Origin of the sequence: Lichenibacterium ramalinae (assembly GCF_004137085.1) — a bacterium.
Lineage (GTDB): Bacteria > Pseudomonadota > Alphaproteobacteria > Rhizobiales > Beijerinckiaceae > Lichenihabitans > Lichenihabitans ramalinae.
This window is the reverse complement of record NZ_QYBC01000003.1, coordinates 227,208-284,878: the sequence shown is the minus strand read 5'-3', so window position 1 is coordinate 284,878 and position 57,671 is coordinate 227,208. Positions and strand designations below refer to the sequence as shown.

General features: G+C 70.5%; 51 protein-coding genes (2 of these 51 cut by a window edge). 28 read left to right on the top strand and 23 right to left on the bottom strand.

Features of this window, described 5'->3' with window-relative positions; translation table 11 throughout:
* A protein-coding gene (locus D3272_RS05490; protein ID WP_129218135.1) for a ketopantoate reductase family protein crosses the window boundary here: on the bottom strand, positions 1-949 show its 5' portion. The gene continues 92 nt to the left of window position 1, outside the view; only the first 949 of its 1,041 coding nucleotides appear in the window; its start codon is at positions 947-949; the stop codon falls past the left edge of the window.
* Positions 950-1,184: 235 nt separating this feature from the next.
* A complete protein-coding gene (locus D3272_RS05485; protein WP_129218134.1) occupies positions 1,185-1,865 on the bottom strand; it encodes a GntR family transcriptional regulator in 681 nt (226 codons plus the stop codon).
* Between the two features lie 465 nt (positions 1,866-2,330).
* On the opposite strand from D3272_RS05485, the gene D3272_RS05480 reads away from it, so the two are divergent.
* Both D3272_RS05480 and D3272_RS05475 read left to right on the top strand, forming a co-directional pair.
* On the top strand, positions 2,331-3,104 hold the full coding sequence (locus D3272_RS05480; RefSeq protein ID WP_129218133.1) for an SDR family NAD(P)-dependent oxidoreductase: 774 nt from the start codon (positions 2,331-2,333) through the stop codon (positions 3,102-3,104).
* A 92-nt stretch (positions 3,105-3,196) separates the two neighbouring features.
* Positions 3,197-3,967: an SDR family NAD(P)-dependent oxidoreductase gene (locus D3272_RS05475; RefSeq protein ID WP_129218132.1), complete on the top strand. Its 771-nt coding sequence runs from the start codon at positions 3,197-3,199 to the stop codon at positions 3,965-3,967.
* Positions 3,968-4,060: 93 nt separating this feature from the next.
* Here the strand turns inward: D3272_RS05475 and D3272_RS05470 are convergent, their stop codons facing one another.
* From D3272_RS05470 to D3272_RS05455, 4 genes are read right to left on the bottom strand one after another with little or no spacing between them, the layout of a single operon-like run.
* Complete coding sequence (locus D3272_RS05470) at positions 4,061-5,299, bottom strand: FAD-dependent oxidoreductase (protein ID WP_129218131.1); 1,239 nt, start codon at positions 5,297-5,299, stop codon at positions 4,061-4,063.
* Complete coding sequence (locus D3272_RS05465) at positions 5,300-6,679, bottom strand: amidase (protein ID WP_129218130.1); 1,380 nt, start codon at positions 6,677-6,679, stop codon at positions 5,300-5,302.
* Entirely contained in the window at positions 6,676-7,776 is a 1,101-nt protein-coding gene (gene atzD, locus D3272_RS05460) for a cyanuric acid amidohydrolase (protein WP_129218129.1), read from the bottom strand. The genes D3272_RS05465 and atzD overlap by 4 nt, the downstream gene beginning before the upstream one ends.
* Positions 7,777-7,781: 5 nt before the next feature.
* The gene (locus D3272_RS05455; RefSeq protein ID WP_129218128.1) at positions 7,782-8,480 is read right to left on the bottom strand and encodes a GntR family transcriptional regulator; all 699 of its coding nucleotides are present in this window, start codon (positions 8,478-8,480) and stop codon (positions 7,782-7,784) included.
* A gap of 98 nt (positions 8,481-8,578) precedes the next feature.
* On the opposite strand from D3272_RS05455, the gene D3272_RS05450 reads away from it, so the two are divergent.
* Positions 8,579-9,763, top strand: a complete 1,185-nt coding sequence (locus D3272_RS05450) for a pyridoxal-phosphate-dependent aminotransferase family protein (RefSeq protein ID WP_129218127.1) — start codon at positions 8,579-8,581, stop codon at positions 9,761-9,763.
* A gap of 33 nt (positions 9,764-9,796) precedes the next feature.
* On the opposite strand, the gene D3272_RS05445 is transcribed toward D3272_RS05450, so the two are convergent.
* From D3272_RS05445 to D3272_RS05395, 11 genes are all read right to left on the bottom strand, one after another.
* Positions 9,797-10,726 (bottom strand): ABC transporter permease, encoded by a 930-nt coding sequence (locus tag D3272_RS05445; RefSeq protein WP_129218126.1) that lies wholly within the window; start codon positions 10,724-10,726, stop codon positions 9,797-9,799.
* A 2-nt stretch (positions 10,727-10,728) separates the two neighbouring features.
* Positions 10,729-11,784, bottom strand: a complete 1,056-nt coding sequence (locus tag D3272_RS05440; protein ID WP_129218125.1) for an ABC transporter permease — start codon at positions 11,782-11,784, stop codon at positions 10,729-10,731.
* Positions 11,781-13,331: an ABC transporter ATP-binding protein gene (locus tag D3272_RS05435; RefSeq protein WP_129218124.1), complete on the bottom strand. Its 1,551-nt coding sequence runs from the start codon at positions 13,329-13,331 to the stop codon at positions 11,781-11,783. Before D3272_RS05435 ends, D3272_RS05440 begins: the two co-directional genes overlap by 4 nt.
* Before the next feature lie 7 nt (positions 13,332-13,338).
* Positions 13,339-14,328 (bottom strand): BMP family protein, encoded by a 990-nt coding sequence (locus D3272_RS05430; protein WP_165361231.1) that lies wholly within the window; start codon positions 14,326-14,328, stop codon positions 13,339-13,341.
* A gap of 118 nt (positions 14,329-14,446) precedes the next feature.
* Positions 14,447-15,973 (bottom strand): amidohydrolase family protein, encoded by a 1,527-nt coding sequence (locus D3272_RS05425; protein WP_165361230.1) that lies wholly within the window; start codon positions 15,971-15,973, stop codon positions 14,447-14,449.
* A gap of 20 nt (positions 15,974-15,993) precedes the next feature.
* Positions 15,994-17,361, bottom strand: coding sequence for an amidase (locus tag D3272_RS05420; RefSeq protein WP_129218121.1), 1,368 nt, complete (start codon positions 17,359-17,361; stop codon positions 15,994-15,996).
* Complete coding sequence (locus tag D3272_RS05415) at positions 17,358-18,206, bottom strand: carbon-nitrogen hydrolase family protein (RefSeq protein WP_129218120.1); 849 nt, start codon at positions 18,204-18,206, stop codon at positions 17,358-17,360. The genes D3272_RS05420 and D3272_RS05415 overlap by 4 nt, the downstream gene beginning before the upstream one ends.
* Positions 18,203-19,009, bottom strand: a complete 807-nt coding sequence (locus D3272_RS05410) for an ABC transporter ATP-binding protein (protein ID WP_129218119.1) — start codon at positions 19,007-19,009, stop codon at positions 18,203-18,205. Before D3272_RS05410 ends, D3272_RS05415 begins: the two co-directional genes overlap by 4 nt.
* Positions 19,009-19,902: an ABC transporter permease gene (locus D3272_RS05405; protein ID WP_129218118.1), complete on the bottom strand. Its 894-nt coding sequence runs from the start codon at positions 19,900-19,902 to the stop codon at positions 19,009-19,011. The genes D3272_RS05410 and D3272_RS05405 overlap by 1 nt, the downstream gene beginning before the upstream one ends.
* Positions 19,899-20,963: an ABC transporter substrate-binding protein gene (locus D3272_RS05400; RefSeq protein ID WP_129218117.1), complete on the bottom strand. Its 1,065-nt coding sequence runs from the start codon at positions 20,961-20,963 to the stop codon at positions 19,899-19,901. Before D3272_RS05400 ends, D3272_RS05405 begins: the two co-directional genes overlap by 4 nt.
* Complete coding sequence (locus D3272_RS05395; RefSeq protein ID WP_165361229.1) at positions 20,953-21,852, bottom strand: ABC transporter substrate-binding protein; 900 nt, start codon at positions 21,850-21,852, stop codon at positions 20,953-20,955. The genes D3272_RS05400 and D3272_RS05395 overlap by 11 nt, the downstream gene beginning before the upstream one ends.
* A 240-nt stretch (positions 21,853-22,092) precedes the next feature.
* Here D3272_RS05395 and D3272_RS05390 point away from each other — a divergent pair, with 240 nt between their 5' ends.
* The 3 genes from D3272_RS05390 to D3272_RS05380 all read left to right on the top strand — a co-directional run bounded on the left by D3272_RS05390 (position 22,093) and on the right by D3272_RS05380 (position 24,790).
* The gene (locus D3272_RS05390; RefSeq protein ID WP_129218115.1) at positions 22,093-22,818 is read left to right on the top strand and encodes a GntR family transcriptional regulator; all 726 of its coding nucleotides are present in this window, start codon (positions 22,093-22,095) and stop codon (positions 22,816-22,818) included.
* A gap of 91 nt (positions 22,819-22,909) precedes the next feature.
* Complete coding sequence (locus D3272_RS05385; RefSeq protein WP_129218114.1) at positions 22,910-24,454, top strand: amidohydrolase family protein; 1,545 nt, start codon at positions 22,910-22,912, stop codon at positions 24,452-24,454.
* 96 nt (positions 24,455-24,550) lie between these two features.
* On the top strand, positions 24,551-24,790 hold the full coding sequence (locus D3272_RS05380) for a hypothetical protein (RefSeq protein ID WP_129218113.1): 240 nt from the start codon (positions 24,551-24,553) through the stop codon (positions 24,788-24,790).
* Positions 24,791-25,030: 240 nt separating this feature from the next.
* On the opposite strand, the gene D3272_RS05375 is transcribed toward D3272_RS05380, so the two are convergent.
* Together D3272_RS05375 and D3272_RS05370 are read right to left on the bottom strand one after the other, a co-directional pair.
* Positions 25,031-25,786 carry an aspartate/glutamate racemase family protein gene (locus tag D3272_RS05375; protein ID WP_129218112.1) on the bottom strand — a complete coding sequence of 252 codons (756 nt, stop codon included), beginning with the start codon at positions 25,784-25,786 and terminating at the stop codon, positions 25,031-25,033.
* Positions 25,783-26,496 (bottom strand): aspartate racemase/maleate isomerase family protein, encoded by a 714-nt coding sequence (locus D3272_RS05370; RefSeq protein ID WP_207210129.1) that lies wholly within the window; start codon positions 26,494-26,496, stop codon positions 25,783-25,785. The genes D3272_RS05375 and D3272_RS05370 overlap by 4 nt, the downstream gene beginning before the upstream one ends.
* 288 nt (positions 26,497-26,784) lie before the next feature.
* Here D3272_RS05370 and D3272_RS05365 point away from each other — a divergent pair, with 288 nt between their 5' ends.
* The 11 genes from D3272_RS05365 (at position 26,785) to D3272_RS27185 (ending at position 37,796) form a co-directional block, all read left to right on the top strand.
* Positions 26,785-27,546, top strand: a complete 762-nt coding sequence (locus tag D3272_RS05365) for a GntR family transcriptional regulator (protein ID WP_129218111.1) — start codon at positions 26,785-26,787, stop codon at positions 27,544-27,546.
* Positions 27,547-27,596: 50 nt separating this feature from the next.
* A complete protein-coding gene (locus D3272_RS05360) occupies positions 27,597-28,946 on the top strand; it encodes a substrate-binding domain-containing protein (protein WP_129218110.1) in 1,350 nt (449 codons plus the stop codon).
* A gap of 28 nt (positions 28,947-28,974) precedes the next feature.
* Positions 28,975-29,829, top strand: coding sequence for an ABC transporter permease (locus D3272_RS05355; RefSeq protein WP_129218109.1), 855 nt, complete (start codon positions 28,975-28,977; stop codon positions 29,827-29,829).
* A 15-nt stretch (positions 29,830-29,844) separates the two neighbouring features.
* Positions 29,845-30,660, top strand: a complete 816-nt coding sequence (locus tag D3272_RS05350) for an ABC transporter ATP-binding protein (protein ID WP_165361228.1) — start codon at positions 29,845-29,847, stop codon at positions 30,658-30,660.
* Entirely contained in the window at positions 30,657-31,514 is an 858-nt protein-coding gene (locus D3272_RS05345; protein ID WP_129218107.1) for an ABC transporter permease, read from the top strand. The genes D3272_RS05350 and D3272_RS05345 overlap by 4 nt, the downstream gene beginning before the upstream one ends.
* Positions 31,511-32,374 (top strand): NHL repeat-containing protein, encoded by an 864-nt coding sequence (locus D3272_RS05340; RefSeq protein ID WP_129218106.1) that lies wholly within the window; start codon positions 31,511-31,513, stop codon positions 32,372-32,374. The genes D3272_RS05345 and D3272_RS05340 overlap by 4 nt, the downstream gene beginning before the upstream one ends.
* Positions 32,375-32,556: 182 nt before the next feature.
* Positions 32,557-33,672: a sugar ABC transporter substrate-binding protein gene (locus D3272_RS05335; protein ID WP_129218105.1), complete on the top strand. Its 1,116-nt coding sequence runs from the start codon at positions 32,557-32,559 to the stop codon at positions 33,670-33,672.
* Positions 33,669-35,255, top strand: coding sequence for a sugar ABC transporter ATP-binding protein (locus D3272_RS05330; protein ID WP_129218104.1), 1,587 nt, complete (start codon positions 33,669-33,671; stop codon positions 35,253-35,255). The genes D3272_RS05335 and D3272_RS05330 overlap by 4 nt, the downstream gene beginning before the upstream one ends.
* A 13-nt stretch (positions 35,256-35,268) precedes the next feature.
* The gene (locus D3272_RS05325) at positions 35,269-36,279 is read left to right on the top strand and encodes an ABC transporter permease (protein ID WP_245496395.1); all 1,011 of its coding nucleotides are present in this window, start codon (positions 35,269-35,271) and stop codon (positions 36,277-36,279) included.
* A 120-nt stretch (positions 36,280-36,399) separates the two neighbouring features.
* Positions 36,400-37,323, top strand: coding sequence for a polysaccharide deacetylase family protein (locus D3272_RS05320; protein ID WP_245496394.1), 924 nt, complete (start codon positions 36,400-36,402; stop codon positions 37,321-37,323).
* Positions 37,320-37,796, top strand: coding sequence for an ureidoglycolate lyase (locus D3272_RS27185; RefSeq protein WP_165361227.1), 477 nt, complete (start codon positions 37,320-37,322; stop codon positions 37,794-37,796). Before D3272_RS05320 ends, D3272_RS27185 begins: the two co-directional genes overlap by 4 nt.
* Here the strand turns inward: D3272_RS27185 and D3272_RS05310 are convergent.
* The 4 genes from D3272_RS05310 to D3272_RS05295 all read right to left on the bottom strand — a co-directional run bounded on the left by D3272_RS05310 (position 37,783) and on the right by D3272_RS05295 (position 44,706).
* Positions 37,783-39,564: a hydantoinase B/oxoprolinase family protein gene (locus D3272_RS05310; protein WP_129218102.1), complete on the bottom strand. Its 1,782-nt coding sequence runs from the start codon at positions 39,562-39,564 to the stop codon at positions 37,783-37,785. The genes D3272_RS27185 and D3272_RS05310 overlap by 14 nt on opposite strands.
* A complete protein-coding gene (locus D3272_RS05305; protein ID WP_129218101.1) occupies positions 39,561-41,648 on the bottom strand; it encodes a hydantoinase/oxoprolinase family protein in 2,088 nt (695 codons plus the stop codon). Before D3272_RS05305 ends, D3272_RS05310 begins: the two co-directional genes overlap by 4 nt.
* A gap of 10 nt (positions 41,649-41,658) precedes the next feature.
* Complete coding sequence (locus tag D3272_RS05300; protein WP_129218100.1) at positions 41,659-42,909, bottom strand: hydantoinase/carbamoylase family amidase; 1,251 nt, start codon at positions 42,907-42,909, stop codon at positions 41,659-41,661.
* A gap of 768 nt (positions 42,910-43,677) precedes the next feature.
* Positions 43,678-44,706 carry a Kelch repeat-containing protein gene (locus D3272_RS05295; RefSeq protein ID WP_165361226.1) on the bottom strand — a complete coding sequence of 343 codons (1,029 nt, stop codon included), beginning with the start codon at positions 44,704-44,706 and terminating at the stop codon, positions 43,678-43,680.
* Positions 44,707-45,183: 477 nt separating this feature from the next.
* Between D3272_RS05295 and D3272_RS05290 the strand changes: the two genes are divergently transcribed.
* From D3272_RS05290 to D3272_RS05240, 11 genes are all read left to right on the top strand, one after another.
* Entirely contained in the window at positions 45,184-45,939 is a 756-nt protein-coding gene (locus tag D3272_RS05290) for an IclR family transcriptional regulator (RefSeq protein ID WP_129218098.1), read from the top strand.
* A gap of 55 nt (positions 45,940-45,994) precedes the next feature.
* A complete protein-coding gene (locus D3272_RS05285) occupies positions 45,995-46,984 on the top strand; it encodes a MurR/RpiR family transcriptional regulator (RefSeq protein WP_165361225.1) in 990 nt (329 codons plus the stop codon).
* A 278-nt stretch (positions 46,985-47,262) separates the two neighbouring features.
* The gene (locus D3272_RS05280; RefSeq protein WP_129218096.1) at positions 47,263-48,564 is read left to right on the top strand and encodes an ABC transporter substrate-binding protein; all 1,302 of its coding nucleotides are present in this window, start codon (positions 47,263-47,265) and stop codon (positions 48,562-48,564) included.
* Between the two features lie 170 nt (positions 48,565-48,734).
* Complete coding sequence (locus D3272_RS05275) at positions 48,735-50,672, top strand: ABC transporter permease (RefSeq protein WP_129218095.1); 1,938 nt, start codon at positions 48,735-48,737, stop codon at positions 50,670-50,672.
* A gap of 24 nt (positions 50,673-50,696) precedes the next feature.
* Positions 50,697-51,719: an ABC transporter ATP-binding protein gene (locus D3272_RS05270; RefSeq protein ID WP_129218094.1), complete on the top strand. Its 1,023-nt coding sequence runs from the start codon at positions 50,697-50,699 to the stop codon at positions 51,717-51,719.
* Between the two features lie 45 nt (positions 51,720-51,764).
* Positions 51,765-52,901 carry an amidohydrolase/deacetylase family metallohydrolase gene (locus tag D3272_RS05265; protein WP_129218093.1) on the top strand — a complete coding sequence of 379 codons (1,137 nt, stop codon included), beginning with the start codon at positions 51,765-51,767 and terminating at the stop codon, positions 52,899-52,901.
* A 45-nt stretch (positions 52,902-52,946) separates the two neighbouring features.
* Positions 52,947-53,501: a hypothetical protein gene (locus D3272_RS05260; protein WP_129218092.1), complete on the top strand. Its 555-nt coding sequence runs from the start codon at positions 52,947-52,949 to the stop codon at positions 53,499-53,501.
* Positions 53,498-55,120, top strand: a complete 1,623-nt coding sequence (locus D3272_RS05255; protein ID WP_129218091.1) for a GMC family oxidoreductase — start codon at positions 53,498-53,500, stop codon at positions 55,118-55,120. Before D3272_RS05260 ends, D3272_RS05255 begins: the two co-directional genes overlap by 4 nt.
* 5 nt (positions 55,121-55,125) lie before the next feature.
* Entirely contained in the window at positions 55,126-56,235 is a 1,110-nt protein-coding gene (locus D3272_RS05250) for a DSD1 family PLP-dependent enzyme (protein ID WP_129218090.1), read from the top strand.
* Between the two features lie 8 nt (positions 56,236-56,243).
* Positions 56,244-56,999: an SDR family oxidoreductase gene (locus tag D3272_RS05245; RefSeq protein ID WP_129218089.1), complete on the top strand. Its 756-nt coding sequence runs from the start codon at positions 56,244-56,246 to the stop codon at positions 56,997-56,999.
* 20 nt (positions 57,000-57,019) lie between these two features.
* Positions 57,020-57,671, top strand: partial view of a hypothetical protein gene (locus D3272_RS05240; RefSeq protein WP_129218088.1) — the 5' portion only. 539 nt of this gene lie beyond the right edge of the window; the window shows 652 of its 1,191 coding nt (coding positions 1-652); the start codon lies at positions 57,020-57,022; the stop codon falls past the right edge of the window.

The window sequence follows — 57,671 nt, the reverse complement described above, 5'->3', positions numbered from 1 at the left end:
TGACGGGAGCGGATTGCCCGTGGCGCCGGAGCGTCTTCACGACATATCCGTTGACGTCGTCGATCTCGGCCTTGCGTCCCTTCCGCCAGTCCTGCAGCGACGTGGTCAACGTGTCGGGTCGCGAGAATGTCTTGAGGACTTCGTCGAAGATCTGGTCGACGTAACGTTCCGGATGGTTCGACATCACCGGCGGCATGCCGATGATCGAGACGATCTTGGCGCCGTCGCAGAGCGCCGCCTGCATCGCCTCGTACCCGGCGCTGCGCATGACGTCGAGCATCCCGGGGGCGCGCGCGGCATCCGCCAGAGGCAGGTCGACGATGGCGGACGGGATCAACTCTGCAGCGTTCACCACGAGCTTCATCCACTTCGCCGAGACGATGTCGTCCGTCACCTCGACCGTTCCGCTGTGACGCAGCAGCTTCGCGACCTCTTCGACGCGCCCCTGCCGTGCGGGGTCGAGGGCCCCCAGGGCGAACCACGATTCGTCATGGTCGTTCTGGCGGTTCGTCACGCCGGGCACGAACATGTTGGAGGCGATCTCGATCACGGCGCCGATGGTGCGACGACGTCCGACGACTTCGGCGATCTCGTCGTGCGTCATGCCATTCTGAAGGCCGACGATGAAGCCGTCCGGTGCCAGACAGGGCTCGATGAGCTGACAGGCCCACTTCGTGTCGTAAGCCTTCATGACCAGGAAGACGAGGTCGAACGGTTCCTTGATCTCCGCGACCTGGCACAGGTGCAGCGCAGGCACCTTGGCATTGATCGACCTCGTCGGAAGGTTGACCGTGATCCCCTTCTCGCGGATGGCCATGACGTGTTCGGGCCATTGTTCGATGAAGGTCACGTCGAGGCCGGCCAAAACGAAGTCCGCCCCGATGGAAGCTCCCTGAGCACCCGTCCCGAGAAACGCGATCCTCGGGCCGCCCGTCCTGTCCCACGCCATCGTCCCCTCCCCGCTCGCCCGCGCATGCCCGTCGGCTTTCGCGACGCCCCGTCACCGACCCACCGCCTGCGCTCCCGACGCCCGACGTCGGGACCGCACGACACGCCCGAGGGGTCGACCCTGGGGCTCGCCCATGAGACAGTCTTTCCATTCGATAGGCAAGATAGGGATATTTTGGAAAGTCAGCCGGGGCCATCGCGTGTCGCGCCGCGGCGCGTCCGATCGCTCGGTGATGTCAGGGGCCGCGCGCGCCGTTGGATTCGAAGGATGCGCCCAAGATCATATGCAGCGTCACGGTGTAGTGAGCCGACAGCAGTTCCACCGTGAGGTTCGCATCGCCGTTCAGATAGGCGTCCAGGATCCGACCGTGCTCGTCCCGCTCGTTGCGTTCGGGATATCCGGACGCGTAGAGTATTCTATAGCGTTCGGCGACGTCGAACAGTTGCGAACAGAACGCCGTCACTCTGGGCAGCTTCGCGCCGGCGATCAGCGAGGCGTGAAACTCCTTGTGAAGTCTTTCCCAGTTCTCCGAGCGCTGACCGTCCACGAAACGATGCGCCTTCCTGAGTCGATGGAAGACGAGAACGAGATGCTCTTCTGCCGCCACATCCTTCAACTGGAGAGCCGAGGTGATCGCCGCACCCTCCACCATGACGCGCGTCTCGACCAGTTTGCGCAGCTCTTCTTCGGATGTTTCGGCGGCCCTGAACCCTCGCTGTTCCTCCCGCGCCACCCAACCCTCGGAATAGAGCCTGTTCAGCGCCTCTCTCAGCGGGCTGATGCCGCTCGAGTACCTGTCGCGCAACACATCGAAGAGGAGCTTCTCGCCCGGGCGGATCTCTCCGCGCATGATGTCACGCCGGATGCTGTCGTAGACAGACGTCGCTCTGGTGAGCCCGGTTTCCTTGTCCCTCACTGCGTCAGCCCCAGCTCCCCGACTTGCCTTCCAACGCGGCGGCGAGCCAGCGCCGCGCAGCGCGACCCCGTCGATCGTAGGGACGTCGGCGTCGCCGGCAAGCCGACATTCCCCTCCTATGACACGAAACGTGGAAAGTTCAGAGGGGCATCGGGGCCGTCGGCAGACCCCCGTCGACGACCCGCCACCCTGCAGAGTGCCGACCCGCCTTCAGACCGGGACATGGCCACGGCCTCGGCACCGGGGCCGGACCCGCGGAGCCCCGGTGGGGTTCGCCTAACGAATTTTGGAAAATAACCTTGACATGGGCCATCCTTGGAAAGACCCTTCGAACCGGCAGCCTCGGCCACAAGGCGGCAAGCGCGGCATGGAGGGGAAAATGGGCTCGACGGCCAGTCTGGTCATGCGCCGCATCGGACGCGGAGGCACGGCGGCCCTCGTCAAGACGGCAGCGTGAGAGCCGGGATGAGCATCGAACACCTTTTCCGTCTCGATGGTCGCGTCACCGTCGTCACGGGGGCGGCGCGCGGCATCGGCCAGTGCATCGCCAGCGTCCTGGGGCAGCTGGGTGCCACCGTCGTCCTCGCCGACCGCCTCCCCCTCGTCCACGAAACGGCGGCGGCCCTCGCGCGCGAGGGCATCGCGGCCGAGGGCCTCGTCCTCGACGTCACCGATCGACCGGCCGTCGATGACGCCGTGGATGGCGTCGTGGCGCGCCACGGACGCATCGACGCCATGGTGGCCAATGCGGGCTGGTCCTACGAGGACGCCAGCGTCGACCACAGCGACGAGAACTGGTCCCAGGCCCTCGACATCAACCTCAACGGCGTCTTCTACGTGGTCCGGCGTGCCGGGCGCCACATGGTGGCGCAGAAGAAGGGTGCCATCGTGGCACTCTCGTCGATCGCCGGCGTCAAATACGTCCGCCCCGAGCACCATGTCGGCTACGACGTCGCCAAGGCGGGTGTCGCCCACATGTGCCGGGTGCTCGGCTGCGAATGGGCTGCGGCCGGGGTGCGGGTCAACGCGGTCGGGCCGGGCTACACCGACACGGAGATGCTGGCGGAGGTCGGCCGCACGCAGCCGGCCGTCCTGAAGCGATGGATCGACGACATCCCGATGGGCCGCCTGCTGCGGCGCGAGGAGATCGCCTCGGCCATCGCCTTCCTGCTGTCCGACGCCGCGAGCGGCATGACGGGACAGCTCATGATGGTCGACGCCGGGTACAGCGCCGCCTGACCGCAGGAGCGGGCGACGAGGCCGCCGTCGCCTCGGCGCCTTTCGGTGCGCGACGGCCGCTTCCGCCATCCACGACCAAACCGGGCCCTATCATGGATCGTATCGGGATCATCACGGGTGCGGCCGGCGGCGTCGGCCGAGCAGCGGCCGAGCGCTTCGCGCGGGACGGCTGGTCGCTGGTCCTGACCGACATCACCGCGGCCGTCATGGCGATCGCCGACGAGGTCGGCAGGGACGCCAAGGGCCGCGTGATCGGTGTCGCGGCCGACATCTCCGGGTCCACCGGCGTCGAGGCGATCGACGCGGCCGTCAGATCCCTCGGCGGCCACCTGACCTTCCTGGGTCTCGTCGCCGGCACGTTACAGCAGGTCGTCTCCATCGAGGCGCTCGACATGGACGAGTGGGACCGCGTGATGTCGGTGAACCTGCGGGCGAACGTTCTGATGATCAAGCGGTTCATACCCGCGCTCAGGCAAGCCCGCGGTGCCTCGATCGTCACCGTCTCGAGCTGGTTCGGACACAGCGGCCACGGGATGTTCAGCGCCTACTGCGCCTCGAAGGCCGGCTTGATCTCGCTGACCCAGAGTGTCGCGGCAGAGTTGGCGGTCGATCGGATCCGCGTCAACTCGGTCGCGCCCGGCAACATCGCGACCCCGATGCATTTCACCGCCCTGCGGGAGGAAGCCGATCAGCGCGGCACGAGCTTCGAAGCGATCAAGCAGGCCGAATGGGACAAGATCCCCTTGGGACGGGCCGCTGAGCCGGCCGAGATCGCCGCCGCCATCGCGTTCCTCGCCTCGCCCGACAGCACCTACATCACCGGCGCGACGATCGATGTGAACGGCGGCGTCCTCTTCTCATGAGCGGACGACGCCGCGGGTGCCGACGCCGTCGACGACGGGCGCTCGCAGAACCGCCGTCGAACCGGTGGTCGCCGCCATTCGGGCACTCGCCCATCATTCAACCGAATCGACATCCCTCGCTCGGCCGACCGACCGCCGCTCCGGGATGTCGCGGTAAAGCCGGCTCAACCTGCCCTGGAACGCCGGTGTCGCCTTCAGGGCAGTGCCTGCCACCGGATCGGCGCCGGCCAGCATCGTGTCGGTGGCGTCGCGGGAGAGGGAGACGACGAAGCGAGCCCGCTCGGCCCGGCGCTCCTCGACCCAGGCCGGGACGCGGTCGAGAGGCTGGCCGGCCGACAGAGCCGCCGCGATCTCGTCCACCGCCACGCAGGCGTCCTCGCAGGCCTGGGTGGCCCCCTGCCCGAGCGTCGGCACCATGGGGTGGGCAGCGTCGCCCATCAGAAGCACGCCCGGAGTGCCGCTGAACGTGACGCAGCCCTCCTGCAGCCGGGCCCAGTGGATGGCATCGACGTTCCGCACCACGGCATCGATGAGGTAGGCGGCCTCGCGCGAAGGTGGCCGGCCAGCCGGCCGGTACCGGGCGGCCAGGGCTTCGGGTCGCTTCATGTGGTCGGGCGTCGCGGCGCCGGGCGGGATCGGGAAGGAGCCGGCGCAATAAACGAGGTCGCCCGGCACCCGGAAGGCGAGCAGCCGGTTCGGCCCGTTGAACCATTGGCCGTAGTCGTCGATCGGGCAGACGGGCCCGGCCGGAAACAGGATGCGGTAGAGGCACACGTCGAGCATGTGCGGCACCTCGGGACCGCCGAGCACGGCTTGGCGCACCAGGGAATAGCGCCCGTCGCCCGCCACGAGCAGATCGATGTCGCGGATCTCCCGCGATTCCCCGGTGGTTCGGTCGCGGTAGCGCACCGCCCGGTCCCCGGCCGCCATCACGCACTCCGTCACCTCGGCCCCATAGGTCACGAAGGGTGCGATCGGCCTCCGCAACAGCGCGTAAAGCTCCGCCCAGCGGATGCGGATGCCGGGCGTGTCGGCGACGCGCGCGAGCGGCAGGTCCATCAGGACCTCGCCCGACGTCAGCGCCACGGTCCAGCGGTTCCAGGGCAGGCTCGCGGCGCGGATGGCCGCCGCCTCGCGCGGCAGGTGCAGGTCGAGGCACGCCATGGCGTTGGGGCCGATGTTGAGGCCCGTGCCGGCTTCCGCATGATCGGCGGCACCGGCCCGCTCGAGGCAGACGACCTCGCAATCCGTCCGGTCGCGCAGACCCGAGACGATGAGGCTGCCCGCGATCCCGGCCCCGACGACGACGATCCTGGGCTTGGTACGGCTCATTCAGGCCTCTGCGAAGGCAGGCCAGGACGGCGTCGCGAGCCGCGGCGCGACGGAGGCGGCGAAGGCCAGGAGATCGGCGTCGCGGCCGGCAGCGGCGACGAACTGGCCGCCGATCGGCAGGCCCGCGCGGGACGGGGCGAGCGGCAACGCCATGGCGGGCAGGCCCGCGGCATTGACCCAGCCCGTGTAGATGGCGTGGCCGCGCGGGCCCACAATCTGCCCGTCGATCGTGGCCGGGTAGGCCTCCTCGGCCCGCCACGGCAGGGCGGCGGCGCTCGGCATGAAGACGAGGTCGTGCCGGTCGAAAAGTTGGGCGACGGCGCGACGGAAGGCCGCCAGGGCCGACATGGCATCGGCATAATCGGCCCCCGACAGTCGCGCCCCCTCCTCCGCCATGGCGCGGATCGTCGGCCCGCCCTCGGCGAGGAGGCGCCCGCCCGTGAGCCGTGCCACGCGCGCCACCCCTGCCCGGCCCACCACGCGCCAAATCTCGTCGACGGCGGCGCGGTCGAAGAAGACGGGCCCGGTGTCGACGGTGTGGCCGGCCGCCGCCAGGGCGCCGGCCGCGGCCTCGCAGGCCGCCGCCACCTCCGGGTCGAGCGGCGCGTCGCCGAAGCGCGGCACGTGGAGGATGCGCATCGGCCGCGGCGCGGGCGCGGGCGCCGCCTCGCCCGACAGGACGGCGTCGAGCAGCGCCGCATCGCCGACCGAGCGGGTCAGCGTGCCGATCACCTCGAAGTCGTGCAGCGTCTCGGGAAAGCCGCCGGCACGCGGGATCCGGCCGATCGAGGGCTTGAAGCCCACGAGGCCGGTGTGGGCGGCGGGCCGGCGGATGGAGCCGCCGCCGTCGGTACCGATGGCGGCAGGCACGAAGCCCGCCGCGACGCCGGCCGCGGCGCCACCGCTCGATCCGCCCGGCGTCAGGGCGGGATCCCACGGGTTGCGCGTCGTGCCGAAGAGCAGGTTCGACGTATAGCCTTCGAGCGTGAGTTCGGGGACGTTGGTCTTGCCCAGCAGCACTGCCCCGGCGGCGCGCAGCCGGGCCACCGGCGCCTCGTCCTCGGCGGGGAGGAAACCCGCATAGGCCCGGCTCCCCCAGGTGGCGGGCAGGCCCGCCATCAGCAGGTTGTCCTTGACGGTCAGCGGCACGCCGTCGATGGCGGATCGGGGAGCACCGGCCCGCCACCGGGCGGCGCTGTCCCGGGCCGCGGCACGCGCGCCCTGGGCATCGATCGCCACGAGGGTGTTGAGGGCCGGGTCGCGCCGCGCGATGCGGTCGAGCAGCGCGTCGAGCAGGGTTTCGGGGTCGAGGTCGCCGGCCCCGAACGCCGCCGCGAGGTCGGCGACGCCGAGCCGCCACGGTTCGGCGGCGACGCTCACGACCGGGCCCGCACGATGGCGGCGATCGGGGCCGAGCCGGGCGCGCACTGATGCTCGGTGCCGCCGGACACGAAGATGGCCGGATCGCCCGTGATGCTGGCGATGACGGCGCCGAGCGCCGCGCGGGCATGGCGCTCGTAGTTGATGTCGGCGTCCGACAGCATGGTATTGCGCCGGCCGCGGATCATCCCCGAGGGACTCGCCTCGGCCTTGGCGAAGACCGCCGCGATCCGGCCCGTGTCGGGGGAGCCGCCCGCGTCCGGTAGGCCCGCGTCGGCGAGGGCGGCCCGGACGCCCCCGGCGTCGATCGCGTCCTCCAGCACGGCATGGCCGATCTGGAACTCGCCGCCCGCGCCCTCGGCATTGCCGAAGAGCAGGATCTCGCAGGCCTTCAGCTCTCCGCCCGCCGACGTCGAAGCGACCGCGGAGAAGAGGTCCATGCGGGTCGCGATGGCCTCTTGGGTCACGGCCGAGGCCGGCACCTCGCCGAGGCCGAGCGCGACCCCGAGCGCGGTCGAGCCGCGCGCGAAGGCCTTCGAGCCGTTGGGGTCCCGCGTCACGAGCGCGACGCCCCGCCGGTCCGCATCGGCCAAGCCGGCGGGGGTGAGGAGCGGACCCTTGACCTGGACGTAATGGACGTCCCGCGGATCGGCGATGCCAGCCTCCCGGCGCGCGCGGTCGACCGCCTCGGCTACGGCCTCCACCACCGCCATGGTGCCGATCTCCTCCGGGGCGAAGGCGCGGGTGCCGGCGATGCCGAGCGCGAGGCGCTTGCCGGAGCCGGCGGGGGCCCCGTCGGGTCCCCGCGTGAAGACCGTGGCGTGGGGCGACAGGACGCCCTCGCAGCCGCCGGACCACACGAAGGCGATGCGCCGCGTGACCTCCTCGGGCGTGCAGCCGAGATGGCGCGCCAGCATCAGCTGGTACGACAGAGTTGCGAAGCCGCGGGTGAAATCGTTGGCGCCACCGTTGCCCTCCGTCTTGCCGATGAATGCCACGATGGTGGCGGGATCAACCGCTCCTGCCGCGATCAGCCGCTCCAGTTCCGAAACGTCGCTCGGCGCCGCCATGGCGACCTTGTGGACACCGATCCCCATTCTGGTCACTCCTCTTCCGAGCCGCCGGCCGCCGCTTCCGGCCCGAAGGCGGCGGCGATCACCGGGGTCTTGCCGCGCAGGTGGGCCCGCATCAACCGGGCGAGCCGCGGACCCTGGCGACGGCGCAGCAAATCCAGCATGCGCTCGTGCTCGTCGACGGCTTTGGCCCATTGCGCGGGCGTCTTGTGGGCGGTGAAGCGCGCCCGGGCGATCCGGCCCGACAGGTTGGCGTAAAGCCCCGCCAGCACCGGGTTGCGCCCCGCCTCCATGATGGCTTCGTGGATGGCACGGTTGCGGGCGAAATAGGCCGATTCCTCGCCGGCCCGCCAATGCTCCACCATGGCGCGATGGTGCGCCGCGATGGCGTCGACTTCCGGCTCGGTGATGCGCGCGCAGGCGAGTTCCGCTGCCATGGCCTCGAGCCCGCCGATCACCAGCAGCATGTCGTCGATCTCGGCGGCCGACAGCACCGCCACGCGGGCGCCCCGGTTCGGCAGGAGCTCGAGCAACCCTTCCGTGGCCAGGATCTTGATGGCCTCGCGCAGGGGCGTGCGCGAGATGCCGAACCGCTCCGCGAGTTCGAGTTCGTTGACGCGGGAGCGCGGCGGAAGCTCGCCCGACAGGATGAGACCCCGCAGCCGGTCCGCCACCTCGTCGTGGATATAGCGCCGGTTGAGGTTCAGGTCCGCCACGATGCGCGTCACGCGCCCTCCTCCCACCGGCTTGTCGCGGCTCGCTTTATAATACAATATTCAATCTGCTCACAAGCTGCCGGCCCGCCGGCGCGAGGAGAACGCGACGGATGACCAGGCAGGCCGGGCGACACGCCCTTCAGATCCCGGGGCCCACCAACGTGCCGGCGGCCGTGCTGGACGCCATCGCGCGCCCCACCATCGACCATCGCGGGCCCGCTTCCCGGGCCTTGGCGCTCGACGTGCTGGGCGGCATCCGGACCGTGTTCAAGACGGCGTCCCCGGTGGTGATCTACCCCGCCTCGGGCACGGGCGCCTGGGAAGCCGCGCTGGTCAACACGCTGTCGCCCGGCGACCGGGTACTGATGGTCGAGACGGGCTGGTTCGCCTCGCTTTGGCGGCGCATGGCGGAGCGGCTCGGCTTCGTCGTCGAGAACCTGCCGGGCGACTGGCGCTCGCCCGTGCGGGCGGAAGCCGTCGCCGAGGCGCTGGCGGCCGATCGCCGTCACGGCATCAAGGCCGTGGCCATCGTCCACAACGAGACCTCGACCGGGGTCGCGTCGGACATTGCTGCGCTGCGCCGCACCATCGACGCCGCCCGCCACCCGGCGCTGCTGCTGGTGGACACCATCTCGTCCCTGGCCTCGATGGACTATCGCCACGACGAGTGGGGCGTCGACGTCACGGTCGGAGGCTCGCAGAAGGGGCTGATGCTGCCGCCGGGCCTCAGCTTCAACGCCCTCTCGCCCCGGGCGCTGGCCGCCTCCGAGACGTCGCGCAGCCCGCGCTCCTTCTGGGCCTGGGACGAGATGCTGGCGGCGAACCGCAACGGCTTCTTCCCCTACACGCCCTCGACCAACCTCCTGCAGGGCCTCAAGGCCGCGCTGGACCTCCTCGCCGACGAGGGCCTCGACGCCGTCTTCGCCCGCCACGCACGAGCCGCGGCGGCGACCCGGGCCTGCGTCGCCGCCTGGAGCCTCGACCTGCAGTGCCGCGTCCCGTCCGCCTGCTCGGCCTCGCTGACGGCGGTGCGGATGCCCGAGGGACACTCCGCCGACGCGCTGCGGGCCGAGGTCCTGGCCCGCTCCGACATGTCGCTCGGCAACGGGCTCGGCCCCCTGGCCGACCGGGTGTTCCGCATCGGCCACCTCGGCGACTTCAACGACCTCGCCGTGCTGGCGACGCTGTCGGGCGTCGAGATGGGACTCAGGGCTTCGGGCGTCCCGATCGGGGCCGGCGGCCTCGACGCCGCCATGGCGGTGCTGGGCGGAAACCGCGGGCCGGTGCCGGGGTGACGCCGGCCGCCGTCCGGTCCGAACCTCGCCCATCTAGCCGCCCCCGCGCCGGAACGTCGTGCCGGCGGCGGCGGGGAGGCGGGCCGAGTGGCCGAGGCCGACCAGCACGGCGAGGGCGAGGGCGTAGGGCAGCATCTGCACCACGTAGGAGCTGACCGGCAGCGAGAAGACCTGCACGCGCAGGGTCAGGGCGTCGGCGGCGGCGAAGAGCAGGCAGGCCGCGATGGTGGGCCAGGGCGTCCAGCGGCCCACGATGATGGCGGCGAGGGCGAGGTAGCCGCGCCCGGCCGTCATGTTGTCGGTGAAGGTGCCGACCTGCCCCAGCACCAGGACGGCGCCGCCGATCCCTGCGACAGCTCCGCAGGCCACGACGGCGCGGAAGCGGATCGCCAGCGGGTCGCCGCCGACCGCGAAGACCGCCAGCGGGTTCTCGCCCGCCGCCCGCAGCGTCAGCCCCCAGCGGCTGCGGGAGAGGAACAGCGTCAGGGGCAGCGGGACCAGCGCCGCCATATAGGTGAGCCAGGGCTGATCGAAGAGCAGCGGCCCCAGGCCGGGCAGGTCGGCGAGCAGCGGGATCCGCACCGGCCCGAGGAGGTCGATGTGGATGCGGGGCGAGGCGCCGTGGCCGAGCAGAACCCGCACCAGGAAGTTCGTCAGACCGATGGCGAGGATGTTGGCGGCGATGCCCGTCACCATGTTGTCGGCGCCATGGCGCACCGTCACGGTGGCGATCACCGCCCCCATGGCGCCGCCGCAGAGCGCCGCCCCGAGGATGCCGGCGGCGGGGCCGAGCAGCACGGCACCCACCGCCGCCCCGCAGGCCCCCGACAGCATCATGCCCTCGAGCCCGACGGCGAAGACGCCGGCCCGTTCGGAGAGGATGCCGCCCATGGCGGCAAAGGCGAGGGGCGTCGCGATGCGGATCGTCGCTGCCAGCAGGTCGAGGAGGTGGGCCCAATCCATCGTCACACCCTCGCCTGGCGGGCGCCCGAGGCCGTCCCGGCCAGCACCGTCAGCATCACCAGCCCCTCGATGACCCCGACCAGCGCCGACGGGACCCCGACCTGCCGCTGCATCGCCGCCATGCCGGTCTCGAGGAAGCCGAAGAAGACGCTCGCCGGGATCAGCAGCAGCGGGTCGAGCCCGCCCAGCAGCGCGATGGCGACCGAGATGAAGCCGAAGCCGGTCGAATAGCCCTCGATCAGGCGGTACTGGACGCCCATCACCTGCACGGCGCCGGCGAGGCCCGCCGTCGCGCCGCCGAGGCACATGACGCCGAAGACCACGCCCGGCACCGAGAAACCCGCATAGGCGGCGGCACGGCGGCTGGCGCCCGTGGCCCGGATGGCGAAGCCGAAGGTGGTCCGCCAGAGCAGCAAGGCGGCGAGCAGCGCCACCGCCAGGGCGATGAAAACGCCGACGTTGAGGCTGGTCGGTGGCATGAGCCGCGTCAGCCACACGGCGCGGGGCAGCAACGGCGACTGGGGAAAACCCGCCCCGACCTCCCCCAGGCCCTCGCGCAGGGTTTCGCCCACCATCAGCAGGGCGATGAAGTTCATCAGCAGCGTGATCAGCACCTCGTGGACGCGCCGGGTGAGATGGAGCACCGCCGCGAGGGCGGCCCAGGCGAGCCCCCCGAGCGCCCCGGCGGCGAGCGCCGCCGCCGTGGCGGCGAACGGGTCGGCGATGGGCCAGGCAAGGGCTGCGGCGGTGGCGGCGAGGCCGCCGAGCGCGATCTGCCCCTCGCCGCCGATGTTGATGACGCCCGCCCGGAAGCAGAGCGCCACGCCGGTCGAGCAGAGCAGGTAGGGGGTCGCCTTGGTGAGGGCGGTGGCGACCTGGCCGGGCGAGCCGAAGGCACCGGACAGCGCCGCCCCGAAGGCCGTGAGGGGATTGGCGCCCGCGATCGCGATGAGCGCCGCCGCGATCGCGAAGGCGAGGCCGAGGCCGGCGAGCGGGCGCCAGGAGCCGGGCCGCAGCAGGGCGAGGCGCGCGCGCGGGGTCTGGGTGGCATCCGTCATGCCGTCACCTCACCGCCGGGGTGTCCCGCCATCATCAGGCCGATCTCGCGCAGGTCGACGGCCTCCCGCGGCACGATGGCCACCATGCGGCCTCCACAGAGCACCCCGATGCGGTCGCCGAGCGCCAGCACTTCGTCGAGTTCGGAGGCCACGTAGAGCACGGCATGGCCGGCGTTGCGCATCGCCATGACCTGCTCCTGGACGAAGCGGGCCGCGCCGGGATCGAGGCCCCAGGTCGCCTGGAACGCCACCAGCACGCGGGGGCGGCGGTCCATCTCCCGGGCGATGACGATCTTCTGCTGGTTGCCGCCGGACAGGTCGCGGGCCGCCGCGGCCGGCCCGGCGGTGCGGATGGCGAAGTCGCGGATGCGGCGGCGCGCCTCCTGGTCCATGCCGCCCCGCCGGAGCCAGGACAGGCGCGAGTGGGGGGCACGCCCGATGTCGCGCAGGGCGAGGTTCTCGGCGATGCTCATGCCTTGGACGAGGCTCGTCATGCCGCGATCGGCCGGGATATAGGCGAGACCCGCCCGCACCCGGGCGGCGACGCTCGCCCCCGTCACGTCCCGTCCGAGCAGCGCGATGCTCCCGGCCTCCGGCCGGCGCAGGCCCGCGACGGCCTCGACGAGGGCGGACTGCCCGTTGCCGTCGATCCCCGCCACGGCCAGCACTTCGCCCGGAGCGAGGTCGAAGGAGACATCGTCCAGCGCGTCCCCGGCGGAGCCCGCGACCGTGAGGCCGACGACGGACAGCAGCGGCGCCCCGCCCCGCCCCGTGGCGATGCGGGGCAGCGCCGCCGTGACGTCGCGCTCCACCATCATGCGGGCAAGGTCGCCGGCACTCGCATCCCGGGTCGGGCGGCGCCCGCTCACCGTCCCGTCCCGCAGCACGACGACGGCGTCGGTGATCTCGAGGATCTCGTGCAGCTTGTGGGTGATCAGCACCACGCCCTTGCCCTGCGCCTTGAGTTGGCGGAGGACGCCGAAGAGGCCCGCGACCTCGCCGGGCGTGAGGTTGGAGGTCGGCTCGTCGAGGATCAGCAGGTCGACGCCCCGCATCAGGGCCTTCAGGATCTCGACGCGCTGCCGGCGGCCGAGCGACAGGTCGCCGACCCGGGCCTCCGGGTCGATGTCGAGCCCGAAGCGGGCGCTGGTGTCCCGCACCGCCGTCGCCATGGCGCCGCGCTTCAGCCAGCGCCCGGCCGCATCCCAGCCCAGCATGACGTTTTCCGCCACCGTCATGGCCTCCACCAGCATGAAATGCTGGTGGATCATGCCGATGCCGGCCGCGAGCGCCGCCCTCGGGTCGTGACCCGACAGCTCCCGCCCCTTGTAGACGATGCCGCCCGCGTCCGGCTTCACCATGCCGAACAGCACCTTCATGAGGGTGCTCTTGCCCGAGCCGTTTTCGCCGAGCAGGCCGACGATCTGGCCGGCCTCGACGTCGAGGTCGATGCCGGCATTGGCGCGCACGGCGCCGTAGCTCTTGGCGATGCCGCGCATCTCGAGGATGCGGGTCGGCCGGGCAGCGGCGGGGCTGGCTTCGTGCACGGCGGCGTTACCGGCCGCCCTTGGCGTCGTCCGGCGTCGGCGCGATCTTGAGGGCGCCGGAGGCGAACTTCGCGCCCATGCCGTCGACCTCGGCCGCCACGGCGGCGGGAACCACGGGGTTGAACTTCGCGCCCTTGTCGTAGGCCAGCGTCGCCCCCACGGTCTGGTCCGCCGTGTTGTAGCCGTAGCGCACGAAACCCGAGACGAGGTGGCCGGCTTTCGCCTGCGCGGCCGTCTTGGCGTACATCTGGTCCCAGAACTCCAGCACGTTGGTGAGCACCGCCTTGGGCGCGGTCTCGACGCTCGATGGATCGCGGCCCGTGACGTAGACGCCCTTGTCCTTGGCGGCCTGCACGAGGCCGTTCTGGGCGGCGTTGAGCTTGCCGGTCAGCACGTCGGCGCCGTCGGCGATGAGCGAGAGGGCGGCCTCCTTGGCGGCGGCGGCATCCTCCATGTCCTTGACGTAGACGATCGTGACCTGGATGGCCGGGTTGGCGGTCTTGGCGCAGAGGCGGAACCCGCCCGCCTGGGCGACGATGTTGGGCAGGCCCTCGAGCCCGTAGACGCCGCCGACCTTGCCGCTCTTCGACATGCGCGCCGCCAGCACGCCGAGCTGGCAACCGAAGGCGGCATTGTCGTAGTCGATCGACGCCACGTTGGGGCTCTGGCCCGCAGCGCCACCGCCCACGATGAATTGCACCTTCGGGTAGTCGGGCCCGACGCGCTGGGCCGCCGACAGGAAGCGGCCGGAATGCCCGAGGACGACGGAATAGCCGTGCTGGGCATAGTCCTCCATGGCGGTGGCGTCGTCGGAATCGGGCGTGTTCTCGGTGTAGGCGACGTCGAAGCCGAGCGCCTTGATGGCCATCAGCCCCGAATAGCCGATCGCGTTCCAGCTCTGGTCGTTGATGCTGCCGGGCAGCAGCATGGCGGCTTTGGGCGCATCGGCGGCCGCGGCATTGCCCGCGAGCGCGCAGGCCGATGCCGCCACAATCATCAGGCTCCGCGCCGTCGAAGGACATGGTGAATACATAATAATGTTCTCTCGCGCTTCTGGGCCGCCACGACGCGACGGGCAGCAATCGGCATGCCAGCCTGTGCCGCGCGGAAGCCCGTCAGCGCCGGGCGAGGTGTCGTTCGAGGCCGACATCGACCTCATCGAGGCGGCGCAGGGCCTCGCGCAGCGCCGGCGCGGCGGCGTCGCTTGTCCGCCGCAGCCCGTCGAAGTCCCGCCGGAAGGCCGGCATGATGTCGGCGAGCTCGGCGCGGAACGCGGCCTCGTCCACGGTGGTCAGGCGGCGGTCGCGTACCACGACGCGCCCGCCGACCAGGACGGTGTCGATCCCGGAGCCGGTTTCGCTGAACACGAGCTGCCGCACGGCACTGTTGAGGGGCGTGAAGGCGAGGCCCGAAAGGTCGACGAGGCTGAGGTCGGCCTTGCGTCCCGGGGCCACCGCGCCGAGCGCCTCGCCGAGCCCGACGGCCCGCGCCCCGCCCAGCGTCGCGGCCTCGAGCGCATGCACGGCGTGGACACCGGTCGGTTCGGGATCGGCGACGCCGGCGAGCAGGCAGAACATCTTCATGCCCTGGAACATGTTCTGGCAGTCGCCGCAGGAGCAGTTGTCGCAGCCGATCCCGAGATTCACGCCCTCCGACCGGAGCGCCCGGATGGGGGCGACGCCGCTCTTCAGCTTCATGTTGCTGAGGGGGTTGTGGGCCAGGCTCGCCCCCGATGCCGCGATGGCGGCGATCTCGTCGGGCGCGATCCACACGCCGTGGGCCATGGTGGTGCGGGGACCCAGGATCCCCACCTCCGCCATGTGGCGGATCATGGATCCACCCTGCGGGCCGTAGACCCGGCGCGCCTTGGCGACCTGGGCGCGCGTCTCGTAGACGTGGGTGAAGATCGGCAGCCCATGCCGTTCGGACAGCGTCGCCACGCCCTCCAGCAAGGCGTTCGACGAGCGCTGCGGCCCGGACGCGCTCACGCCCCAGTGCCACAGGCCCGCGGCGGGCCGGCGGCGGATCTGACTTTCGGCGAAGGCGAGGTCCTCGGCGGCGTCCCGCGGCGCACCCGTCACGGCCCGGCGGACCGCCTCGTCGTGGATCTCGGGCAGGAAAGGCGCGATGTCGAGGTCGCCGAGGTCGCGAAGCGCCAGTGCGAAAACCACCCGGATGCCGACCTCGGCATAGGCGTCGGCGATGACGTCCAGCGTATCCTCGTCCTGCGGCACCAGCGTGCACATGTCCTGCACGGTGGTGATGCCGGCCTTCAAGCATTCCATGGCGCCGAGCAGCGTGCGGAGCCGCAGTTCCTCGCGCGACCGCCGCCCGTAGAAGGCCGGCTGCGTCTGCAAGGCCCAGAGGTCGAAGGGCGCATCCTCGATCAGTCCCTTCGCCAGGGTGTCGTAGGAATGGTAGTGGGCATTGACGAAGCCCGGCACGACGAGCCGGTCGCGCGCGTCGATCACCTCGGCGCGGCCCTGCGTCGCCATGGCGGCGACGCGCCGCTTCGCGTCCCCGTCCTCGTCGGGCGCCGACACCGACAGGATCGTGTCGCCCTCGATCACCACATCGCGCAAGGCGGGACGATCGGTGTCGCCCGCCGGGTCGTAGACGCGGCCGCCGCGGATCAGGATCATGCGGGTCTCCGAGGGTTCGCTCATGCGGCGAGCAGGCGCTCGGCGTCGCCCGCCAGCGCCAGGACGCGGCGGTCGGCGAAGCGGGGGCCGGCGATCTGCAGGCCGATCGGCAGGCCCCGGCGATCGACGCCGCAGGGGATCGAGATGGCCGAGGCGAGGGCGTGGTTGAGGAAGGGCGTGAAGACCGCGTGGGCCCGGTCGTCGACCGGGCGTCCGTCGATCTCGGCGGGCCCGAGCCTGTCGTGCCGCCAGGCCACGCAGGGCGTGGTGGGGCCGACGACGAGATCGTGGCGCGCGAAGAAAAGGTCGGCGGCCCGGGCGACCGCCGCCGCCATGGCGCGCGCCGCCGCGACGTCGGCGGCGGGCTGGGCGAGGCCCCGGCCGATCTGGTCGGCGATGTAGGGGTCGAACAGCGCGGGGTCGCGGCGCCAGGCTTCGCCGTGGAGCCGCGCGACGCCATCCCACTGCAGCGGCATGAGGGCGCGTTCCGAAGCGCCGTCGGGCCAATCGGGTTCGGCGTCGACGACGGTGTATCCCGCCTCGGCGAGGCGGGCGGCGGCCCCGGCGACCGCGGCGGCCACGTCGGCGTCGACCGGAACGTCGAGCCCGAGACGGGGCGCGAAGGCGATCCTCGGCGCGCCGGCGTCCCTCATCGCCGGCAAGGCCACCGACAGCGGATCGGCCGGGTCGCCGCCGAGCAGGGCGGCGAACAGCGCCGCGACGTCGGCGACGGAGCGGGCCATCGGGGCGAGGACCGAGGTCAGCGAGCCGCCGCCCGGAAAGCCGGGCCCGTTGGCCAGGATGCCGCCCGAAGGCTTGAACCCGACCACGCCCGCATGGGCGGCGGGGCGGCGCGCCGAGCCGCCACCATCGGTGCCCAGCGCCAGCGGCACGAGATCAGCCCCGAGCGCCGAGGCGCAGCCGCCGCTGGAGCCTCCGGGGGTCAGCTCCGGGTCGAGCGGATGGCGTGTCGTGCCGTGCAAGGGGTTGGAGGTCACGCCCTTGCAGCCGAACTCCGACATGTTGGCCATGCCGACCACGACCGCGCCGGCGGCCCGCAGCCGCGCGACCGCGACATTGTCCCGGGGCGCGACGAAATCGGCGAAGAGCCGCGAACCCTGGGTGACGCGCCAGCCCGCGACCCAGACGGCATCCTTCACCACGACCGGCACGCCCGCGAGGGCGGGGCGTTCGCCGGCGGCGAGGCGGCGCTCGACCGCCGCGGCCTGGCGGAGGCTGTCGTCCGGGTCGACCGTCACGACGGCATTGATGGCGGAGTCGCGGGCCGCGATCCGCTCGAGGGCTTCGGCGACGACGTCGGAGACCCGTCGGCGGCCCCGGCAGACCGCGTCGGCGACCGCGAGGGCGGAGCCGGGTGCGAGGCTCATGCGAAGAGGTCCTGGCGGCGGTCGTCGTAGTAGCGCAGCCTGCGCCGGACCTCCGGAATGGCGGCGGCGTCGAGGTCGGCGAGGAGGATGCCGGGCCCTTCCTGGCGCGGGCGCAACGCCAGCACAGCCCCGTCGGCGCCGATGGCGGCCGAATAGCCGTAGTTGTCGACGATGCCCCCACCCACGTATTCGTCGCCGACCTTGTTGGCGCAGAGCACGGCGAGCCCGTTCTCGCGGGCGTGGGTGCGCATCTCGCCGACGAAGAAGTCCATGTCGTCGCCCCCGCTGCCCGCCACCGGCACGATGACGAGATCGGCCCCGAGGCGGCGCAGCGCCCGCCAGGCTTCGGGGAAGCGGCGGTCGTAGCAGACGAGCACGCCGATGCGCAGCCCGCAGGCCTCGACGACGTGCAGGGCATCGCCGGCCGCGAAATGCGCCCGCTCGTCGAAGCCCGGCGGGGGGTCGTCGCCGACCGGCAGGTGAAGCTTGCGCGCGACGGGGCCCCGACGCAGCGCCACCCCGTCCGGCCCGAACCCCAGGACGGCATTGTGGTAACGGCCTGTGGCGGCGTCGCGCTCGTAGAAGGGCAGGAAGACGGCCGTGCCGGTTTCGGCCGCGAGGGCCGAGAACCGGTGGGCCAGCGGCCCGTCGGCGGCCTCGGCCCAGGCCCGGTAGGGCCCCGGGGCGTCGCCGCAGAAGTAGGGCAGCGTCGCCATCTCGGGCAGGGCCACGATGCGGGCGCCGCGGCGCGCGGCATCGCGGACCGCCGCCTCGGCGACCCCGACGTTGGCGGCGAGGTCCATCGTGCAGCCCGGCAGCTGGGCGGCGGCGATCGCGAGGCTCACGCCACGCGCTCCTGCTCGGCGAAGGCGCGGTCGACCTCGTCGCGCAGCAGGTCGGTCAGGTGGTCGGACAGGGCGTGGAACGCGGGGCTGCGAGGGTCGCGCGGGCGCGGCAGGTCGACGGGCACGATGCTCTTGATGCGGCCCGGCCGCGCCGTGAAAACCACGACCCGGTCCGCCAGCCCCACGGCCTCGTCGATGTGATGGGTCACGAAGAGCATCGAGGCGCCGCTCTCGCGCCACACCTCGATGAGGAAATCCTGCATCTTGGAGCGGGTCTGGACGTCGAGCGCCGCGAAGGGCTCGTCGAGCAGCAGCACCTCGGGCCGCAGCGCCAGGGCGCGTGCCATGGCGGCCCGCTGGCGCATGCCTCCGGAAAGCTGGTCGGGACGTTTGTCGGCCGCATCGGCGAGGCCGACCTTGCGCAGGAGATCGGCCGCAAGGCTGCGCCGCTCGTCGGTTCCCATGCCGCGCAGCTTCAACCCGAAGGTGACGTTCTCACCGACCGACATCCAGGGAAACAGCGAAGACTCCTGGAAGATCAGCCCGCGGTCGGTACCCGGCCCGGTCACCTCGGCGCCCCCGCTCGAGATGGTGCCGCTCGTCAGCTGCTCGAGCCCCGCGATGAGGTAGAGGAGCGTGCTCTTGCCACAGCCGCTCGGGCCGAGAAAGACCACGAACTCGCGCCGGTCGACCAAGAGGTCGATGCCGTCGAGTGCCGTGACGGTGCCTCCCGCCGTCTCCCATCGCTTGCCGACGCCGCGGCAGGCGATGAGCGGGGGCTTGGCGGACAGCGGGCGGTCCATCAGAGCCGCCCCACGGCGCTCGGCGGCACCCAGAACAATACCCGGTTCTGGATTTGACGCAGCGCGACGTCGAACAGGAAGCCCACGAGGCCGATCAGCGTCATGGTGAAGAACGAGAGGCTGGAGTTGAAGGTGTTGCGGGCCAGCATGACGATCTGGCCGAGCCCGCTACCGACGCCCGTCGCCTCCGCCACCAGTACCACCATCCAGGCGCCGAAGAGGTTCATGCGCAGCGTCATGAACAGCGACGGCAGGATGGCCGGGATGATGACGTGGAGGAAGAGCTGACGGCGGCTCGCCCCCATGATGGCGCCCACGTTGAGGTAGGTCCGGCTCACGGCATCGATCTGGCTGATCGTCGACAGCGTCATGACGAAGAACAGAGAGATGAAGACCATGAAGATCGCCGGCGGGTTGCCGATGCCGAAGATGAAGATGGCGACGGGCAGCCAGGCGATGGGCGAGATCGGCGCCAGCAGCGTGATGGTGGGCAGGGTGATGTTGCCGAACGGCTTGAAGTAGCGGATCAGCAGGCCCATGCCGACGCTGCAGGTGAAGCCGAGCGCGAGCCCGGCGATGACGCGCAGGCTCGACGCCACGATGGTGGTCAGCAGCGCCAGATAAGCGCTGTCCGTCGACACTTCGCCGATGACGTCGCTCGACGAGAAGGCCTGCGCCTGGTCCGAGAAGTGCGCCAGGAAGATGTGCGGCGGGGGCAGCAGCAGCGGGTCGGCCCAGCCGACCGCCCAGGCCGCCTCCCACAGGCCGGCGAAGCACCCGATGGAGAGCACCCACCAGAAGGCGACGGCGACGCCCCTGACCGAGCGCACGCGCCGCACGGTCGTCGAGGCGACGGCGGGCAGCGCGCCCGCCGACAGGGGGAGCGCCTTCATGCGGACTTCAGCTTCAGCTGGCCGTAGAGGTCGGGGTTCTCGGCGATCACCTCGTTGAGCATGGACCAGTCGAAGATGTCGGCGCTCGGCAGCGCCTTGATGTAGCGCAGGTCCTTGAGGTTCTGGGCGCGGCCGAGAATGAACTCCTGGTTCTTGCGCTGGTCGACCATGCCGGGCTGCTTGGTGGAGGCGTCGAGCGCCGCGTCGAAGGTGGTCTTGAAGTATTTGGGGGTGGTCAGCTTGATCGCCGCCTCCCGGTCGGTCTCCTCGAAGTGCTGGCCCATCATCATGGCCTTGATGAGCGCCTTCACGGCCGGGCGATTCTCCTGGATGAGCTTCGAGCGCACCGCCAGGACGCAGTCGGTGTAGAGCGGGCCGTAGACATCGGTGCCGTCCGACAGCTTGACGGCGCCGTTGCGCGAGGCCAGCGCCTGCGACGCATAGGGCTCGATGTGGCACATGGCGTCGATGTTGCCGCCGATGAAGGCCTGCGCCAGTTCCGGCGAGGTGCCGAAGTAGCGGACCTTCACGTCGGCGAAGCTCATGCCGGCCTTCTTGAGGTAGTCGAGCGGCAGCATCTCCAGCGTGTCGGCCTGGAAGGTGCCGATCGTCTTGCCCCTGAGGTCCTGGGCCGAGGCGATGCCGGGCTGGGCCACGATCACGCAGCCCTGGACGCCGGAGCCCGACACGATCTTCACCGGCGCGCCGGCGTCGTAGAGCGTCATGAAGTTGGTGTAGGGCACGACGGAGACGTCGACCACGCCGGCGCCGAACAGGGCCGCGATGTCGGCGTTGGTCGGCGTGGTGACGAAGTCGAGCGCGAGGCCGTCGGCCTTCCCGAAGTCCTTCTCCTTGACCATGAAGAACGGGCAGTTGCACAGGCCCGTCCCGTGGGTGGCCTTGAGCGTGGTGAGCGTCGCGGCTTCGGCCGGGCTGGAACACAGGAACTGGCTCGCCGCGAGGCTGCCGCCCACGCAGGCCGCGCGGGCCAGCAGGGTGCGGCGGTCGATGCCGGCGCTCGCGAAGACGCCGGGCGCGGGAGGCTTCAGGTCAATGGACATGCGAGATCCTTTCGGGAGCGGAGGCCCGGTCCGCGCGGCGCAGCGCGGCGGCGAGGCAGGTGAGGTCAATGAGCCCGGGCGGCGGAGAACCGTCCGCACGGCCGGCGAGGCGCCGGACAGTGGGCCAGCGGCCGAATACGGCCGCCTCGAGGCCGCCGAGGTCGACCCGAGGCGGCTGGCCGGCGAGGCCCGCCCGCAGTTCGGCGGGCGAGAAGGTCGGGAAGCGGTGGGCCACGGCGGCGAGTGCCCCGTCGGGGTCCCGGGCGATCAGGGCTTCGGCATCGAGCATGGCGGCGATGACGGCCGTGACGGCTTCGGGGCGGGCCGCGACGGTGCTGCGCCGCCCGACCAGCACCGTATCGGGGTAGTCCCGCCCCCACAGGTCGGTGCCGTCGCTGAGGAGCGCGAAACCCTGACCGAGGAGCCGGCCGATCCAGGGCTCGACCGTGGTGACGGCAGCAAGGGTGCCGGCCACCAGCGCGCCCGCCGCCTCGGCGAGCGAGGACAGGAACCGGACCTCGACCCGATCCGCCAGGCCGTATCGCGCGACGGCGTCGGCGAGCAGGACCTGCATGGGGTCGTCGGCGAAGGTGCCGACCGGACCCGACAGGCCGTCGAGCGCGGTGCCGGGCCGCCCCACGATCGCCATGCCGCGCAACCCGCTCCCCGCCACGATCACCAGGGGGTCGGCGTCGTCGGCATCGGCCAGCGGCTGGGTGAAGCCCGTCGTCCCGAGATCCGCCGTGCCGTCGCGAAGCCGCGACGCCGTCGACCCGAAGCCCGCCAGCGGGGGCGCCGTCACGTCGACGCCCCGGGCCGCCACGAGCCCCGCGTCGAGCGCGAGGAAGAGCGGGAGGTTCGAGAGGGCGCCGCCATGGGTGAGGATCAAGGCTGCTGTTCCGCGTGAGGGACCGACACCGCGGGCCCGCAGCGCGGCCCCACATTGCATGCCGTTTCGCAAAGCCCATGCCAAACGCCCGTGCCACGCGCTGCCCGGCGCTGGACAAGCCGGGTGAAGCTCTGGCACGCCTCGCGGCAGCAGAATGTTGACGAAGCGGCTTTCAGATCGTGCACAAAATCGAACTTGGATTGTTAACAATCTGGGCGGAACGCCCAAGCGGAGGGCGCCGTGCCGGACGGCTCTGAGGCGGCGCGCGAGGCCGCGGCCGGGGCCGTGAAGCAGCGCATCTTCGCGGCGACGCGCGAGGCCATCGTGGGTCGGCGGCTGCCGCCCGGCACCAAGCTGACCGAGGACGTCATCGCCGACACGTTCGGGTGCGGGCGCGGCCCCGTCCGCTGGGCCCTGGCGCGGCTCGGCGACGAGGGCCTCGTGACGCTGGTGCCCCACCGCGGTGCCTTCGTGGCCCAGCCGCCGCTCGACGAAGCCAAGCACCTGTTCGGCGCCCGCCGCATGCTGGAGGGCGGGATCGTGCGCTGCCTCTGCGGCACCAGGCGCGAAGGCGGCCTCGCCCCGCTCGTCGCCTGCGCCGATGCCGAGGACCGGGCTCATCGGGAGGGGGACGAGACGGCGGCCCTGCGCCTCTCGGGCGACTTCCACCTGATCATGGCGGACCTCACCGGCAATCCCATCGTGGCCGCCATGCTGCGCGAACTCGTATCCCGCACCATCCTGGCCATCTCGGTCCACCAGCGTCCGGGCTCGTCGGGCTGCCGGACCCACGAGCACCGGCGCCTGATCGACCTCATGGCGGCGGGCGATGCCGAGGGCGCCGCACGGGAGATGGAGGCGCATCTCGGGGCGCTGGAACAGGGCCTCGACCTGTCGCCGCAGCCACGCGGCGGCATCAGCCTCCGGGCCGTCCTGCAGGCCGTCGTGGCACCGGCCGGGGCCTGACGCCCCCGGTCGTTCCGCTGCGGTACGCGGTTTGCAAAACCCCGGCGACCGGGGCCGCCGCGCGGCGGCCCGCCGAAACCAGGGTTCAGCGATGTCGGAGAATTTGCTTGTCGGTGGCTGGGTGGTCACCGGGGTCGAGAACCGGGACCGCGCCACCGTGCTGCGGGACGCCGCCGTGGTCCACCGCGACGGCATCGTGGTCGAGGTCGGCGACGCCGAAGCCATGCGGCGGAAATACCCCGCAGCGCCGACCTACGGCTCGTCGAAGCACGTCGTGCTGCCGGGCTTCGTCAACAGCCACCACCACGTCGGCCTGACGCCCCTGCAGCTCGGCTCGCCCGATTACGCCCTGGAGCTGTGGTTCGCCAGCCGCATCTCGGGACGCGCCGTCGACCTCACGCTCGACACGCTGTATTCGGCCTTCGAGATGCTGGCCTCCGGCATCACAACCGTGCAGCACATCCACGGCTGGATTCCCGGGCCACTGTCCCACATCCACGCCTGTTCCACCAAGGTGCTGGACGCTTATCGCATGCTGGGCATGCGGGCCTCCTACTGCTTCGCGGTCCGCGAGCAGAACCGCCTGGTCTACGAGGCCGACGAGGACTTCCTGAAGCGCCTGCCGGCCGAGACGGCGGCCCTGCTGGCCCCCCACCTCGAGCGCCAACGCATGCCCTTCGCCGACTACCTCACGCTGTTCGACCAGCTGACGGTCGAGAACCGGGGCCAGAGCCTCACCCGCATCCAGCTCGCGCCCGCCAACCTCCACTGGGTCACCGACGACGGGCTCCTGGCCTTGAAGGAAAAGGCCGACGCCGCGCGGGTGCCGATGCACATGCACCTGCTCGAGACCGTCTACCAGAAGGAATATGCCCGCCGGCGCACCGGGACGACGGCCGTCAAGCATCTCCACCGGCTCGGCCTGCTCGGCCCCGGCATGACGCTCGGCCACGGGGTGTGGCTGACCGAGGAGGACATCGAGGTCGCGGCCTCGACCGGCACCTGCATCTGCCACAACTGCTCCTCGAACCTCCGGCTGCGCAGCGGCGTCGCGCCGCTCAACGCCTTCGAAGCCAAGGGCGTGACGGTCGGGATGGGGCTCGACGAGGCGGGGATTAACGAGGATCGCGACATGCTGCAGGAGATGCGGCTGGCCCTCCGGGTGCATCGCGTGCCGGGCATGCGCGAGGCGGACGTGCCCTCCTGCCCGCAGGTGCTGAAGATGGCGACCGAAGGGGGCGCCATGACCACGGCCTTCGGCGCCAGCATCGGCAGGCTCGAGGCGGGCCGGATGGCCGATGCCGTGCTGATCGACGTGGAGCGCGCCTTCTACCCCTACCAGGACGACGACGTGCCGATGCTCGACGCCCTGATCCAGCGCGCCAAGACCGAACATGTCGACGCCACCGTGGTGGGCGGCAAGCTCGTCTACGAGAAGGGGCGGTTCCTCAACGTCGACCGCGACAAGGTGCTGGCCGAGATCGCCGAAGCGCTGGCGCGCCCCCGCACCGAGGCCGAGAAGACGAGCCGCGTGCTGCGCCGCCAGGTCTTCCCCCACGTCGAGGCGTTCTACGCCGACTACCTCAAGGACATGCCGGCGCGCGAGCCGTTCTATGCCCCGTCGTCGCGGACGTGAGGCACCGCGCCGCCGCATCGATCGGGGTTCGGCCGCGCGAGAGCGATGCCGAACCGCGCACCAGACGTCCGCCCCGACACAGGAAGGCCCAAGCCGATGAAGTTCGCTCTCGCCACCGCACTCCTCGTTCTGCCGCTCACGCTCTGCGCCGCGCATGCCATGCCGGTGCAGAGCGTGAGCGGCGCGTCCTCGACGCTGACGCCGGTGTCGGGCCGTTGCGGGAAGAGCCGCCATCGCGGCTATTTCGACGCCTGCCGGCCCGGCGGCGGGTATAATCCACACGGTCCCAACCGCCTGCGGCGTGGCGGGCCCGGCCGGGTCGCGCACCCGTCCTGAAACGCTTTTCCGCCCGGATCCGTCGCGGGATCCGGGCGTCAGGGGTGGATAGGTCGCTGGTCCGTCGCGCTGCCGTCGGCGACGCGACCGCGCCCCGGCTCGCCCACCACCCGGCCATCCTCGTCGACCAGTTCGCCCCGCAGCGGGGCCTGCACCGGCCAGCCCACGACCTCCAAGACCTCCCAGGGCGTAGTCCGAGCCGTGGTGGAGGATCTTCTGCCGGGTCGTCTCGCCGTATCCCTACGGTTGGTCGCGGTGCGCGATGCGGTCCGCCAGCGCGTCCGGCAGGCCGGTGCTCGCCTTCGGCGACGGGCGGCGGAAGGTCCCGGCTGTAGCCTTGCGGGGCTGCAGCGCCACCAGGGCTTCCGCCATCTTGAGCGCGGCGGAGATCGGGTCGACGACCGGCACCGCGATGCGCCCGGCCACCCGACGGGCGAGGCCCGCCAGGGGCGCGCCGGCCAGGATGACGACGTCGGCCTCGTCCTCCTCCACGGCGCGGCGCGCGAGGTCGATCAGGAGGTCTTCGCTGTCCTCCGCGACGGCGCCGACGCGGCGGACGGGTCCGTCGAGCATGCGGATACCGGCACAGCGGCCCGACAGGCCATGCATGGCCACGCAATCCTCGAACCAGGGCCCGAGGGCGCGGGCGAAGGTGACGAGGGCGAAGCGGCGCCCCAGCATGCAGGCCGCCAGCATGGCGGCTTCGGCCATCCCGACGACGGGGATGTCGAACATTTCGCGCGCGCCGAGCAGGCCCGGGTCGCCGAAGGCCGCCACGACCGCGGCGTCCACCGCACCGTGGTGTTGCGCCAGCATCTCCAGCGCGACGGCGCCGCCGATCTGGGCCTCGGCACGCGTCGCGATATAGGGGACACCGCGGGGGGCCGTCAGGGGCACCACGACGGTGCCGGGCGCCGCCACGGCCTCCGCGGCGGCCAGCATCCGCACCGTCATGTCGGCGGAGGTGTTGGGGTTGAGGAGCAGCACGCGTGTCATGCCGGCGACGCCTCCTCGGCGAAGAGCCGGCCCCAGCGCGCCAGGGGGGTGGGGTCGGCGCCGACGAGGCGCAGCGCCGCCCACAGCGTGACGGCGACGGAATCGAGGACCGGGATCCCCAGTTCCCGTTCCAGGACCGGCGCGATATCGGTGCCGCGCATGTTGGTGCACACGACCGCTGCGGCGTCGCAGCCCGTGGCGGCGACCTCCCGCACGAGTGCCGCCACGGCCTCCTCGCCCACGCCCGCGAAGGCGAAGTTGTGGGACAGCCCGAGATGGCGTTCGGCCGTACAGGGAAAGCCGGCCCCGGCCCAGTTGACGCAGATTCGGTCCTGGACGTCCGCCGTGTAGGGCGTGACAAGGCCGACGCGGGCGACGCCCAACGCCCGGAAAGCGTCGCGGAACGCCAGGGCCGAACTCGTGGCCGGCACGCCGGTCGACGACGCGATGCGCCGGCACAGCTCCTCATCACGCGCGAAGCCGAGCCAGGCTGCCGACGTGCCGGTCCATGCTATGGCGTCGACCTCGGCGTCCGCCAGGAGGTCGGCCGCCGCCACCATGGGGTCGAAGGCGAACTGATCGAGGCCCGCCTCGTCGAGGCTGATCTGCGTCACCCTGAACCGGCTGAAGTGCAGGTTGAGACCCGGCCTGTCGGCCGCCATGCGGGCCAGGGCAGGCTCAAGCACGGTGTTGGACGACGGCGTCAGCATGCCGATGCGGATTTCGCTCACGTCCCCGGCCTTTCCCACGCCTCGCCGCCGCCCCTGTGACCTCACCTAAGGCGTCGGCCATCTGCGAAACAAGATTAAACTGCAACCTGCGTGCAATTTAATCCTTGTGTCTGATAACACGGCGAATCCTGTCGAAAATATCGGCGTGCCTTCGGGTTGAATCGGCGCTACAGCGGAAGGCGGCGGCGATGATGTCCGGCACGCCGATCGGGCGCCTTGGGCACCCACCGGGAAGGTCGCCGAGCCAATCCAGGAGCAGCGTCGGACGTGACGAAGGTCGAGACATTGCCAGCCCGCCGCGGTCGCCCCCGAAAGGCGGCCGGCACTGCGGCACTCGGAGCGCGCAGCGCCAGCCTGCACCTTCTACGTTCAGGCCTGCACGAGCGCGCCGCCGAGCGGTTGCGCGCCATGATCGTCGAGGGCGAACTCGCGCCCGGCGCAGCACTCGTCGAGGTGGATCTGTCGAAGGCACTCGGCATATCCCGGACGCCGCTGCGCGAGGCCGTGAAACTCCTGGCACGGGACGGCCTCGTCGAACTGAGGGCGAACCGCTCGCCGCGGGTGCGCAGCCTCGAAGCGGCCGACATCCGGGAATTGTTCGAAGCGCTGAGCGGGGTCGAGCGTATGGCGGCGGAACTGGCCGCGCTTCGCATCACCGCCCAGGAGCTGGCTCGCCTCGCCGACCTCCAGGCCGAGATCGTGTCGGACCATGATGCTGGCCGGCGCAGCGCCTATTTCGCCGCCAACCGCACGATCCACCGCTTGATCGTGCAGGCGGCCCGCAATCGCACCATCGCCGACATGCATGCCGCGCTGCTCGGTCGTGCCGAGCAGGTGCGGTTCTTCGCGTTGCGCCTCGAGGATCGTTGGGAGCAGTCGATCGTGGAACACCAGGACATCCTCGAAGCCCTCGCGGCCCGCGACGCCGCCCGGGCGGGCCGTCTCCTCGGCGCGCATGTCGGCCACACGGCCGACGTCGTGGCGTCCTGCCTCGCCGAAGGCATCGTCCTCGCCCCCACCGCCGCATGAACCACGACGCCACCCCCCGCCCCTCGACCGCACCGTCCCAGGAGATCGCCATGACGCCTTCGAAAGGCCTGTACCGGCGGCGGACGCCGGCCGACCTCCGCGCGACCCTGGCCGCCCCGTTCCTGGTTGCCCTGATCCTGGCAGGCGCCGCGCTCCTGGCGCCGGGACCCGCCCGCGCGGCGGACCGCTACACGCCTGCCCCGGCCGAACCCGGCACCGACATCCCCAAGGCCAGCGTCAAGTTCGGCATGCGTCCCTATGCCGACAACACCTTCTACGTCATCGGCATGAAGAAGGGCTGGTTCGACGACGTGGGGATCAGCTTCGATCCGGCGCCCTACGGGCTCAAGGTCAACGATTCCAACGTCACGACGCTGCTGCTCAACGGCCAGGTCGACATCATCTCCGAGTTCTGTCCGCTGATGCTGCCGACCTACAAGGATTCGGACAAGCTGAAATGCATCGGCTTCACCGATAACTTCTTGGCAAACGCGATCCTGGCGAGCCCGAAGCTGAAACTGAAATCCTTCAAGGACTACGTCGGCGAAGGGCTGGACTATGAGGCGGCCCTGAAGGCCGCACTGGCGCCGATGAAAGGCAAGACGCTGGTCGGGGCGCCCGAACTCAGCGACCGCGCCTTCGAGGAGTACCTCAACAAGACGTCCGGCGCCGGCTTCACGCTGCAGGTGCTCGACGACGCGAAATCGCTGGTGCTGGCGAAGTCGGGCCGCGAGGACTTCGTCAATCCCGAGGGCGCGCCGATCGTCTACACGCTGCGGCAAGCCGGCTGGACCGACCTCGTCGACATCGACGACCTGATCAAGCACGGCCCGGGCGGCGTGGATTCACCCCTCGAGCCGCTGATCGGCATCGTGGGCATCGGCGCCAACGCCGATTACGTCGCTACCCACCAGAACACGGTGCTGCGATTCATGTCGGTGGTCTGGCGCATCATCGACGCCACCGGCAAGGATCCCGGCCTCTACGACCTTCAGGCCCCCTATCTCAACGCCATGGCGGGCACGAGCCTCGACGGCAAGGGTGTCGCCGAGACGGTGAGGATCCTGCATCCGTTCACCGGCTTCGACGACGACAAGCAGTATTTCGACGAGAAGGGCGGCACCACCTACTACGCCAACGTGTGGGCCGCGATCATCCGCGACTTCGAGACCCATGGCATCATTCCCAAGGGCAAGGTCACGCCGGACGACGTCGTGTGGGGTGGACCCATCTGGCACCAGATGGTCGACTACCGCGCCAAGACCGACGACCTGCTGGGCAAGCTGAAGGCGGCGCCGCTTTCCGCCGACAAGCAGGCCCTCGCCGACAAGGCAAGGGCGCTCTACGCGGGTTTCGACTTCCTCGACAGCTACCGCCTGGCACTGGCCGCCTCCCAATGACGAGCCCGGACCGGACGGGAGCGCGCGCATGACGCCGGTCGCCGACAGCCTGAGACCCGGTCGCGCCCCGGATCGCCTGGGATCCCGCACACGTGCCCTCGCCCGAGCGGTCGACCCGCTCCGGCTCGCCGGCGTGGCGATCGGCGTCGCCGTCTGGCAGGGCCTGACGATGCTGCTGCCACCCATCATCCTGCCGACGCCCGCCGGCGTGGCCGGCCGGCTCCGGGACGATTTCTGGTCCGCCCCGGCCCTGTCCTACTACGGGCTGACGGAGCCCAACCTTTACGGCAACCTGCTCTACACGGCCCAGAACGTGCTCGTCGCGGTCCTGGCGGGCGCCTCGATCGGGATCGCATCGGGGCTCCTCTCGGCGCGGTTCCCGCTGGTCCAGGCCGGGCTGGATCCCGTGGTCATGACGGCCGGCACGGTGCCGATCCTCATCGCGGCGCCCTTCCTGCTCATCTGGTTCGGGGTGGGGCGGACGAGCGCCGTCTGCCTCGTCGTCTTCTACGTCGCCGTCACCCTCCACATCTTCGCGGCCCGCGCCGCCCGCAACGTCGATCCCATCTTCGAGCAATCCGCCCGGACGCTCGGGGCCGGGTCGCGCCGTGTGCTGCGCGACGTGCTGCTGCCCGCCACCGTCCCGGAGATCCTCGGTGGGCTGCGCATCGCCCTCGCGGGCGCCTGGGGGCTCGAAGCCGTCGCCGAACTCCTCGGTTCGCAGTCCGGCATGGGCAAGGTCATCGAAGTCCTGGCGGGCGCGACCGATCCGCAGGGCATCATGGCGGCGCTCCTCAGCCTCGGCTCCACGGCCGTCCTGGCCGACCTGCTGGCCGCCCTGGCGGTCGCCCGCCTCACCCGATGGAGCGCCGCCGCGCGCTGAGGAGCCCTCATGGTGGTGACGGATTCCCGGATGATCGAGCTCGTCAACATCGGGCGCAGCTTCCGACGGGCGGACGGCCGCACCGTGGCGGCCGTTTCCGATGTTTCACTGACGATCCCGGAGGGCGAGTTCGTCTGCCTGATCGGGACCTCCGGCTGCGGCAAGAGCACCCTGCTGGCGATGATCGCCGGGTTGTTGGCCCCGAGCCAGGGCTCGATCGTGGTCGATGGCCGCGAGATCGACGGGCCGGGGCCGGAGCGCGGCATGGTCTTCCAGAGGGACAGTGTCTTCCCCTGGATGCGCGTCGTCGACAATGTCGAATACGGCTTGAGGTGCCGGGGGGTGGCGGCCCCCGAACGCCGGGCGGTGGCGCTCCGCTACCTCGACCGCGTGGGCCTCGGCCATGTCGAGCGGGCCTGGCCGCGGGAACTCTCGGGCGGCATGCTGAAGCGCGTCGCCATCGCGACGGTCTTCGCCAATGGCGCCAAGGTCCTGATGCTGGACGAGCCCTTCGGGGCTCTCGACTACGTCACCCGGCACCAGCTCCAACGGGTGCTGCTCGACCTTTGGGACGACGGCCGGGCGGGGACTACGCGGCGAACCGTGCTGTTCGTCACACACGATGTCGACGAGGCGCTGCTCCTGGCCGACAGAATCCTGGTCGTGGGGGCGGGCCGCATCGTCGACGACATTCGGGTCGAGGCACCCCGCCCGCGCGACACCGACACGCTGCTGCGGTCCGACGCGGTCGCCATCAAGCACCGGCTGCTCGGCCATCTCGGGCTCGAGCGCCCCCTGGCACAGGGCCGGGCTGCGGGAGCCGCCGCGTGAAGGTCCGGCACCCGACGCGTGACCGCTGGATCTCGCTCGCGGTCCTGGCCGCCCTGGCGCTGGGCTGGCAGGTCCTGTCGCTCGTCTATACCGCCGAGGCACAGCCGGGCGAGCCCATGGTGGCGGGCTGGCAGGTGCTCTTCACCCGCACCCTCCTCAGCCTCTCCGACTACTGGCCGGGCGGCCTCGGCGTCCCCGCCGTGGCCGATGGTGCCGAGCGCAGCTACCTCGCCGCCCTGCTGGCGATCCTGCTCCATTCGGCCGACACGATCCTGCGGCTCGCCGCCGGGCTGATGCTCGGCGGCGTCGCGGGCCTCGTCCTCGGCCTCGCCCTGTCGTGGTCGCGCTGGACTCGCCGGCTCGTCGACTGGCCCCTGCAGTTCATCCGCACCCTGCCCCTCCTCGCCATGGTGCCGCTGTTCCAGCTCTGGTTCGGCACCGACGCGCTGGGCGAGGTGGTGTTCGTGGCCTACGGGATCGGCGTCATCGTCTTCGCCGGAACCGTCAACGCGGTGCGCAACATCCCGCAGATCTACCTCGACAATGCCCGGGCGCTCGGCGCCTCGCGCCTGTTCCTCACCCGGACGGTCGTGCTGCCCGCCATCGTCCCGGCCATGCGCTCCACCGTGCTGCTGAGCCTCGGGGCCGGCTGGGGCGCGGTGCTGGGCGCCGAATATCTCGGGGCGCAATCGGGGCTCGGCTACATGATCGTCTACGCCCAGCAGTTCGCCTTCCTCGACCGCATGTTCCTGGTGGCGCTGCTGTTCGTCTTCTACACCTCGGTCAGCACCGTCGTGCTCGCCCGCCTCACCGGCCGCATGCTGGCCTGGGCGCCGGAAGGGCAACGGGCATGAGCGCGTCGGACGTCGCCCGGCAGCCCGAGACGGGGCGGATCCTCCTCGGCGGGCGCCGCTACGCCGTCGAGCGGGACTTCGGTCGGTTGCCGGCCACCATCGCGCCGGCCCGCGTCAGCCAGGTCGCCGTCGACGGAGCCGGGCGGGTCCACGTGCTGCGGCGCGGCAAGGTGCCGGTGGTGGTCTTCGCGCCGGACGGGTCCTTCCTCTTCGCCTACGGGGAAGGCAAGGTCTTCGACCCGCACGGCATCGCCATCGATGCGGGCGACCGGGCCTTCGTGGTGGACCGGGATGCCCACCAGGTCCTGTGCTTCGCGCCGGACGGCAGCCTCCTTTTCGCTCTGGGCGAGCGCCACATGCCACGCTGGCGGGAGCCGTTCAACCACCCCACGCAGGCGGCGGTCGCCGACGACGGCGAGATCTACGTGGCGGACGGCTACGGCAACGGCAGGGTCCACAGGTTCGATCCCGAGGGGCGCTGGCTCGCCTCCTTCGGCGACATCGGCACCACCGAATGTGCCTTCATGACTCCGCATGCGCTGCTGGTGGACAGCCGCGACCGCGTGCTGGTCTGCGATCGCGAGAACGACCGCGTGCAACTCTTCGATCGCGCGGGCGGATGGCTCGGCGCCTGGCACGGCCTGTGCCGCCCGATGGACCTCTGCGAGGCCGAGGACGGAACCATCCTGGTGACCGATCAGGTCCCGAGCCTCACCTGCTTCGCGCCGGACGGCGAACGCCTCGGGCGGGCCCGGCCCTCTCTGAACGGCGCCCATGGCATCGCCCGCGCCGCCGACGGCACGCTCTACCTCGCCGAGATCGATCCGACGTCGGTCACACGACTGCGTCCGTGCCTCTGATGCGAGGGAGCCGGATCGACACCGGCGAGACGGCGGTCCGCCCCCCGCAAGGCCGCTACGGACCGGGCCATGCGGGACCGGCGACCCTGTCCATAGGACCGTCGAGCCGCCGAGTGCCGCGCCGTTGCTGGTCTGGCATGTCGATTGCGTTCCGCCTTTCAGCACACATGGAGAAATAACAGATGGCGAGTTCCCGCTTCAAAGCCCTGGCGCTGACGATTCTCGCGGCGGGAGCCGGCCTCATCGGCGGCGGTGCGGCCCGGGCCGACGACCTGTCCTATTTCGACGGCCAGGTCGCGCCCTTCCTGCAGAGGCCGTCCTTCACGGTGCCGGGGCCGACGTTCGACGCCCGCGCCTGTATGAAAGGGAAATCGATCCTGTCGATCCCGGTGTCGAGCGCCAACCCCTTCACGGCCAACATCGAGAAGGCCATGGCGGCGGCGGCCAAGAAGGTCGGCTTCAAGTTCACCACCTGGGAGAACCAGGGCCAGTCCTCGCAATGGGTGCAGGGCATGGACACGGCCGTGAACCAGAAGGTCGACCTCATCGACCTCCTGGCCGGCACGGACCCGCGCGTGCTGGTGCCCCAGGTCCAGGCGGCGCGGGCCGCCAAGATCCCGGTCGTGGCGTCTCATTACAGCGGCGTCGAGCAGACCGCCGAGGTCCTCAAATATGCCGACGGCGACGTCCCGGTGGACTACCACAAGGCTGGCGCGCTCCTGGCCGATTGGGCCGTCGTCCAGACCAAGGGCCACCTGAACGCCCTCGAACTCATCTCGACCGGCCCGCTGTCGACCGATTCCATGATGGCCGGCATCGCTGCCGAGTTGAAGCATTGCGCGGACTGCAAGACCAAGGTGATGAACTTCGCGGTGCCGGACTGGGGCACCCGCATCACGCCCGCCATTCAGGCGGCCCTGCTGGCCGACCCCACGATCAACTACATCATCGTCATCTACGACAGCATGGCGCAGTTCGTGGTGCCGGCCGTGAGCATCACGGGGTCGGCGGAGCGGGTGAAGATCGACGCGTTCAACGGCACGCCCTTCGTGCTCGGCCTCGTACAGACCGGCCAGGTCCAGATGGACATCGGCGAGAACCTCGACTGGATCGGTCACGCCCTCGTCGATTCCGAGATGCGCCGGATCTGCGGCCTGCCGATCCCGGCCGATCCCAAGATCCCCTTCTACGTGTTCACCAAGGACAACGCCAAGGACGCCGGCACGCCGCCGCAGTTGAGCCAGGGCTATGGCGACGCCTACGTCAAAGGCTACGCCGACCTGTGGAAGCTGCCGTGACGGCGACCGCCGGGGCGCTGCCGATGGGCCATGGAGGCCCGGACGCCCGGCCTCCGGCGCTGGAACTGTCACGCCTCAGCAAGACCTTCGGGGGCCAGAAGGCGCTCGACGCCGCCTCCCTCACGGTGGCGCCCGGCGAAGTCCACGGCCTGCTCGGCCAGAATGGCTCGGGCAAGTCGACGCTGATCAAGATCCTGGCCGGGTTCCACGCACCCGATCCCGGCAGCCGGCTCGCGCTCTGGGGCGAGGACGTGCCGTTGCCGCTGCCGCCCGGAGCCTTCCGGCGGCACCGGATGAGCTTCGTGCACCAGCATCTCGGCCTCGTGCCGAGCCTGTCGGTGCTGGAGAACCTCACCGTCGGCCGTTTCGCCGAGCGGCACGATTGGGCCATCGACTGGCGCGGCGCGCGGCGCCGGGCGCTGCAAAGGTTCGTGGACTTCGGCATCGCGCTCGACCCCGACCGCCAGGTCGCCGATCTCGCCCCGGTCGAGCGCGCGCTCCTGGCCATCCTGCGGGCGGTCGACGAGATCGAGGGCGCGGCCGCGCCGGGACGCGGCGGCGGCGGGCTCCTGGTGCTCGACGAGCCGACCCCTTTCCTGCCCAAGGCCGATGTCGCCCAGCTGTTCCGGCTCGTGCGGCGGGTCGTGGCCCGCGGCGCCAGCGTGATCTTCGTGTCGCACGACGTCGACGAGGTGATGGACATCACGGACCGCGCCACGGTGCTGCGCGACGGGCGCGTCGCCGCGACGCTCGCGACGGCGACGGCGACGAAATCGGATTTCATCGCGGCGATCGTGGGCCGCCGCCTCGCCACCGCCCCGGCCCCGCAAGCCCCGGCTCCGGCGAGGGCGCGCCGCCACGCGGCGGTGCGCGACCTTTCGGGCGGAACGGTGCGGGGCTTCGCGCTCGAAGCCGCGGCCGGCGAGGTCGTGGGCCTCACGGGGCTGATCGGGTCGGGCTACGACGAGGTTCCCTACCTGCTCTACGGCGCCCGGCCCGCGGCGGCCGGCACGCTCGACCTCGCCGGCCACCCGATCGACCTGTCCCGCCTGACGCCGCGCGCCGCCATCGCGCGCGGCATCGTGCTGATCCCGGCCGACCGAGGCCACGCCGGTGTCATCGGCCCGCTCCCGGTGAGCGACAACGTGTCCATGCCGGTGCTCGGCGCGACGCGGCGGCGCTGGCTGCTCGATCGTCGCGGCCTGGTGGAGCGAGCCGCGGCGCTCGGCCGGCGTTTCGAGGTCAGGCCCGCCGACGCGACGCTCCCCATCGCGGCTCTGAGCGGGGGGAACCAGCAGAAGGTGGTGCTGGCCAAGTGGTTCCAGATGGCGCCGAAGCTCGTCCTCCTCGACGAGCCGACGCAGGGCGTCGACATCGGGGCACGCCAGACGGTGTTCCGGCACATCGCCGAGGCCGCCGCCGCGGGCGCCACCATCCTGTGCGCGAGTTCGGACTACGAGCAGCTCGCCGCCATCGCGTCGCGCGTCCTCATCTTCGCCGGCGGCCGGGTCGTGGCCAGCCTCGAGGGGATCGAGATCACCAAGGACGCCATCGCCGAGCGCAGCCTCGGCGGCCCGGGTTGAAGGGAGCAGGACAGTGTCACCCCATCCATCGCTCGACGCCGACGCGGCGTCCCGGCCCGGAGCCGGCCTGCGCCTTCTGGTGAGGCGCGCCGAGCAGTTCGGCCTCGTCGTGGTCTGGCTGGCGCTGATCGCGGTCTTCGGCGCCCTGCGCCCCGACACCTTCCTGACCTGGCCGAACCTGTCCACCATCCTGGGATCCCAGGCGGTCCTGGTGGTGGTGACGCTGGGCCTCATCATCCCGCTCACCGCCAACGATTTCGATCTCTCGATCGCCTTCGTGATGACGCTGAGCTCGATGACGGTGGCGGTGCTGAACGTGAACTACGGCGTCGGCATAGGCTGGGCCATCCTGGCGGCCCTGGCGATCGGGGTCGCGGTGGGGGCCATCAACGGCCTTCTCATCACGGTCTTCCGCATCCACTCGCTCATCGTCACGCTCGGCACCGGCACCTTCATCCACGGCTTCACGCTCTGGATGAGCGACTCCATGACGATCAGCGGCATCTCGCCGAGTCTCATGGACGCCGTGATCGTCGACCGGCTCTTCGGCATCCCGCTGGAGTTCTACTACGCCATCGGGCTGGCGGCGCTGATCTGGTACCTCCTCGACTACACGGCCCTGGGGCGCCGCATCCTCTTCGTCGGCCGCGGCCGCGAAGTGGCACGGCTGAGCGGTATCGACACCGACCGGATCCGCCTGTCCTGCCTGATGCTGTCGGGACTGCTCGGGGCCTTGGCGGGCGTGCTCTACGCCGGCACGCAGGGCGCCGCCGATCCGGTGTCGGGCATCTCCTACCAGCTGCCCGCCTTCGCGGCGGCCTTCCTGGGTTCGACCAGCATCGTGCCGGGCCGTTTCAACCCATGGGGCGCGACCGTCGCGGTCTATTTCCTGGTGACGGGCATCACGGGCCTCGTCTTTCTCGGCTTCAGCTCCTTCATCCAGGAGATGTTCTACGGGGGCGCCCTCGTCGTGGCGGTCTGCCTGTCGCAACTGGTGCGCGGCCGGCAGGAGCAGCAGTTCTAGAGCTTTCGCCCCTCGCCTTGGCTCGCGACTTCAGCTCGAGTGGTATGTTTTTACGAGCATCTTCACGCGATCAGGTAAATCGACCTGATCGCGATCTGCTCTAGATCCGGAGACTTCGTCTTGATCCCACAATCCCTCGAACGCGACTTCGTCGGCTACGGCGCCAACCCGCCGAACCCGCGCTGGCCGGGTGGCGCCCGCCTGGCTCTCAACTTCGTGATGAACTACGAGGAGGGCTCGGAATACAGCATGATGGACCGGGACGGCGTCAGCGATGCCGCCCTGACGGAGCTGTCCTCGGCCGCCGTGCCGCGCGGCGAGCGCGACCTCGCCGCCGAGGGGATGTTCGAATACGGCAGCCGCGTCGGCTTCTGGCGGCTGATGCGCCTCTTCGCCGAGCGGGACCTGCCCATGACGGTCTTCGCCTGCGCCCTGGCGCTCGAGCGCAACGCGCCGGCGGCGGCGGCCATCCGGGCGTCCGACCACGACATCTGCTGCCACGGCTGGCGCTGGGTGGAACATTTCAAGCTCGACGAGGCCACCGAGCGCGAACACATCCGCCGCGCCGTCGCGAGCCTCGCCGCCACCGTGGGGGCGCGCCCGCTCGGCTGGTACTGCCGCTACGGACCCTCGATCAACACCCGTCGGCTCGTCATGGAGGAAGGCGGCTTCCTCTACGACAGTGACAGCTACGCCGACGAACTGCCGTTCTACGTCATGGCCGAGGGGCGGCCTCAGCTTGTCGTACCCTACACGCTGACCAACAACGACCTGAAATGGGGGACCGGGAACCTCGGCACCGGCGAAGACTTCTTCCTGGCGCTGAAGGAGAGCTTCGACATGTTGTACGACGAGGGACGGACCGCGCCCAAGATGATGTCGGTCGGCCTGCACATGCGGCTCGTCGGCCACCCCGGCCGCGCGTCCGGGCTCGCCCGGTTCCTCGACTACGTCAAGGCCAAGCCCGAGGTCTGGATCTGCCGCAGGCTGGAGATCGCCGAGCATTGGCGGGCCGTCCACCCCTGCCCGGAGGCAGCCGCGTGACCCGTCGCCTCGTCGCCCAGCCCGTCACCGCCGAAGCCTTCGCGCCCTTCGGCCTGCTCCTGCCGCGCCCGCAGCCCGGCGCGGACCGGCTGGAGCTGATCGGGGATCTGACCAACGGGCGCGACAGCGCGGGCCCGCGCCTCAGCCTCGCCGGCGTCACCCCGAAGCCGCTGCCGCTCGAAGCGCGCGAGATGGAGCGCCACGTCCACTCCTCGCAGAGCTTCGTGCCGCTCGATTGCGCCGCCTACCTGGTGCTGGTGGCGCCGCACGGAGCGGACGGGCGGCCGGACGAGGCGGGCCTCATGGCCTTCCGGGTGCCGGGCGACGTCGGGGTCCATTACCGGGCCGACACTTGGCACCACCCTTTGACGGCGCTGGAGCGCCCGGCGAGCTTCGCCGTCCTGACCTTCGTCGACGGGACGGCCTCCGACGAGCAGTTCGTGCCCCTGGCCGATCCCGTCACGGTGACGTGAGGGGCGCGGCTCCGGCGCGGATCGGGGGCGACCCGGCGTCGGTCCCCATCGCGGCGGGATAGCCGTCGCGCGCGGTCCCGGCGGAGATCAACCCATCGCGAACGTCGTCCCGCACCGCCTCGACATCGCGGCGCGCCGGGTCGCCGTATCCGCCCCCGCTCGGGCCGAGGGACACGAGCCGGTCCCCGGCCCGGGCCTTGTGGTAGGGCACCTTGGACGGCAGCGCGACCTCCTCGCCGGCCGCCGTCACGAGCTTCAACGAGGCCGTGAAGCCGTCGGCCCCCCCGTCAAAGCCCCAAGGCGCGTAGCGGTGCCCGTCCCCCTCGAGCGAGAAGCCGCCGTCGGCCAGGAAGGTGAACTCCCGCACGGTGCCGATGCCTCCACGCCATTCCCCGGCGGCGGCGGCATCGGTGCGCAGCTCGTAGCGCTCGACCCTCAGCGGCAGATGGCTCTCGATGTCCTCGACGGGGTTGTTGCGGGTGTTGGCATAGAGCGTGTCGACGGCGTCGAGCCCGTCGCGACCGTGGCGCCCGCCGTAGCTGCCTTCCATGATCTCCATGTGCACCCAGTGGCGGCCCTCCTGCAGGCCGCTGAACGCCACGACGCGCAGGTTGCCGATGCCGGCGCTGACCTGATGGGGCACGACCTGCGCCAGCGCCTTCATCACGGTGTCGGCGAGCTGGTTGCCGGGGCAGAACCGCGCGATGACGGGCGCCGGGAAGATCGGGTTGGCGAGCGTCCCCCGCGGCGCCACGATGGTGATGGGCCGGGTGAGGCCGCTGTTCTGCGGGATCGGCCCGTAATCGGCGCTGTCGAGCAGGATCGAGCGCAGCGTCAGCCAGATGGCGCAGTCGACCGTGCCCTCGAGCGGCATGTTGATGGGCTTGTCGGGCAGTTGGGGCGCCGTGCCGGTGAGGTCCACCGTGATGGCGTCGCCCTCGACCGTGATGGCCACCGCCAGCGGCAGGTCGCGACGGGCGGGGTCCGGATCGTCGAGGTAGCCGTCGATGTGGGTCGTCGCCCGATAGGTGCCGTCGGGAAGCGCCCGGATGGCGTCGCGCATCAGCCGCTCGGAATAGTCGAGCAGGTCCTCGTAGGCGGCATCGACGGTGTCGAGGCCCCAGGTCTCGACCAGGGCGAGATAGCGGGCGGCGCCGATCTCGGCTGCCTTGATCTGCGCCTCCATGTCGCCGACCACGAGGTCGGAGGCCCGGATGTTGTCGCGGAGCATGTGCCAGACGGCCGCGTTGCGGGTGCCGCGGTCGAAGACCTTGATGGCCTTGAACTGCAGCCCTTCGGCATAGGTGTCGACCGCATCGACGATGCCGCAGCTGCCGGGGGCCAGCGCCCCGATGTCGAGGTGGTGCGCCGTCGTCACCGAGAACCCGATCAGCCTGTCGCCCCGGAAGACCGGGACGCAGAAGCCGACGTCCGGCCCGTGCGAGGCCCCCCCGTAGGGATCGTTGTGCATGACGACGTCGCCCGGATGCAGCGTCTCGCCGCGGCGCTCCAGCGTCCGCAGGATGCCGCGCACGTAGCCCGGGATCGGCCCGGATTGGAGCGGCGTGCTCATCCGGCACTCGCAGAGCTGGCGGCCGGTCGCGTCCGTGAGGGCGGCGCCGAAGTCCTCCGATTCCCGGATGATCGACGAATAGCTCATCCGCATGAGCTTGTGGCCCATCTCGACCGCGATGTTCTCGAGCGCACCCTGGATCACCGCCGCCGTGACGGGATCGACGCGGGTCTTCACCGGTTCGGCATGGGTCATGGGCGAAGCCTCGGGGATGGAAGCGTGATGACGAGGTTGCCGGCCTCGTCGACCGTCGCGGCCGCACCGGGCGGCACGACGGTCGTGCTGTCGGGCTGCAGCACGATGGCGGGACCCGCGACGGCGACGCCGGCGGGCAGCGCGGCGCGCCTGTAGAACGGGGTCGGCACCGGCGCGAGCCGGCCCTCGACCGTGAACCAGCAAGGTCCCGTGCGGATCGTGGCGTCGGCGAGCGAGCCCCCGCTCGGCGGGGCGGGCGGCACGAACTTGGGCGTACGGCCCGTGCCGGCGACCCTGACGTTGACGATCTCGATGGCGCCGTCCGGGAAGGCGTGGCCGTATTCGGCGGCGTGGGCGGCGTGGAACCGCGACCAGACCATGCCGATCTCGACCGTCCCGAGGGGTCCGGGCGGCAGGGAGATCCTGAGCTCGTAGCCCTGGCCCATATAGCGCAGGTCGCCGGACCGCTCGTAGGACACCGCCTCGGCCGCGATCCTGTCGGCCCGGAACTGTTCGGCGAGCCCCGCCTCCAGGGCGTCGAGGTCGGCCGTCAGGCGGGCGAGGTCCACGTCGCCGCTGGTGCCGAACTGGGTCCGCACCGCATCGTATCTGAGGTCGGTCGTCAGCAGCCCCATGGCCGAGGTCAGCCCTGGGAAGGGTGGAACGATCACCTCGGGGATCTCCAGCATGGCGGCGACGGCGGCGCCGTGCAGGGGTCCCGCGCCGCCGAAGGCCACGAGGGCGAAGTCGCGCGGGTCGATGCCCTTCTGCACGGTCCGGGAGCGCACGGCGTTGGCCATGTTGCTGTCGATGACGGCCAGGATCCCGGCCGCGGCGGCCTCGACGCCGAGCCCCATGCTGGCGGCGAAGGCCGACACCGCCCGCCGGGCCGCCTCGGCATCGAGGCGGAGGCCGCCGGCCAGCGCATCGCCGGCGTCGAGACGGCCCAGGACGAGGTTGGCATCCGTCACGGTTGGCTCGGTGCCGCCGCGCCCGTAGGCCACCGGGCCCGGCACGGCGCCGGCACTGCGCGGGCCGACCCGGAAGGCGCCGCCCCGGTCCCGATAGGCGATGGATCCGCCACCGGCCCCGATGGTGTGGACATCGATCATCGGCATCAGCAGCGGGAACCCTGCGATGGCGGTGGAGCGGGCGTCCGTCTCGGTCACGACGCCGTCGCGCACGATGCCGATGTCGGCGCTGGTTCCGCCGATGTCGAAGGTGATCAGCCGCCGTCGTCCGGCCCGGGCCCCGATGGCGGCCCCGCCGAGCACGCCGGCGGCCAGCCCGGAGAGCAGGGTCAGCGCCGGCTTTTCGGCCACGGTCGCGGCGGTGGCGACGCCGCCGTTGGACGCCATGATGCGCAATTCGCCGGTCAGGCCGGCCCCCTTCAGGGCGACGGCCAGCCGCTCCACGTAGCGCCGCACCACCGGCCCGACGAAGGCCGCCAGGGCTGCCGTCGTGAAGCGCTCGAACTCGCGGAACTGCGGCGACACGGCCGAGGACGTCGTCACGAAGGCGCCCGGCATGGCCTCCCGCAGGATGGCGGCGGCGCGGTCCTCGTGCCTGGCGTCGAGGTAGGAGAACAGGAAGCAGACCGCGACGGATTCCACGCCCTCGGCGGCGAGTTCGGCGGCGGCCGTCCGCACGCCGTCCTCGTCGAGCGGCTCGAGTTCGGCCCCGACCGGCGGCACCAGCCGCCCCCGCACGGTCTTGCGGTGGCGGCGCGCGATCAGGGGGCGGGACTGCCAGGGCAGGTCCTGACGGATCGAATAATGCTCGACGCGCTGGTGCCGGCCGATATGCAGCACGTCGCGGAACCCCGCGTTGGTCACCATGCCGGCACGGGCGCCCTTGCCCTCCAGCACGGCGTTGGTGGCCGTGGTGGTGCCGTGCAGCACGGTCGAGATGCTGGCGGGCGCGATGCCTTCCGCCGTGCAGAGCGCGAGAAGCCCCGCCATGACGCCCTGCGACGGATCGCCGGGTGTCGTCGACACCTTGTTGACCGCGACGGCTCCGGTGTCGGTGTCGCAGTAGATGATGTCCGTGAAGGTCCCGCCCACGTCAACGCCGATCAGCCGCATCGTCCGCTCCTCAGGGCTCGTAGGCCAGTGCGTAGAGGCCCGCGGCGAGGACCCGGATACCCGCCACCATGTCGGCGACGCTGGAGAACTCCTCCGGCGTGTGGCTGCGCCCGTCCCGGCTGCGCACGAAGACCATGGCGACCCGCCGCGCCACGGCGGCCATCTGCTGCGTGTCGTGGGCGGCGCCGCTGGCCATGCGCAGCGTCGGAACGCCCTGCGCGGCGGCGCCGCGCTCGAGCAGCGCGACGAGGTCCGGCTCGGATGGACAGGGCGGATGGTCGAAGAGGACGCGACTCTCGACGCCGAGGCCTCGCCGCGCCGCCACCTCGCGGATCAGCCCGTCATGCAGAGCATAGAGCCTGTCGCGGGCGGCGGGATCGGGATGGCGGGCATCGATCGTGAAGGTCACGGCGCGGGGGATGATGGCCGGGGCGTTGGGGTCCACGGCGACGCGGCCGACCGTCGTGACGGCGGGCCGGCCCATCCGGTGCGCGGTCGCCACCACCCCGGCGGCGATCTCGGCGAAGCCCGCCATGGGGTCCTGCCGCAGATCCATCGGGAAGGCGCCGGCATGGTTGGCGACGCCCGTCAGCACGATCTCGGTGTGGCGCATGCCCGTGATGGCGTCGACGATGGCCACCGGCAGGCCGGCCTGCTCCAGGATGGGGCCCTGCTCGATGTGCAGTTCGACGAAAGCCGCGATGTCGGTGCGGCGCGCTTCGGCGATCCGCGCAGGATCGAGCCCGATCGCCCGCATGGCCTCGGCCATCGTCTCGCCGCCGCTGCCCACCATGGTGTCGGCCTCTGCCGGCCCGACGCGGCCCACGATGGCGCTCGACCCCCAGAAGCCGGCCGTGGGGAAGCGGCTCCCCTCCTCCTCGCAGAGTGCCAGGACGTCGAGGGGCCGTTTCGGGAGGCCGAAGCGCTCCTTCAACGCCCGGACCGCCAGCAGTGCCGCGATGGCGCCGAGGGCGCCGTCGTAGCGCCCGCCCGGGCACTGCGTGTCGAGGTGGGAGCCCGACACGATCGCGTCGCCGCCCTCGCGCCCGTCGAGCCGTCCCCAAACATTGCCCACCGCATCGCGGTGCACCGCCAGCCCGGCCTCGCCGCACCACGCCGCGAAGCGGTCGGCCGCCGCGACCCAGGCGGGCGTATAGACGGGCCGCCAGACCCCCGTGCCGCCCCAGGCACCGATGGCGCCGAGTTCCAGCACGAGGCGCTCCACCTCGGCGGCATCGATCTGAATCGCAGGACCCGTCATCCATCCTCCCGCACCGCGCCCGACCCGTCCGCCACGCTTCGCCTGGATCTTACAGCTGCGCGATCCAGATGCCAGCCTCCGCGGGTCCTGTCGCGAGTGGGAAGGTCGGGCGGCCGCACCCGGGTTGAGACGGGCCCTTGGGCAATGCAGGAGCATCGAAACGCGTTCTGCCCCACGCATGTTCTGCGCGGGGCTGTTCGGGCGGTGTGTCGATGTCCGGTTGCCGGGCCAGCAGTCGACTCGACCCCATCGCTCACCGAGCCTCGAGATCGGCTGCTGTCGACCCGATGACGCCAGTGGGCATCGAGGGTGATCCGCCCGGAAGCGGTCGAACACGGATGGGGCAGTGCCCCTTCACAGGCGGTCGATGGCCGGTTCGCCTTCGAAGAAGGCGGTCCTGCAACCCAAAGCGAACCGGAAGAGCGGCGCGTCTGCGGCACACACCGATCGAACCGAGCGCGCTAGCGGAACTGGAGCGCATGCGCCGAAGGCGAAAGCGCCCTGACTGACGTCGACGCCCGCGCACATGGCGTTGAGCTTCTTTCACCCGACGTCCTGGCCCGTACGGCCGCCCTGGCCATCGTACCCGTCATGGCGACCCTCGACTGACGATCTCGGATCGACTTCAGCAGCCAAGCCCTGCGCTCTCCAAGGATCTCAGGTCGCGATCACCGACTCAGCACGAACCGTCCTGGTCGATGGGCGAGGTCGCGCTAAGCGCCGGCATCCTCGGTATCGACGCCGGACCACCTCCAAGGGCCGGTCAACTCAGTGATCGACGGTGAACACGTCATGGGATGGAGAACTGACATCCAGTCCGGTTCCAGACGATTGCACGTCTCCACTGACGAAGTGGAGTGTATCTCCCACGACGCCCCCGGCCATTCCATGCCTGGCGACCGCCATCGACGGGAGTGTCGTCCAAGCATTCTTCGCGGGGTCATAGGATTCGAACGCGCGAAAGGTCGCGCTCATGCGAGCATCCTGAAACTCACCTCCCGCAACGTAAATCTTGCCGTTGACAACGCCGCCAGCCAAAGAGCTTCGTTCTGTAGGCATACGAGCCCGCACCCTCCACAGGTCCTTGGCTGGGTCATATTCTTCCACGACGCTGGTGTCACTAGCCAGCCCAATGAAGGCCGAACTCAGTCTTCCGCCAATTGCGTATAGCTTGCCATCGACCGCGCCCAAGAGCAGATGGTTGCGCGCCGTTGGCATCGGCCGGAGTTCCTTCCACGTATCGGAGATCGGGTCGTACTCTTCCAGAGTACCGACTGACGAATGTGGCTGATCCGGCGACACGGCAGTCACGTTGCTGCCCGACGGGGTGACGACACCGCCCACAACATAGATTTTACCGTTGGCCGCTGCAGCTGCGGCAGCACCACGGCTGGTCGGCATAGGAGCTAGAGCCGTCCAAGTGTCGTCGGTCGGGTCATATCTCCAGGCGTTGTTGATGGGAACCCAGGATGGTTGTCCGACTTTCGGCAGGACGAAACCGCCGAACGCGTAAATCTTTCCGCCTAACTGCGTGAAGGCAACGTGATGGGACGGAAGCGCCATCTGCTTTTTCTTGGTCCAGGTATCGTCGACGGGGTTGAACTCGTAGACAAGCCCCTTCGGCCTCCAGTGAGGTATCAAACCAGCGAAAACATAGATCTTTCCATTGGCTGCGGATCCCAGAACCTCCTCGGCCGGCTCAGGAAACGGTGCCGCTTTGCTCCAAGTGCCATCGGCAAAAGCCGTTATCGCTGTCGTGACCATGATGAAGTTGGCAACGGCACCGACGGTGAACATCTTCGAGAATCGGTGCATCAAGGTAGTACCTCATTCAGTGTCTTGAAACAGCATCACTAGCGACGTCGACCCAAACAGATCGATATGCGGCGCTCGCCGGTGTTGGATAGAACGGACATCTCGCAGGCGTACAGGTCGCCGCGGATGTTTTCGCTAGGTGACCAATGACGGCGTGGACACTCACCTACTCTTCCAGCCCCACGATGCGTGGCTCGGGCGTAGGGGTGATTGGCCGTCGCCGACGCGGCATTTCACTGCGTCGAGACCGGTCCGGCTGCCACGGCCAGGCCGGCTGACCGCATTGCTCCCGAGACGGGTCGCTTGGAAGGGCCGCACTGGTCATCAAAGGATTCTCCTCAATGAGTGTCGGCAGGCGCCCGACCGACTCACCCGCTCACCGGTTCGGTGTATCACTGTCCGGTCAGTTGTGCAAACGCTGTGGACCTGCGTAAACGGCTCCAATGAGGAGGAACCGCGATGGCGGACGATGGAGACGGGCCGTCCGGCAAGCAGGTGATCGCCCGCGCCGCTGCGGTATTGCGCGCACTGGAAGGACAGGACCAAGGGCTGAGCTTGGCCCAGATTGCCCGGAACGCCGACCTGCCGCGCTCCACGGTGCAGCGCATCGTCAGCGCTCTCGAAGCGCAGCAGCTCGTGGTCGCGGGGGCAAGTGGCGTACGGCTCGGCCCTGCGCTGGCGAGGCTCGCCGCCTCGGCCCACACCGATGTCGTCGCCCTGAGCCGCCCCCATCTCGAAGCCGCTGGACGCGCCACCCGCGAAACCGTGCACCTGTCCGTCGTTCGGGGGGAGCACGCCATCCTGGTGGAGCAGTATGCCTCGGACCAGGAGCTCCGGGTGGTATCGTCGGTAGGCGCCGCGCTGCCGCTGCATTGCACGGCCCACGGCAAGGCGCTCCTGGCGGATCTCGACGATGCGGCCGTGGAGGTGGTCGTGGGGAGCACGCTCGAGCGCCGCACGGCTCGCACGATCACCCGCCTGCCAGCCTTGCTGGAACAGCTCGACACCGTCAGGACATCGGGCTTCGCCCGTGATCAGGAAGAACACGCCGAAGGGGTTTGCGCCCTCGGAACGACGCTGCGAACCGGCACAGCAGAGCGATATGGACTGTCGATCGTCGCCCCGGCGCTCCGCTTCGTCCGGGACAGTGACGCCCTTTGGGGAGCGCTGACCCGATGTCGAAGTGCCATTGAGGACAGCCTTGGAATGCGCTGAGACCGGGCCCTTAGGGACCGCTGGTCAAGACGCGAGGCCGCGACGGAATGTGTCCGTGCTAAATCCGTCGAGCGGCCACTTCGGCCTGACATGTGAACGGGGCGAAGGCGATGGAGAACCACACGTGAAACATCCCGGCGGCGCCGCGTCGTCCTCGAGCGATGGTCCGCAGTGGCCCTCGCACGACGTCCTCGGGCACATCCTCGACCACGAAGGCGAGCTGTCGCGCTCGCATGCCAAGATCGCCAGGGCGATCCTGCATTATCCGAGGGTGTTCGTGGAAAAATCGATAGAAGAGCTCGTGCCATGGCTCGGCGTTTCCGCCCCGACGATCACGCGTTTCAGCAGGATCGTCGGCTGCGACGGCCTGCGCGACCTCAAGCTGAAAGTCATGAGCAGCATGAGGGTCGGCGCGCGGTATCTCGAACCCGCGACGCCGCCCGCGACCCTCGCCGAGGTCAGCGAGCGCGTTGTGATGCGGGCCCAGAGGGCGATCCTCGAAGCGCAGCGGACCGTCGACGTCGGCATGCTCGACCGGGCCATCGACCTCCTCACGCATAGCCGCATGATCTACGCCTTCGGCAGCGGCGGGGTGTCGAGCTGGCTCGTCGAGGAGGTCCACAACCGCCTCTTCCGCCTGGGCCTGAGGATCAGCACGAGTTCCGACCATCAGATGCAGATGATGCTCGCCGCGACCGTGGAGCGCGGCGACATCGTGTTCTGCTCCTCGCTCAGCGGCAACAACGCCGAACTGATCCGGGCGGCCCGCATCGCGGCCGACTACGGCGCCGTCACGATCGGGCTGACGGTCGTCGGCACGCCACTGGCGAGGACCGTCGCGGTCCCGCTCGCCCTGGCGGTGGTCGATGACGGCGATGTGCTCGGGCCGACGAGCTTGCGCTACGCGTTCCTGACCGTCGTCGACATGCTCGCCTACGGGGCCGCGATCCGCAGCACCGCGCAAGCGCAGGACAAGCTGCGCCGCATCAAGCAGCAGTTCACGACCTTTCGCGATGTCGATGACACGCAACCGGTGTCGGATTGAGGTGATGCCCGCTTCGGCATTTGTCGATTCCACGATCAAAAGAATGGTTATCTGCATCCTGTTGCAGCATGTTCTGGATGTCTCGAAAATTTTTTGATCCAAAAAGAAAAATGCCCTTGGCAGGTGAAGCACGATCGGTCCATCATCCGTGAAGAGCCCGGCCGTTCGGGCCGCCTTGCGAAGACTTGCCGCCGCCCGCGCTGCTCCGGAGCAGTCGAGACGGGCGGTACGTCCTCGAAGACGACGAACGGCCTGCAGGGCGGGACGGGAGCCCGGACATGATGACGCCGCTTCAGCAGTACTGGATGTCTCGTCGTAATGTCCTGAAGGGCGCGGCCGCCATGTCCGCCGTCACGCTCGCCGGACGTCCCGCGTCGGCAGCCCCTGCGACACCCCTGACCTTCATCGGATGGCAATATCAGCCACAGATCGTCTCCGAAAACGTCGAGACTTTCAAGAAACTCTACGACGAAAACGTCACCTATGAACTCGTGTCGGGGGACTATCATCCCGTCGTCGAGACGAAGCTCACCGGCGGCCAGCATATCGACATGATGTATTCGGAGGAGGACCACCTCGCCCGCTGGCACACGGCGGATTGGACGCGCGATCTCGAGGGATTGCCGGATCTCGAGAGCATCAAGGCCGGCATGTTCCCGGTCAGCGTGACCTCGCTGTCCTTGCCCGACGGCAAGCTCATGGGGTTGCCGTATTATGCCGGGCACAATGCTTTCATCTACGACGAGGCGCAGCTTTCGAAGGCCGGCGTGGGCGTTCCCGACAGTGCCGACGCTCTGCTCGACGCCTGCCGCAAGCTGAAGAAGGACGGCGTTTCCGAAGCTCCCTACAACAGTGCCTGGGGGCAGAAGTGGTCGGAGCTGTCGTGGAGCATCTTCGCCTGCTGGTATGCCGAAGGGGCACCGGTCTTCGACGCCAACTACGACCTCGTCCCGGACGCGGCCTTTCGCAAGGTGCTGGAGTTCCACCGAACGCTGTACAAAGAGCAACTCGTCGCCGCCGACATCATGACCATGCCCGACGAAGGTGTTCCGAGCTATTGTTCGGGTCGCCACACCTTCATGGTCCTCCACGACTACGACCAGAAGGTCGTCAACGACCCGAAGCTGTCCAAGATCGCCGGCAAGGTCAAGAACGCGCTGATGCCGTTCAAGACGCATTCGACCTTCGCCTGGACCGCCGCCTACGTGATGGGCAAGCAACCCGTCGACGTGGACCGCACCTGGAACCTGGTCCGCTTCTTCGGGGGCAAGGCCAAGGATGGCCAGTACCACGTCATCAAGCGATGGGCGCTGGATTTCGGCCTGGGGTCCGGATACAAGGAGGTCATGTCCGATCCAGATATCGTGTCGAGCTTCTCGAAGTGGCGCGACGTCGATATCTCCAACAAGCAATTGTCGCTCGGCACGTCCCGAAAAGTCGCCAAGATGATCTGGTTCTCCGAATGGGACCTGTTCATGATGCAACACGTGCAGGATTATATTCGCGGAGATGGCTCGACAGACCAGCTCGTCGACAGACTCGTGACCAAGGTCGCGGACCTGAAGAAGCAGTATCAGTGAAGCTCGACCCGGGTCGGGACGGCATCGCGGTCCTGCAGCGCTTTAGCCGGCGGCGACTTCGTTCCAGCTCCGAATCGAGAGCAGTCTCATCGGCCTGGATCGGCTGAGGCGCTGCCGAGACAGCCGATCCTGCTCCAGATCCTCGAAGGATCGTGACGAGGAAGCGACGCATGAGCGTATCGGACGATATCGGCACTCCGCGCGGCGCGTCGATCGTGCGGTCTCCGGCGGCCCTCCGGAAGCGCGACGGGCGGGTGGGCCGGGTGCCGCTGTTCGCCTATGCCGCCGTCGCCCCGACGTTGCTGATCGTGCTCGCCGTCGTCGGCGTGCCGCTGGCCTACAGCCTTTACCTCAGCCTGCACCGCACCAACCCGATCACCAAGACCTTCATCTACGTCGGGTTCGACAACTACGCATCGCTGGCCGGCAATGCCGACTTCGCGGCCGCGTTGGGCCGGACGGCGTATTTCGCGGCCTTTTCGGTGGCGGGCACGACCGTGCTGGGCCTCGCCATGGCGCTCCTGCTCAACGAACGCTTCTTCGGGCGGGGCGTCCTGCGCAGCATGGTGCTGGTCCCCTGGGCCATGGCGCCGGTCTCGGTCGGGGTCCTGTGGTCCTTCATCTATGCGGGAAACTTCGGCGCCCTGACCGGGCTACTCAACGACCTCGGGCTCGGCGGATGGGCGCTACCCTGGCTCGGCGACGGCTTCAGGGCCCTGAACCTCGTCGCACTGACCAACGTTTGGAGCCAGGCGCCCCTGACGGCCCTCATGTTGCTCGCCGGGTTGCAGTCCATGCCGGGCAGCCTGCACAAGGCCGCGATGCTCGACGGCGCAGGTCCGGTGGCACGGTTCTTCGCCATCACCCTGCCCTGGCTGAAGCCGAACCTGCTCTTCATCTCCATCATCGCGACCATCAACTCGCTGATGGCCTTCGACATCCTCTGGATCATGACCAGGGGCGGGCCCGGGGCCGCGACGACTGTCCTGTCCTGGCTCGGCTATCTCACCTCGTTCCAGTTCCTACGCTTCGGCCAGGGGGCCGCGATCCTGTATTGCCTGACGGCGCTGAGCTTCGTGCTGGCCATCGCGTATTTCGCGATCCTCGGCCCGCGCCGGTCGCGCCCCGGGGCCCGTCCGGTGCCACCGACCGTCGACGGCGGCGTGCCGGGCGCCCGCACGCTCGCCCCCATGGCGGTGCTGCCGCCTCCGCGGGTCCGCCCGCGGCTGCCGCGGCCCGTCGCGCTCGGCCTCGCCAGGGGCGGGTTCGCCATCGCGGTCCTGGCCCTGGTCCTGTGGTCGGCCCTGCCGGTGCTGGCGCTGATCCTGATGAGCCTCACCCCGGCCAGCGACCTGATCCGGACGCCCGCCACCGTGGTGCCGAGCGGCTTGACGCTGCAGAACTTCCAGACCGTGCTGATGCCGAGCTCGAGCGGTGGCTTCTCCACCAGCGTGCAGGCGCAGCGCGTGCCCCTCGCCCTGATCAACAGCATCGTGGTGGGGGCCTGCGTGTCGCTCGTCTGCATCGTGCTCGGCACCTTCGCGGGCTATGCCTTCGCCCGGCACGGCAGGTCGCGGTTCTTCGCCGTCAGCCTATGGGGCCTGCTCCTCACCCGGATGACGCCCGGCCTCACCCTGGTGCTGCCCTTCTTCATCATCTACCGCGGCTTCGGGCTGATCGATACCCGCACCGGGCTGATCATCGCCTATTGCAGCTTCCTGCTGCCGCTGAGCGCCTGGATGATGCGAAGCTACTTCGAAGGCGTGCCCGTCAGCCTCGACCGCGCCGCGCTGATCGATGGGTGCTCGCGCGTCCGGATGATGTGGAGCGTCCTGCTGCCGGTGGTCCGGCCCGGCGTGATCGCGGCGGCGATCTTCTGCTTCCTGGCGAGCTGGAACGAGTTCCTCTTCGCCCTGATCCTGACCTCGACGCCCAACGCCCAGACTATACCGGTGGTGATCTCGGGATTCCTGAGCCAGGCACAGTTCTACGAATACGGGCCGATGTTCGCCGCCAGCGTCCTGTCGATCCTGCCGCCGGTCCTCGTGGCCTTCTTCTTCCAGCGCTTCCTCGTCCAGGGCGCCCTGTCGGGCGCCGTCAAGGGCTGAGCCGGCCTCCCGGGGAATACGTCCATGACGTCGATCACGATCGAGACCGTGTCGAAGAGCTACGGTGCCATGCCGGTCCTGAAGGGGCTCGACATCGACATCCGGGACGGTGAGTTCGTGTCGTTCCTCGGCCCGTCCGGTTGCGGCAAGAGCACGCTGCTCTTCTGCATCGCGGGGATCGAGGCGATCTCGGCCGGACGCATCCTGTTCGACGGACAGGACGTCAGCCGGCTCGCACCACGCGACCGCAACATCGCCCTCGTGTTCCAGGATTACGCCCTCTATCCCCACATGGCGGTGCGCGACAATCTCGCCTTTCCGCTGCGCCAGCAAAAGCTTGGCCCGGACGTGGTGCGCCGCCAGGTGGATTGGGCGGCGGGGCTCCTGGGCCTCGAGGCCCTGCTGGACCGCATGCCGGCCGAACTGTCCGGAGGGCAGCGTCAGCGGGTGGCAGTGGGCCGCGCGATCGTGCGCAACCCCGCCGCGCTGCTGATGGACGAGCCGCTCTCGAACCTCGACGCGAGCCTGCGGGTGAGGACCCGGACGGAGATCAAGCGGCTGCAGCGCGAGCTCCGGACCACGGTCGCCTTCGTCACTCACGACCAGGAGGAGGCCATGGTGCTGTCCGACCGGGTCGCCGTCATGAACGCCGGCGTGCTCCAGCAGTTCGCCGAACCGATGACGATCTATCGCCAGCCCGCGAACCTATTCGTGGCCGGGTTCATCGGCAGCCCGCAGATGAACTTCCTGCCCGGCGACGGCGCTCCGGGCGGCCACGGCGCCGGGCGGCTGATCGGGGTCCGCCCGTTCGATCTCGTGCCGGCCGGCGGCGGCCCGGGGGACGGCTTCGCCCTCACCGGCGAACTCGCCCTCATCGAACCCGCCGGCCCCGTCCACTACCTCGACGTCGATGTCGGGGGCAGGATGGTCAAGGCGACCTGCGTCGATCCGAGCGGCCTGCAGCCCGGGGCGGCGCTGACCCTCACGGCCCCCCGACACACACTCCACCTCTTCGACGCCTCGAGCGGTCTCCGCCTCGCCTCCTGACCGGCGCGTGCCCGCCCCCTGTCAGGCCCATCAGAGAAAGTCGCCATGTCCTTCGATCTCGTGCTCCGCCACGGCCGCGTCGTCGACCCCTCCCAGGACATCGACCGCGTCGCCGACGTCGCCTTCTCGGGCGGCGCGGTGGCGGCGATCGGCGACCGCCTCGACACCACCGGCGCGGACGTGCGCGATGTCGGTGGAATGATCGTCACGCCCGGGCTGATCGACCTGCACACCCACGTCTACTGGGGCGGCACCTCGCTCGGCATCGATGCCGAAGACTTCGCCCGCAGGAGCGCCGTCACCACCTGCGTCGACACGGGCAGCGCCGGCCCGGGAAACTTCGCGGGCTTCCGCAAGCACGTCATCGAGCCGAGCCGGATCCGGATCCTGCCGTATCTCCACGTGTCCTTCGCCGGGATCTACGGCTTCTCGACGAAGGTGATGGTCGGCGAGGGGCACGACATCAGGCTTCTGGCGGCACGCGACTGCGTCGAGGTCGTGAACGCCAACCGCGACCTCATCGTCGGCATCAAGGTGCGCCTCGGCCGGACCGCCAGCGGGACGGCCGGCATCGTGCCGCTCGACGTCGCCCTCGACGTCGCCGACCAGACCGGCCTTCCCATGATGGTGCATATCGACGAGCCGCCGCCGTCCTACGAGGCCGTCGTCGATCGCCTCCGGCCCGGGGACGTCCTCACCCACTGCTACCGGCCCTTCCCGAACGCGCCGGTCGATGGCCGGGGCAAGGTCAAGCCCGCCCTCGTCGCGGCGCGCCAGCGCGGCGTGCTGTTCGACATCGGCCACGGGATGGGATCCTTCTCGTGGACGACGGCCCGGGCCATGCTCGACCAGGGCTTCCCCCCCGACACGATCTCGTCCGACGTCCACGCGCTCTGCATCGACGGGCCCGCCTACGACCAGGTCACGACGCTGTCGAAGTTCCTGGCGCTCGGCATGCCGCTCGGCGACGTGATCGCCGCCTCGACGGTCGCTGCCGCCAGGACGCTGAACCGGCCCGAACTCGGCACGCTGAAGCCGGGCAGCGTGGGCGACGCCAGCGTCCTGTCGCTCGACGAAGGGTCCTTTCCGCTGGAGGACGTGCGCGGGGAGGTCGTGACCGCCGAACGGCGTCTGTTCGCCAGGGGCGTCGTGGTCGGCGGCCGGTGGTGGCATCCGGCCTGACCGGCGGGCACCGCGAAGGCGGACGGGAGATGGAGGAGGCACGACATGGAGATTGAAATGCGGAGCGAACCGATGCCGAAGGGCGGCGCCGGGCCGGCCGCCGCCGCCGACGGGTTGGCCGACCTCGTCGAGGTGCTGCTGCCGGGCGAGGGTGTCTGGCCGTCGGGGAAGTCGGTCGGCGTCCAGGCGTTCCTGGCGCTCCGCCTGTTGCAGGAGAGGGGCAGGGCCGAACTCGCGCGCGTGACGGCGGCCGTCATCGCCGCGGGAGGTCCGCTGGCGAGTCTCGACGCGGCCGCCCGCATCGCGGTCGTGCGGCGGTTCGAGGCGGAGGAGCCCGCGCTCTTCGGCCTCGTGCGCGACATCGCCTACGTGTCCTACTACGAGAACCCCTTCGTGGCCGAGGCGATCAATGCCCAGGGTCACCCCTACGATCTTCGCCCGCACATCAAGGGCTACCCGGTCCCGCGTTTCGATCTCGCCCGCGACACGCCGCGCCACGGGCGGGGGCGCTACGTCCCGACCGACGCGGTCCGCCGCGTCGACGTCTCCGCCCTCGACCTCACGAGCGACGCCACACAGAGTTGGGGTTTGAAACGATGACGCAGAATGCCGATTGCGACGTCCTCATCATCGGCGCCGGGGCGACCGGATCCCTGGCGGCGACCGTGCTGGCCCGGGCGGGCCTCGACGTCGTCTGCCTCGAACAGGGCTCCTGGGTCGAGGCCGGCGACCACCCCCACTACAGCGGCGACTGGACCTGGCAACGCCGCACCAACTGGAACTCCGACGTCAACAAGCGCCACCACCCGGACGACTACCCGGTCGAGAGCGACAGCTCCCAGGTGCTCATGTGGAACGGTGTCGGCGGCTCGACCAACGTCTACGGGGCGATCTGGCCGCGCTACCGCCCGTCCGATTTCCGCAAGGGCGACGAGCACGGGCTCCAGCCCAACTGGCCCATCAGCTACGAGGACATCGCGCCCTTCTACGAAGCGGCCGACCGCCTGATCGGCACCAGCGGCCTCGCCGGCGACCCGGCGATGCCGCCGCGCGAAGCATGCCCGACGGGACCCCTGCCGTTCACCCGGGCCGCGGGCCGCCTCGCCCAGTCCTTCGACAAGCTCGGCTGGCACTGGTGGCCGGCCGAGGCCGGCGTGATCTCGGAAAACTACGACGGCCGACCGGGCTGCAACGGCTGTGGCATCTGCAACGGCTGCCCGCGCGGCTCCATGAGCAAATTCTCGATGTCCATCTGGCCCAAGGCACTCGCCGCCGGCACTCGCCTCCGGACGCATGCCCGCGTGCTCAAGATCGAGACGGGTCGGGACGGCCGGGCGTCAGGGGCGCTCTACGTCGACCGCAACACCGGCCGCACCGCATTCCAGGGCGCCCGCGTCGTCATCGTGGCGGCGAACGGCGTCGGCACGCCCCGCCTGCTCCTCAACTCGCGCATCGCCAACAGCTCCGACCAGGTCGGCCGCAACCTCCTGCACCACACGCTGGTCAGTTCGGAGATGTGGGTCGACGAGCCCATCGAGAGCCACATGGGCTACGTGGCTTCGGTGATCGGGCGCGAGTTCGCCGAGACCGACGTGTCCCGCGGCTTCGTCAACGGCTTCCAGTTCAACTGCCTCACCGGCACCTCGGCGGCCGGCGAGGTCGCGGCCGGCTGGGTGACCAACACCAAGGCACCCTGGGGCCACGACCATCACGCCTGGTTCGAACGGCACTTCGGGCACGGGATCGGCATCCACGCCATCGGCGACGACCTGCCCAACCCCGACAACCGCGTCACGCTGGACCCGACCCTCACCGACGCCGACGGCCTGCCGGCCGCCAAGCTCCACTATGCGCCCGGCGAGAACGACCGCCGCATGATGAACTTCATGCTCGACAGGCTGGTCGACATCGCGAAAGCGGCCGGGGCCTTCGAGCACAAGCTGACCGACTACCGCGACGAGGACGGCATCTATCGCACGCCGGCCTGGCACATGATCGGCACCTGCCGGATGGGGACGGACCCGACCACGTCCGTGGTCAACGGGTGGAACCAGAGCTGGGACGTGCCGAACCTGTTCATCGTCGACGGCAGCGTCCTGGCGACGGGCGGCGTCGTGAACCCGACGCCGACGATCTCGGCCCTGGCCCTCCGGGCCGCGACCTACATCCGCGACAACTTCAAGGCGCTCGCCGCGGGCGGGCGGGCGATGGCGGCCTGACGCCGATGCACCAGGACCGCCCCGCCGAGCCCGGCATGCCGCTCGACGAGATCGATACGCCCGCCCTCGTCATCGACCTCGACGCCTTCGAGCGGAACCTCGACCGCATGGCCCGCATCGCGGCGGCGGCGGGCGTCGCGGTCAGGCCCCATGCCAAGACCCACAAGTCTCCGGTCATCGCGCGGCTGCAGGCGGCGCGCGGCGCCGTCGGGCAATGCGTGCAGAAGGTCGGAGAGGCGGAGGTGCTGGCCTGGGGCGGTGTCGCCGACATCCTGGTCAGCAACGAGGTGGTGGGGCCGCGCAAGCTCGCCCGCCTCGCCGCGCTGAGCCGGGTCTGCACGGTGGCGCTCTGTGCGGACGGCGAGACCGGGGTCGACCGGGCCGCCGCCGCCGCCGAGGACGCCGGGCTGCGCCTGACGCTCCTCGTCGAGATCGACGTCGGCGCAGGGCGCTGCGGTGTCCGGCCCGGACCGGAAGCCGTCGCGCTGGCGCGGCGGATCGCCGGCAGCCGCCATCTCCGCTTCGGCGGCCTGCAGGCCTACCACGGCCGCGCCCAGCACCTGCGCAGCCCTGAGGAGCGCGACGCCGCCATCGCGGCGGCCGCCGCCATGACGGGCGAGGTGGTCGGGGACCTGCGCGACATCGGTCTCGCCTGTGCGATCGTGGGCGGGGCGGGGACCGGCACCTTCGCGCGCGAGGCAGCCAGCGGCGTCTACACCGAGCTCCAGGTCGGCTCCTACGCCTTCATGGACGCCGACTATGCGCGGAACCGGCCGGCGCCGGATTTCGAGCACGCCCTCTTCGTCCTCGCCGGCGTGATGAGCGTGCCCCGTCCGGGCCTCGCCATCGTGGATTGCGGCCACAAGGGCATCGCGGTGGACAGCGGGCCGCCGCTCGTGTGGCAACGTCCCGGCGTGACCTGCCTCGGCTGCTCCGACGAGCACGGGACATTGGAGCTGACGGCGGAGGCCCAACCCCTGGCGGTCGGCCAGCAGGTGCTGCTCGTGCCGGGACACTGCGACCCCACCGTCGACCGCCACGACTGGTACGTCGGCGTGAGACACGGTCGCGTCGAATGCCTCTGGCCCGTGGCGGCCCGCGGCGCGATGGCGTGAGGACATCCATGACGCAACTGAACGGACAGGTCGTCCTGATCACCGGGGCCGGCGGTGGCATCGGCGAGGCCCTGGTGGCGGCCTTCCGGGCCGCGGGGGCCCTGGTGGTGGCCTGCGATCGCACGCTCGACCACATGGCATCGCTCACCGCCGACCATCGGGCCGCCTTCGACCTCACCGATCCCGGCGCCTGCCGCGAGGCCCTGGCCGGGATCGAGGGCGCCGTCGGGCTGCCCGACGTCGTGGTGAGCAATGCCGGCTATTCCGAAGCCGACACGTTCGACAGCGTGACCGATGCGGTCTGGGCCCGCGAGCTCGACGTGAACCTCACGGGTTCGCGCAACGTCACGGCGCCGCTGTTGTCGCCGATGCGGGCCCGCGGCAGCGGCAGCTTCGTGTTCATCGCGTCGGTGAACGGCCTCGCGCATTTCGGCAACCCGGCCTATTCGGCCGCCAAGGCGGGACTGATCGCCTATGCAAGGGCGCTCGCCACCGAGGGAGGCCGCTCGGGCATCCGCTCGAACGCGATCTGCCCCGGCACGGTGCGGACGCCCGCCTGGGCCCGGCGCATCGCGCGCAGCCCGGGGATCCTCGATCGCATCGGCCGCCTCTACCCGCTCGGCCGCATCGTCGAACCTGCCGAGGTCGCCGAGGCAGCCGTGTTCCTGGCGGGCCCGGCGGCCTCGGCCATCACGGGCGTGGCGCTGCCGGTCGATGCGGGACTGATGGCGGGCAACCTGCCCTTCATCGACGAGATCCGATGAGCGGGCACGGGAGGACGGGCATGCGCGTAGCGATGTGGACTTACCCCTGGGACGTGCAGGACCTCACCGCGGACCGCGTGACGGCGGACCTGCGGGAGGCCGGTGCCGATACCGTGAGCCTCGCCACCTCCTATCACGCCGGCCGTTTCCTGCAGGCGCGGAGCCCGGTTCGGAAGACCTACTTCCCCGAGGACGGGACGATCTACTTCCGGCCGACGCCCCGGCGTTGGGCGGACCAGCCGCTTCAGCCGCAGGTGTCGTCGGTGGTGTCGGGGGGCGGGGACGCCCTGGCCGATCTCGTGCGTCGGCGCGACGAGGCGGGAGGCCTGCGCGTGTCGGGGTGGACCGTGTGCCTGCACAATTCGCGGCTCGGCGCCCTGCACCCCGATGTCGTGACCCGCAACTGCTTCGACGAGCCCAGCACCTTCAACCTATGCCCGTCGCACCCGGCGGCGCGGTCCTACGCGGCGACGCTCGTCGAAGACCTGTCGTCGACCTACCGGCTCGACGCGATCGAGCTCGAGAGCGCCGGCTTCATGGGTTACGCCCATGGCCACCACCACGAGAAGGACGGGGTCGGCCTGCTGCCCGAGGACGACCTGCTGCTGTCGCTCTGCTTCTGTCCCGCCTGCCTGGCACGCGCCGCGCGGGCGAAGGTCGACGGCGCGCGCG

What these genes read in the sequence shown, in the direction of transcription:
- D3272_RS05400 (WP_129218117.1), bottom strand. Translation starts at nt 20,963, where the DNA reads ATGTCCATTGACCTGAAGCCTCCCGCGCCCGGCGTCTTCGCGAGCGCC.
- D3272_RS05295 (WP_165361226.1), bottom strand. Translation starts at nt 44,706, where the DNA reads ATGTTCACCGTCGGTGCCGTTGCCAACTTCATCATGGTCACGACAGCG.
- D3272_RS05290 (WP_129218098.1), top strand. Translation starts at nt 45,184, where the DNA reads ATGGCGGACGATGGAGACGGGCCGTCCGGCAAGCAGGTGATCGCCCGC.
- D3272_RS05310 (WP_129218102.1), bottom strand. Translation starts at nt 39,564, where the DNA reads ATGACCCATGCCGAACCGGTGAAGACCCGCGTCGATCCCGTCACGGCG.
- D3272_RS05420 (WP_129218121.1), bottom strand. Translation starts at nt 17,361, where the DNA reads ATGAGCCTCGCACCCGGCTCCGCCCTCGCGGTCGCCGACGCGGTCTGC.
- D3272_RS05385 (WP_129218114.1), top strand. Translation starts at nt 22,910, where the DNA reads ATGTCGGAGAATTTGCTTGTCGGTGGCTGGGTGGTCACCGGGGTCGAG.
- D3272_RS05405 (WP_129218118.1), bottom strand. Translation starts at nt 19,902, where the DNA reads ATGAAGGCGCTCCCCCTGTCGGCGGGCGCGCTGCCCGCCGTCGCCTCG.
- D3272_RS05335 (WP_129218105.1), top strand. Translation starts at nt 32,557, where the DNA reads ATGGCGAGTTCCCGCTTCAAAGCCCTGGCGCTGACGATTCTCGCGGCG.
- D3272_RS05300 (WP_129218100.1), bottom strand. Translation starts at nt 42,909, where the DNA reads ATGACGGGTCCTGCGATTCAGATCGATGCCGCCGAGGTGGAGCGCCTC.
- D3272_RS05430 (WP_165361231.1), bottom strand. Translation starts at nt 14,328, where the DNA reads ATGATTGTGGCGGCATCGGCCTGCGCGCTCGCGGGCAATGCCGCGGCC.
- D3272_RS05255 (WP_129218091.1), top strand. Translation starts at nt 53,498, where the DNA reads ATGACGCAGAATGCCGATTGCGACGTCCTCATCATCGGCGCCGGGGCG.
- D3272_RS05340 (WP_129218106.1), top strand. Translation starts at nt 31,511, where the DNA reads ATGAGCGCGTCGGACGTCGCCCGGCAGCCCGAGACGGGGCGGATCCTC.
- D3272_RS05370 (WP_207210129.1), bottom strand. Translation starts at nt 26,496, where the DNA reads ATGCTGACGCCGTCGTCCAACACCGTGCTTGAGCCTGCCCTGGCCCGC.
- D3272_RS05280 (WP_129218096.1), top strand. Translation starts at nt 47,263, where the DNA reads ATGATGACGCCGCTTCAGCAGTACTGGATGTCTCGTCGTAATGTCCTG.
- D3272_RS05245 (WP_129218089.1), top strand. Translation starts at nt 56,244, where the DNA reads ATGACGCAACTGAACGGACAGGTCGTCCTGATCACCGGGGCCGGCGGT.
- D3272_RS05355 (WP_129218109.1), top strand. Translation starts at nt 28,975, where the DNA reads ATGACGCCGGTCGCCGACAGCCTGAGACCCGGTCGCGCCCCGGATCGC.
- D3272_RS05305 (WP_129218101.1), bottom strand. Translation starts at nt 41,648, where the DNA reads ATGCGGCTGATCGGCGTTGACGTGGGCGGGACCTTCACGGACATCATC.
- D3272_RS05475 (WP_129218132.1), top strand. Translation starts at nt 3,197, where the DNA reads ATGGATCGTATCGGGATCATCACGGGTGCGGCCGGCGGCGTCGGCCGA.
- D3272_RS05250 (WP_129218090.1), top strand. Translation starts at nt 55,126, where the DNA reads ATGCACCAGGACCGCCCCGCCGAGCCCGGCATGCCGCTCGACGAGATC.
- D3272_RS05375 (WP_129218112.1), bottom strand. Translation starts at nt 25,786, where the DNA reads ATGACACGCGTGCTGCTCCTCAACCCCAACACCTCCGCCGACATGACG.
- D3272_RS05270 (WP_129218094.1), top strand. Translation starts at nt 50,697, where the DNA reads ATGACGTCGATCACGATCGAGACCGTGTCGAAGAGCTACGGTGCCATG.
- atzD (WP_129218129.1), bottom strand. Translation starts at nt 7,776, where the DNA reads ATGGGGATCGGTGTCCACAAGGTCGCCATGGCGGCGCCGAGCGACGTT.
- D3272_RS05480 (WP_129218133.1), top strand. Translation starts at nt 2,331, where the DNA reads ATGAGCATCGAACACCTTTTCCGTCTCGATGGTCGCGTCACCGTCGTC.
- D3272_RS05265 (WP_129218093.1), top strand. Translation starts at nt 51,765, where the DNA reads ATGTCCTTCGATCTCGTGCTCCGCCACGGCCGCGTCGTCGACCCCTCC.
- D3272_RS05445 (WP_129218126.1), bottom strand. Translation starts at nt 10,726, where the DNA reads ATGGATTGGGCCCACCTCCTCGACCTGCTGGCAGCGACGATCCGCATC.
- D3272_RS05440 (WP_129218125.1), bottom strand. Translation starts at nt 11,784, where the DNA reads ATGACGGATGCCACCCAGACCCCGCGCGCGCGCCTCGCCCTGCTGCGG.
- D3272_RS05360 (WP_129218110.1), top strand. Translation starts at nt 27,597, where the DNA reads ATGACGCCTTCGAAAGGCCTGTACCGGCGGCGGACGCCGGCCGACCTC.
- D3272_RS05450 (WP_129218127.1), top strand. Translation starts at nt 8,579, where the DNA reads ATGACCAGGCAGGCCGGGCGACACGCCCTTCAGATCCCGGGGCCCACC.
- D3272_RS05275 (WP_129218095.1), top strand. Translation starts at nt 48,735, where the DNA reads ATGAGCGTATCGGACGATATCGGCACTCCGCGCGGCGCGTCGATCGTG.
- D3272_RS05425 (WP_165361230.1), bottom strand. Translation starts at nt 15,973, where the DNA reads ATGATCCTGATCCGCGGCGGCCGCGTCTACGACCCGGCGGGCGACACC.
- D3272_RS05470 (WP_129218131.1), bottom strand. Translation starts at nt 5,299, where the DNA reads ATGAGCCGTACCAAGCCCAGGATCGTCGTCGTCGGGGCCGGGATCGCG.
- D3272_RS05380 (WP_129218113.1), top strand. Translation starts at nt 24,551, where the DNA reads ATGAAGTTCGCTCTCGCCACCGCACTCCTCGTTCTGCCGCTCACGCTC.
- D3272_RS05260 (WP_129218092.1), top strand. Translation starts at nt 52,947, where the DNA reads ATGGAGATTGAAATGCGGAGCGAACCGATGCCGAAGGGCGGCGCCGGG.
- D3272_RS05410 (WP_129218119.1), bottom strand. Translation starts at nt 19,009, where the DNA reads ATGGACCGCCCGCTGTCCGCCAAGCCCCCGCTCATCGCCTGCCGCGGC.